This is a genomic window from Scytonema sp. UIC 10036 (assembly GCF_009725235.1).
In genome coordinates this window covers 1-45,736 of record NZ_WJFC01000100.1, presented here as the reverse complement: position 1 = coordinate 45,736, position 45,736 = coordinate 1, and the positions used below count along the sequence as shown (strand labels likewise).

Genomic DNA, 45,736 nt, shown 5'->3' with positions numbered 1-45,736 from the left:
GTGTCCCCCGGGTCTCCCTTGTCCCCCGTGTCTTCCCTGTCCCCCTTGTCCTCAAACCCTGATTTTTGAGAAAATTGTTCAACGGTTATAGTTTCTGGTTGGGAGATCGCCTCCGATTGTACAGGTGTTTCTTCAGCCGTGGGAACTACGATGTTGTTAACATTCTCAGCTTGCGTGGGAACATTAGAAGGAGCAGCTATTGCTTGTTGAGTGACATTGCTAGCCGTTAAAGTCGCTAGAGTAAAAAGTGCAGCAGAAGAAACTCGCATAATACTAGCCTGATTTACTGGGAGTTAGCATGTAATTTTCTACAGAGGTTGGGCAATGGGGATAGTACTAACTTCCAGCTGCTTCGCCGATTATTGATACCCCCATGTATCCCTCTTATCCCAAAAGACAGTTAATTTTAAGTTTTTGTTTCTCATGAGCGATATATCACAACTACCCCTAGCCTCTCAGTACCAAAACGAAACTTCTCGCTTGCGATTACTTGCTATTAGTAACGGACACGGGGAAGATGTCATTGCCGTTCGTATTTTGCAGGAACTTCTACAACAACCCAATCCACTAGAGATTTTCGCATTACCAATAGTAGGACAGGGACACGCCTACCATCAGTTAGATATCCCCATCATTGGTTCGGTACGTACCATGCCTAGTGGTGGTTTTGTGTACATGGATGGACGCCAATTTGTGCGAGATGTACAGGGTGGTTTGTTACAACTGACGCTCGATCAGATGAAAGCTATACGCAAGTGGGTTAACACTCAAAAAAGATTGGGGTATAAAAATGCTATCTTGGCAGTAGGAGATATTGTTCCACTATTATTTGCATCTTTAAGCAACACCAATTATGCTTTTGTGGGGACGGCAAGATCGGAATATTACGTGCGAGATGAAATTGGAATATTAAAACGGAAAAACCAAGCTACACGGTTGGAAAACTTTTCCGGTTCGGTTTATCATCCTTGGGAACGTTGGCTGATGAGCCGTCCTCGTTGCAAAGCTGTATTTCCTAGAGACTCACTCACATCAGAGATATTGACAAATTTCTCAATTCCTGCATTTGATTTGGGCAACCCCATGATGGATGGGTTGGAACCATCTTTTCCCACTCAACGATTTTACAATCCTGATGCAGAACAAGAGGAAGTTGTTCGACCTTTGGTTGTGACTCTGTTACCTGGTTCCCGTCCTCCAGAAGCTTACGATAACTGGTATCAAATTACGATCGCTGTTTCTGCAATAATGGCACTGTTTCAGGAACGAGATTTTATAGGACATTCTTCTAAGACAGTGGTATTCTTGGGTGCGATCGCGCCCAGCTTGCATTTTGAGAGTATGCGCCAAATGCTGCAATCTCAAGGTTGGCGTTCCCATGCAGATTGCCCGGTGAAAATTGCCGATAAAAATGCCGTGTCATTTAAGCAGAAAAATGCTTATTGTGTACTCACTCAAAACGCTTATAATGATTGTTTGCATATGGCAGATTTAGCCATTGCAATGGCAGGAACGGCAACAGAACAATTTGTGGGTTTAGGCAAACCTGCGATTATCTTTCCCGGAAAGGGTCCTCAGTTTACAGCTGCCTTTGCTGAAGCTCAAAGCCGTCTTTTAGGACCTTCAGTGATTCTCATTCAAGACCCAGGTGCAGCTGCTAGTGTCGTGCGAAGTCTCTTATACAATCCCGATACTTTACAAGTCATTGCAGAAAATGGCGTGCGGCGAATGGGTAAACCAGGTGCTGCAAGACGGATTGCTGAGTGTTTGATGGAGCAATTGGGTTAGGATAAAACTACTAAAAACTGAAGAATTAAGTAATACTTTTTACAAAGTAAATCTAGGAATTGTAAGGTATCTTTTTGATTCACGTTGTGCTTGATAGGATGGTTCAAAAAACGGGAACACTATACCTCAGGAACCATTCTTAATTTGGAATCCCTTGTGAACACCTCCACAATCAATGTAGAAAAAAGAATCCGCGCAGATAAAAAATGGTCGCTTCGGCTGGTTTTGGTAGTACCGTTTGTGGTGCAAGTCTTTGCAGCAGTGGGAGTTACCGGATGGCTGTCGCTACGTAACGGTCAACAAGCAGTTAACGACGTTGCGACTCAATTGAGGAGTGAAACAAGCCAACGCATTAAACACCAGATTCTGACTTACTTGGATGAACCCCATAAGGTGAATGAAGTGGTTGCTTCTGCTATCAAAAGCTGGCAACCTAACAGAACTGACTATTCTGAGTTAGAGCGTTACTTATGGTATTTAGTGCAACAAGACATAGTGAGCTTTATTCAATTTAGTAGTGTTCGAGGAGAATCCGTTGGGGTTGAACGTGAGGTAAGTGGTGAAATCATTCTTAAATACAAAGACCAAACAACTGCCCCAAAAAGAAACGTTTATAACCTCGATAATCAAGGTAGACGAACTCAGTTGATTGAAGCTCAGGACTATGACTCGCGGACTCGACCTTGGTACAAAGCGGCGGTGAAAATAGGGAAACCCATTTGGAGTGAGTTCTTTAAGCGTGCGAGTCATTCATCTGTAGCGACTTCTTTGAACAATCCCGTATACAGTGAAACAGGTCAATTCCTTGGAGTTGTGAACAACTTGTTTGATACAGAGAAAATCCATCATTTCCTGCAAGAGATAAAAATAGGTCGTATGGGACAGACCTTCATTATCGAACGCTCTGGAGATTTGGTAGCGAGTTCGGTTATCAAAGAATCATTTGCAATTCAAGGGCAGGAGGTAGAGAGAATTGAAGCCAAGAATGCTAACAATCCCATAATTCGCGCTACAGCCCGGTCTTTACAAAAGTATGTAGGTAACCTGAGCACCATCAACAGTAGCCAACAACTAGATTTTATCTTTGATGGCGAACGACAATTCGTGCAGGTGGTTCCTTTACAAGATGGTCGAGGAATTGACTGGCTCATTGTGGTAGTAGTACCAGAATCGGACTTTATGGAACGCATCAATGCCAATACCCGCACTACAATTTTCTTATGTTTGGGGGCTTTAGTGCTGGCTTCTGTGGTTGGTGTTTTCACTTCTCGTTGGATCAGCCGTCCTATCTTACGCTTGAAACATGCTTCTGCTGCTATAGCCAATGGGAATTTAGACCAAAAAGTGGAGATAGGGAACATAGCAGAATTAGGGGTATTGTCAACTTCTTTTAACCAAATGGCGCAACAGTTGCGTGAATCTTTCAGTGCTTTAGAAAAGACAAATCAGGAACTAGAAGCACGAGTGGATGAGCGAACTGTGGAACTTAAAGCAGCTAAAGAAGCTGCAGATAAGGCTAATAAAGCCAAAAGCGAATTTTTGACAAATATGAGCCATGAACTCCGTACTCCACTAAATGGCATTTTAGGATATGCACAAATTTTGCGGCGTTCGGAAGCTTTAACGGAAAAAGGTCGTAAGGGAACTGAAATTATTTATCAGTGCGGTTCTCATTTATTGACTTTAATTAATGATGTTTTAGATCTATCAAAAATTGAAGCTCAAAAAATGGATCTTTATCCAAATGATTTTCATTTTATATCCTTTTTAGAAGGTGTTGTAGAAATCTGTCGTCTTCGTGCCGAACAGAAAGGTACTACATTTTTTTATCAAGCGGATTCCCATCTTCCACAAAGTATCCATGCGGATGAGAAACGATTGCGTCAAGTTTTAATTAATCTATTGGGTAATGCTGTAAAGTTTACCGATGCGGGAGGAGTGACTTTTAGTGTTAAGGTTTTAGAAAACCATGAAATGATACAACAAGATGCTGTTCAAAAGTTACCTTCAAAACTTATAACTAGGATAGTTCGCTTTCAAGTTCAAGACACGGGTGTTGGTTTAAAAAAGGAGCAATTACAGAAAATTTTTGTCCCTTTTGAACAAGTAGGTGATACGACAAAGCAAGCGGAAGGTACGGGTTTGGGGCTACCCATTAGCCAAAGAATTGTATCGCTGATGGGTAGCACTTTGAAAGTAGAAAGTGAATTGGGTAAGGGCAGTACTTTTTGGTTTGATGTAGAGTTGCAGGAAGCACAAGATTGGTTGGGGGGATCGAAAGTAACTGTATACGGCACAATTGCTAGTTATCAAGGAGCAAAACGAAGAGTTTTAATTGTAGATGACAAATGGGAAAACCGCTCTGTTATTATCAATATGTTAGAACCAATTGGTTTTGAAGTTGCTGAAGCAAGTGATGGGGAACAAGGTTTAGAGAAAGCCCAAATATTGAAACCTGACGTAATTATTACTGATTTGGTGATGCCGGTGATGCATGGGTTCGAGTTGCTCAAACAGTTACAACAGTCTCCCGAACTGAAAAATATTGTAGCGATCGCATCCTCGGCTAGTGTATTTGATACCGATCTGTTTAAGAGTATGGAAGCTGGTGCTAGTGACTTTTTGCCTAAGCCCGTGCAAGCTGATATGTTGTTAGAAATGCTTCACAAACATCTGCAATTAGAATGGGTTTATCAAGATAAACAACCAGGCAATGTAAGTCAAGATGAAACACCAAGAAATTCTCAAGTCACTTCTTCTGAAATTGAACCACCACAAACAAATATCCTAGCTCATCTCAACGAATTATCTCAAAAAGGAGATTTTGATGAACTGATAGAAATAGCTGAAATGCTCAAACAACAAGATACTAAGTATGCTCCGTTTGCTGAGAAGTTGATTGAATTAGCAGAGGCTTGTCAAGTCAAACAAGTTCAGGAATTTATCAGGCAATATTTTAATAATAACTAATTTTTGCTTGATTTGTGGATTTTTCATCAATTAATATTTCGCTTATGACACAAACTATAACCAATGAATTTATTTTAATCGTGGACGACAACCCTACAAATTTATCTGTTTTAAAGCAAGCCTTAAAAAGTGTTGGATTGAAAATACGGTTAGCGGCGGATGGAGAAAGTGCGATCGAACAAATCAAGCAAGAACCACCAGCCTTGATTCTTCTTGATGTGGAAATGCCAGGAATTAATGGTTTTGAAACTTGTTCTTTGTTAAAAGCAGATCCTTTCACTCAAGGTATTCCCATAATTTTTATGACTGCTTTGGCTCACACTGAGAATAAGGTCAAAGGGTTGTCTTTAGGAGCTGTAGACTATATTACTAAACCTTTTGAAGAAGAAGAGGTGATAGCACGAGTCAAAGTCCAACTGCAATTGCAAAAACTAACTAAATCCCTTGAGGAAAAGAACTTTCAATTAACGCAATTAACTGAAGATTTGGAGCAAAGAGTTGCAGAACGTACTGTAGCCTTACAAAAGGCGCAAGTACAGCTTGTACAACAGGAGAAATTATCTATGTTGGGTCAGTTAGTTACAGGAGTAGCGCACGAACTCAACAATCCTATTAGTTGCATTATCAGCAATCTTGCTCCCGCACAGGAGTATTTTACTTCTATAATTCAAGCTTTAAAACTTTACCAACAATATTGCCCGGAAATACCAGAACTACAGCAAGCACTAGAAGCAGAGGACATTGAGTTTGCGATTGAAGATTTTCCTAAATTGCTGAATTCTATGCAATTGAGTAGCGATCGCATTAAAGATATTTCCGTATCACTGCGAAACTTTTCCCGATTGGATGTCAGTACAAAAGTTCCAACAAATTTGCATTTGGGGTTAGACAGTACTTTAGTGATTTTACGACATCGCTTGAAAGCTAGAGATAGTCGCCCGGAAATTCAAGTCATAAGAGAATATGGCAATTTACCAGAAGTGAAGTGCTACCCAGGACAAATTAATCAAGTGTTTATGAATTTACTTGCTAATGCCATTGACGCAGTTGAGGAATGTTTTGACAGCGAAGGTACAAATGACAATGCTGGATGTAAAACTCAGCCAAGTATCAGTATTCTGACCGAACAACCTGATGAGGAAAAAGTTATCATTAGTATTATCGATAATGGCCAAGGAATAACAGAGAAAGTCAAACAGCAAATTTTTATACCCATGTTTACCACCAAACCAATTAGCAAGGGAACAGGTTTAGGTTTATCGATCGCACATCAGATTGTAGTAGAGCGGCATGGTGGGAAACTCAGTTTTGTTTCTCAGTTGGGAGAGGGTACAAAGTTTTTCATTGAACTACCACTTGTTTGAAAAAAGAGTATGTAGGTTGGGTTTCGTTCCTCAACCCAACCTACAGAATACATTAAGATTGACTTTATAAATGAACTTTTATGTCATACTTAATACTGAATGCAAGGTTTTTAGTAATTGCTGGATTGTGTAAGGCTTTAACAAAAATGCTTGAACATTCTGCTTAAAAGTTTCAACTATCTTTCTATTGGATTCCAGTCCGCTTATAGCAATAATTTTTACTAATGGATTAATTTTTTGTAAGCTGCGGATAGTATCTATCCCATTTAGAGATGGCATCATGATATCCATCACGACTACATTGATTTCTTGTTGATGTTGGGTATACAGTGTGAGTGCCTCAATCCCATCACAAGCAGAGAGGAGTTTGTAGTTATGTGTGACCAATAAGGTTTTGCTAATTTCTTGAATAGCAAGTTCGTCATCAACAAACAGAATTAATTCTCCATTGCCTGTAAATAGCTCAATATCTTCCATGTGCTGAGAAACGCTTCCTTCCACTGCTGGCAAGTACACTTTAAATTGGGTTCCTTGTCCCACCTCGCTATACACTTTAATAAAACCGCCGTGGTTTTTCACAATCCCAAATACTGTAGAAAGACCTAATCCTGTACCTCTACCCATCTCTTTAGTTGTAAAAAATGGCTCAAAAATTCTGTCCATTATTTCTGGGGAAATACCAATGCCTGTATCTGATACAGTAACTACAATGTAGGTACCAACACTAACATCAGGATTCATGCTGACAAAAGTTGGATCGACAAAAATATTCTCTGCAGAAATACTTAATACACCACCATCGGGCATGGCATCACGTGCATTCACGCAAAGGTTCATAAAAATCTGTTGCAATTGAGTAGCATCTGCGAAAACAAATCCGATATCTGGTGAGATATTTGAGCAAATTTCAATGGATTTAGGAAACGTCACAAAGGTAATTTGCTGAAATTCTTCAAGTAAACGTCCGAGTTGAACAGCGGTGCGTTGACTTTCAATTCCTCGCGCAAACTGTAATACTTGCTTGACCAAAGCTGCTCCTCGTTTTACACTAGCTTCCACAGTTGTCAATAATTTCTGCTTTTTTTCATCTGAGAGTTTTGTATTCAAGAAGAGATGAGTTAAAGCAAGAATTGGCGTGAAAACATTGTTTAGATCGTGAGCAATACCACTAGCGAGGGTGCCAATACTCTCCAATCTTTGTGTGCGGAGGAACTGAGCTTCAAGTTTTTTCTTCTCGGTTATATCAGTAATAATAGCAATAAAATACTTTGGCTCTCTGTTTGAGTCTCGTACCAAAGATACAGTAAGATATATCCAAACGTAAGAACTATCTTTGCGGATGTAGCGCTTTTCCATTGAGTAAGTTTGGATTTCCCCTGCTAACATTTGACGAAGATACTCCAAGTCAATATCAAGGTCATCCGGATGCGAGATATCCTGAAAAGTCCGATCCAATAACTCCTGGTGTGTATAGCCAACAATGTCGCATAGCTTTTGGTTAACCAGTAGCCACCTTCCATCCATACGGACATGGGCAATCCCAACAGCTGCTGAATGAAATGTAGCTTTGAAGCGCTCTTCACTCTCGCTTTTTTCTATCTCTATTTGCTGCCGTTCATTGATTTCGCGTTGTAATTCAACGTTTGCTTTAGCAAGTTCATTAGTACGAATCTTTACCCTTGTTTCTAGCTCGTCGTTAGCCTTTTGTAAAGCTTCCTCTGCTTTTTGGCGTTTTACAATTTGATTTCGTAGTTCTAAATTTATGGCCTCAAGTTGTGCGGGACTGGGAAGGGCAAGTGCTTTAGGAACCAATTGCACCATTTCAAAAAAAGTATAAATTGATACTATTGCAGTGAAAGATTTTATAGACCCTGATAGCCAATAGGTTGGATGCCAAAGCGTCCAAATCTCCATGACATGAGTGGTACCACACGCAACAATAAAAGTTCCAAAGAGAAAAAATATTGAGGTGAATGGCAAATCTTGCCGCTTGCGAACAAAATAAACTAATATGATAGGAATTGAATAATAGGCAAGCGCTATCAGAAAATCGGATATAATATGCAGCCATACTAATGCTGGTTGCCATAGGTAGCAATATCCGTGGGGCATAAATTGTTCTGATGCTACCAAATATTTAAAAAATTCAACCATAAATAAAATAACCTTCTTATCATACAGCGTAATTATTAAAACTAGTAGTGCATCCTTTTAATTCAAATCTTCGGTTTTATCCGCAACTTATCTCGATAAATAGACCCACATCACATAGCATCGTGATGTGGGTAATAAAATTATACATAGGATAATGATGATAGAAATCCAGAATAGTATGGTATCATGTATTACTATCATCCTAAGCGTTTTTTGTATCACCTCGTTCCCAGGCTCCGCCAGGGAATGCCTCACGGGAGGCTCCGCCTCCTGTATGGCGAGGCGGAGCCTCTAGTAATGCATTCTGTGGTAGAACCACCGGAACGAGAGAAACGAGAGAACTACCGGAACGAGAGACGAGACGATTGTGTGTATGCGTGAAAGCGTCGATATCTACGAAAAACCCCCTACCACTTATGAAAGCGATCGGGGATTTTTCATTAAATCACAGAACCAAATACCTGTTGTGCGGTTAAATTCAACTGCCCAAAAGTAGGCGACGCAATCAAATCATCACCTCTGAACGGAGTCATTTGATATTCACCGTCAATCAACTCGCAAACAACGATTGTAGGTTGTTTAGGATTGCCGATAAACTTACGCCCGCCTAATGCAGCATAATCTACAATCCAATATTCAGGTATTCCCATCTCTTCATAATTACTGAATTTATTATGATAATCGTCGCGCCAGTTGGTTGAAACAACTTCGACTATCAACGGTACAGATTCAGGATAAATAACAGTCGATTCTTTTTTCCACAATGGTTCATTTTTTAAATTGTCCCGATTTAGTACTAATACATCGGGTATGTAGGCTGATTCACCATTAGGCGTTTTAACTAAAGCAGATTTTGGAATGGCGTAGGGTAGCTTACACTGCTTAAATTCAGTCACGATTTGTTCAGTTAAAAAACCTACAACATCTTCATGGTCACCAGTTGGCGGGGGCATCTCAATTATTACTCCGTTGTGTAGCTCATAGCGTAGGGGTGAGTTGTCTGGATACCATTCGATAAATTCATCGAAGGTAAATCGCTTTTGTAGTGGTAGTGTTTGGGTCATAAAAGTTACTGGTCATTTGTCATTTATCATTTGTCATTTGTCACTTTTTCAGGCAAATTCCTGGGCGGAACTGAGTGTCCATGATAAAATCGCTGCTCCAATTTGCCCAAACTAAACCAAATAGCAGCACCACTAATAACAGCCAAGGTTAGAGAGCTAATGGCGATGATATTTGCTTGCGGGTAAACAAACATTAGCAAAGGAAGCAGCGCCCAAACTAACCCTGTCACTGCAGCGACTCCCACCCGCAACCGTTGCAGGTTACTTAGAGCCTTGCTACAACTAGCACATTTCTTTGTATGGGAGTGGTATCTATCCAGTAAAATTTCCCTAGGCAGTGCCGGTGGTAGAGTTGTTTGTGGAAAAGGATCGATACTATATTGATTCACCCAGGAACGCAATTGGAATACAAATAAATCTGCTTTGGTTGGCAAATAAAATGCTTTGGTAAAGTTGGCACTACCACCACGTTGTTCCAGATACCGTTCTTGGTGATGCAGAAAAATTTGGTCATCTTCCAACACGCTATTTTGCCCGATGTGAGAGTACCAGCGCGGAGTTAGTTTGAGAAATATCCCTGGTAATTTTGAGGAGAACTTGAAGGGAAAACGCGCAAATAGCCGACATTCTCCCTTGCGAATGGGAGTCGCGTAGACGACTGTCAACGTCCTACCAAATTGTTTGGAAGTGAGGTCATGCCACATCATACCAGGAGCAATGAAGGTAGTATCCTGGCGACCTAGAGTTCCTTTCCGGGGACCTTCTGCCCACGTACCTTTAAATCCCCATTTCCCTGATTCTACAATTTCCAACTCTACAGGAGAGACATTCGCTCTGTTACCAACGGTACGGTGGTGGGTGTAAGGAATGTGACTGGTATCAAGGACGTTTTCCATCAATGTCAGAGCATCATAAGGTATGTCTCTAAAGGTATTGAGGCAAACCCAACCTTCTGGTTCTTCGTCCAAGATGTCAACAACAGGTACTTTAGTGTTAAACGCATTCTCTGGAGAACCGGGATAAACAAACAACATTCCTTGACGAACTGTGGTGGGTAGTGAAGTGACGCACGCACGTTGAGAAACTTCGGCTTTGTTTCCCGGAACCTGTTGCGGAATGCGATCGCACTTTCCATTTCCTGAAAATGCCCAACCGTGATATGGACATTCTAGCAAACCGTCTTCGTTGATTCTTCCTTCCGAAAGTGGCGCTAACCGATGGGGACATTGGTCTACAAATGCTCGCCACATCTGTTCTTTGCTATCCCACCAAATGACAATATCCCTCTCTAGTAAGGTGAAGCGAGTCAGCTGGGATTTGTCTAAATCTTCAATATAATGGACAGGATACCAAACTTCGTGCCAATCAAAGCGCTCAGGATCGAGTCCACCACTGGGGAGTTGTTTTGTGTCTTGAGTTTGAGAAGTGACGGAAAGAGGTAATTCCTCTGACTCGAGAATACTGCTAGACATGGTGGAATCAACAATAGTTTTGATATTTTATCCACTCAGAATCTAACAATTTTTTAATGAGTTGGGTGGGGTAGAGTGAAAAAATCAGCCCATAGGTTACAGTAGTTTTCAGGTAAATGAAGCAAACTTCTGTTCTTCTTGCGGTATTGGCGTCCTTGCCCGTACTGTATGAGTTGAAGCTAAGAGTCGCAATGACACCTTAACATATGGCAGTAGATACAGTAGATACGGAAAAACGTGCAGCAGCTAAAACAGCTTTGCGGGAAGCACTCGCTGCTTGTGGTGGAAATACCAAGAACCAAGCTGTGATTGCTGCAATTGAACATCTCCAATCGCTCAACCCAACAACAGCGCCAGCCCGTAGTGGTAAATTCATGGATAGTGAATGGTTGTTGATTAGTGCGCCAAATTTTCCTCGAGGCGAGCAACTTGCAGATGGAAGGTTTGCTTATACTCTTGGTAACCTGGCTTTCAATATGTTTCAACCGACAGAACTAAAAGTGGTAGCTGACCGAGTTTTCCAACCCGTCTTCTTATTAGAAAATGGCGAACAACAAACTCACGATATTGTGGTTGAATTTACCACTATTGATGAGACTATTCCTCAATTATCTGGGATTGTTCGCAACCAAGGAATATGTCAGCCGATTAGCGATACGGTATTGCAAGCACAATTTACGGGAGGAATTCTAACACCGAAAGTACCAACCAAACTAAATGAGTGGAAGGCTACTTTTGGAGAGCAGAGACAGTCTGCAAAGAAAACTTGGAAAGAAAGTTTAATGTCTGGTTTCTTGAAATTGATGTTTGGTATAGTTTCTTCAGGAGCTATGAATCCAGAGAATGGAGAAATTTCTTTTACGATGAAACGTTCTCCAAAAGGGCGTTTGGAAATTCTTTACCTGGATGAGGAACTGCGAATCACTCGTGGGGTGGAACGAGGAACAGTTTTAGTTTGTCAGCGACAACATTAACCCGTCATTTATGCTGTCAGAGAATATAGAATTGCCCAACAAATCATCAATAAATTTAAAAGCAATCAGCTAGAATTGACTCTTGATAATAAAAAATACTTTTATGCTCAGCTTCCCGATCAAATGGATAGAATAGAAAATTATGACTACGAATTATTACCTCCTGATAAAAAAGATAATTTTGATATGCAACACCTAATAAACGAAGCAGAAGAATACCTAATAAACATCGTCCCGCGTTTAGGGGGACAACCTTCTCAATAGCACTTTAAGTAAAATTTACCGAACATATGTACTATATCAAATCAATCACGGTGGCTTGTATATCTCTCAGATTCAAAACTAGAAGCTCATGAACAGTGGGTTGAGTCAGGATATACAGATAGTGGACGTTTAATACTTCAGGAGCGCAACTTATTAGGAGCTAATATTCCAGGTGCCAATTTAATCAAAGCACAATTTATCAAGTGTAATTTGAATAGTATAAATGTGCGAGGTGGAGATTTAACTAGTATAGAGTTAGTAGAGTGCAATCTAGAAAATGCGAGACTCGAATTATCAACCTTGGACAAAGCAACTATTAAAGATTGTAAATTTATAGGAGCTTATTTAAATGCCACAAACTTGACAGACGCCTTTATTCAAAGTGGAGATTGGAGCAACACAGACTTACACAGATCTGACTGGACAGATGCAGTTATAGAAAATGTATGCTTAAAAATAGCTCGTTTTCAAGGAGCGAGACTTCATAGAGCAACAATAACTAATTGTAACTTCCAAACTGCCAACCTAGTCGCCGCAACTGCACACGATACAGTCTTTAACCATTGCGATTTTAGAAATGCTAACTTAGAAGAATTTACTATAAAGAATACCAGATTTTATAAATGTGGATTTTATAACTGTAAAGGCATCCCAAAAATAGAAGGGAAGTGTGAGTTTATAGAACCGGACGTATCAGAAGAATTTGATGGAAGTAAAATAGTTAACCAAGATAAAATTTTAACACTTTGGAACAAAGCCTCACTCAGTATATAAAAATGCATACTATAACATTTAATGGAACCAGGTTTCAAGTATCAGAAGACCCCGATAAACTAATAGCCGATTTTTTAGCATTAGCATTATCTGATTACTATATAAATCAACTTGAAGAACTGTTTATTCCTGATGGAGAAGGAATAGACGATCTTTATGGCGATGTTAATATATATGCTTGTCGCGCTCGACACATAGATGACTTACCTGAGTATACAGAAAACATCTCTACAGTTCAACTTATTGAAAACGAAGCTTGGGTAATTTCCGCATCTGGCTTTTGTTATGAAGCTCAACCTATAATTATTTCTGGCTTGGAACTTAGGCAAATAATTACTGATACCCGCAAAGCATCTAAAATAATTTTAGAACCCCAAATCAAACTTGATACTCCGCCATGCTAGAGTACAAATTGCCGCGATCTCTACCTTCGGCAGAAGAACTGCCCGACTCGGACGAAACACCTGTGGATAACGAACTGCAAGAATTATTACCAGGACTGTTAAAAGCCACCCTGCTGATGCTTTGGTCTGAGCGGATGGACTGGTTTTTCGGCATTGATATGGGGATTTATACTCACCCAGATGAACCGCCAATCGTACCAGATGGATTTCTCAGTTTGGGTGTGGAAAGATTTTATGATGAAGAGTTACGTCCTAGTTATGCACTTTGGGATGAAAATGTCGTCCCAATTTTAGCTTTAGAAGTCGTCTCCCAAACTTATCGTAAAGAATACAGTGCCAAAAAAGATGAGTATGCAACGCTAGGCGTACTCTACTATGTAATTTACTCATCGCGTCGCCGTCGCAAACCTCGCTTAGAAGTACATAAACTAGTAAACGGTGAGTACGTATTACAGCAGGGAAACCCAGTTTGGATGCCAGAAATAGGGTTGGGAATAGGCTGTGCTCGTGGAAGTTATGGCGGAGTACCCCGCGAGTGGCTCTATTGGTACGACGAACACCAACAGCGATATCCTACACCCGAAGAACAGGTCAAAATAGCCCAACAGCAAGCACAAGCCGAAGCACAACGCGCACAAGCCGAAGCACAACGCGCACAAGCCGAAGCACAACGCGCACAAGCCGAAGCACAACGGGCTGAAAAACTGGCTGCCAAATTACGCGAGTTGAATATTGACCCCGATCAAATTTAGTTTTTGAGCAACAATTGAACCAATAGACATCTCCAAAAACTGTTAAAGCTTTTGTCTGACTACTTTCTAAGCTGCAAGTACGAACATCACAGATTAACTAGACTACAGGGGTTGGTGGGGGGATCGATAACGTGTGAAACTCCCAAAATAGCATTGAAGTTGCGTAAGTCCTAATTTACTCAAACAATTTTGATTTACCTTGTTTTTCTCGTGTTTCATTCAACGCCTGAATTAAAGCTTCAGAAGTTTCCTCCATTTCAGTTTCATCAAAAACCTTATCCCAATAATCCCAAAGTTCATCCAAGTTTTTAAACTTCTTAGTTGAATTTGTTTTGTACTTGGTATCTTCCGGAATCGTGACAATCACACTAGCAGAGGATATTTTTGGCTCATCTGTGAGCCATTTAATCTGACCGTTTTCAAGAATAGCTTTATAACTTTTGATCGCGCATGGTCTTTATCTACGGGAGATAAATTGACTGCTTGGTGAGCGATTTCAGCAGTCAGAGGAAACAACGTAATACCTGTTGGTTCCAAAGCCTCTTGAAACCAGCGATCGGCAATACAGGGCAAATTCAGTCGTCCCCGTTGTTGCGCGAGAGCAACCTCATAACAAGATACTGGGGAGATACCGACTTTATCAGCAGTTTCAATAGCTTCTCGCCAGTGGGGTGGAAATAAATCGAATTCTTGATTGATAAACCAAATCCAGATATGGGTATCGAGAACAATTATTTGAGATATTCCCAATCCTGTTCTTCAATGATGGAGCTAACCAAATCACCCAAAGTTCTACCTTTAAGAGCGATGGAAGCAGGGGGAGTCCGTCTTCAAGGGCGATGATGGTATTGGCATTTATTGCCATCTACACTCAGCTCAACTCTTCCCGAACCTGGTACTCCTCCCAACTCTACTCGACCACCAGGAGCAAACAGAGTTCCACCATCTAGCCTTACATCTCCGCCTACTAAGGGACTTCCAAAAATTTAATTCTCCATCTTGTGGAATGGACATCCTTGCCCGTTCCAAGTATCGGCACCACTCCACAAGAAAATTTTGGAGATTTTTTTATTTGGAAGTCCCTAACAACAGGCTCCTACCATCACGAACTTCTAAGCCACTTGTAGATTGATTGATGATAGGCTGAGTCGCAATTTGATTAAATAAAAAAGCTGAAGGATTCACACTTAGCAATTGATTTCCCGGCAAAACAGGCGAATTGAGGGAAAACTCACCACCAGGAAAGGCGATCGCATTCGCTGTCGTCGCTACAAAGGAACCACCAATATCTAACCGAGCATCTTGCCCAAATAAAATACCATTGGGATTCATCAAAAAATTGTATTAATATTTATCAAGAAGATTCTTGGTTTTGCGATAGATTTATGACTAGTAAGGAAGTACTTAGAAGTGTGGCGGCAGAAATTCAATTGTTCAATGATATTGAGCAGAAAGAAACGTTTCTGTTTGTGCTTGGGGCATTATTTTCGCGAGTGATTAGCTTAAAAAAAGCAGCAGAAATTATGGAAATAGAACCTAATGTATTTCTAGAATTATTAGACATGATGGGTCTAGAGTTTTCCTATCTCACTCCACAAGATGTTGCACTTGAAAAGGATTGGTAAGGAATGTGTTGATAGTCTTTAACTCCTCTCCATTAATTTTTCTAACACGTCTAGGATTTCTAAATACTTTTGTTGACTCTGCCAATGAATTCTATTTACCAACGTTTGTGGCAGAGGAAATCTCTGCTAAATCGGACAAAGCTAGTCAATCTGTGCAAGGGTTAATTGATTCAGGTAAGATAACGCCTAAAGCGATTAAGTTGACTTTTTTAGCCAACAGTCTAAACGCACGGCTAGGTTTAGGAGAGTCAGAAGCAATTGCTTTAGGCATTGAACTACCATGTGATTACATTATTTTAGATGACAACGCGGCTCGAAAGGAAGCAGTTCGGTTAGGACTTCAGGTGAAGGGGACTCTCGCAGTCATCAAGAAACTTCAGGCAGATGGTAAAATTACCATTGATAGCTTAGAGCAACTTTATCAACAGCTAGTAGCGATTAATTTCCGGCTTCAGCAAATTTTTCCGCCCACTCCTTAGAATATATGAGCTGCTTGTCGTTCTTAATCATGGCGACCATTCTCGTAGATTAATACCTATGATACCTTTTCTATTTTGTTCTCGGTCACGTTAGAAAAATTCGATTGACATTGTAGACTCATCTACGGGCTGGTCGGATGGATATATCTCACCCTTATACTTAGCTTTTTGTACTCCACTGTTATAAAAATTTAATATGAGAGGAGCATTTTTTCTTAGGTAGTTTATATCAACATCATCTCTATCCCAGCACATATCGAAATCTTCTGGCTCTAGTTTATTACTAACAAAACTGCCATCTATGTACGCAGTACAACATCCTGCTGCTTTTAATTTTGTCATTACCTCTTCTAAACCTTGTATCATTTTTGCTCGTTTAGGTGTATAACCAAACCTCTCTTGAAACGACCACCAGTCACAAAAGTGAACTCCTGGTGGTAGATTACCATTTTCGTCAAATTTAGGAATCATTATTAAGCAAAAAAAAAGAAGAAATTGATAGAGAAAGCATACCATTAAACTCAAGAACATCTACATTCAGTTATATCAACTCCCTCTTGTTAAGGCAGGCTAAGATACTCAAAAAGTCCCCCTTTTTATATCAAATCCGTTTGTATCGGAATTATTTCTCTTTCCTTTCTCTCTGCGCTCTCTGCGTCTCTGCGGTTTTTTAATTATTCATATGCTATCGGATTTGATATTAAAGGGGATTTAGGGGGATCTTGATGTGTTGCTTTAATGAGAATTGGTATTACGTAGTTCTATTTCATTTAGAGGATATATGAAAAGTAGTTAGCTGTCATTTTAATCACGTTATTACCCCCTTAGTCCCCCCTTATAAAGGGGGGAAATAAGAAAATTCCAGTTCCCCTTATAAAGGGGGAAATAAGAAAATTCCAGTTCCCTCCCCTTTCCAAGGGGAGGGTTAGGGTGGGGTAAAAATATTTGATACATTAATCATGACTTTTCAAACATCCTCTTAGACTAATTTATTTAACTGGAAGCAAAGAGCCAACAACTTGAGCTTTTCCTAATTCTAGAATTAGACGTTGGGCTTGATGTTTGTAGAGTGGCACAGGCAAGGTTTCTGGTAAATTTTTCATCAAGTTTCTCGCAACATTAAGATTGCATCCTGAAATTCGAGCGATAACATTGGCTCCCTCAAATTTTGCATCTTCTGTTAAAGCTCTTGCAATATGAACTTGCCAATTTTTTAACGCCAGCCTAGTGTCCCCCTGCTCAACCCTTTGTAAACCATGGCTTGTTGCGATTACAACCATGCGATCGCCTACAGCTAAGCGAATATCTTCTGAAGGCATTAGCTTTGGTATTTCTGCATCTTTTTGGTAAAGGATGGGAACAACACCATAACCACAGGTAACTTCAGATAATAATAAACCATTAAGCGTATCGCCAAGTTCAATCTGGTATTCTGTTACCAAAATAGTTGTGCGATCGACGCGAAACAAATGAGTAATATTTTCTCCAAATGCTGCTCCAGCAAAAACTTCAGCTGCTACAGCATTCACGCATAGAACTTGAGCCTTCGGCAAAAGTTCAGCCAAATTATTACTTAACCCTAGCCCTGTAGTACGAACAACCAAATTGCTTTCTGGATTGACATCATAGGTCATGAGACTGACTTCCAAATTCAACATTTCATCATCAGTCACCACCACAACACTCTTTGCTGTCTTAAGATTTGCCTTAGCAAGAGACTCTGTTAGGGAACCATTAAGGAGTGGCATTTTTGGCAAAAGAGACGTATCTAAATTTGTATGAAAGGTAATACCAACAAGCGGCTGTTTAAACTCTTGTAAAATTTCCGCGATTCTTTGACCAATTCGACCAAGCCCTACCACAACTACGTGATTTTTTTGGGGAACGGGTGGACGCCGCTTAATTAACTGAAACCTAGCGGCTAAGAGTCTTTCTGTCAAAAAACTATAGAATATTCCTACCAGAACTGTACCACTAATTGTCATCCCCAAGCTAATCAGTCGCAACCAAAGAGGAACTGGTTGTGTAAAATCGAATCCTCCAAACAGATCGTTAAATCCTCCTAAGAGCAGCATAACTGAAGTCAAAAAAGCATCTATCAAGCTGATTTTGGGATAGGTTAACCGATACAGAATAGTACCAAAGAGCAATAAAAAGACTACAATCGCTCCACAAATAATACCTATCTGTTTGAGCCGATTCTTATCAGGATTTTGCCAAAATTCAGTTATTTTTTGCTTAAAAGTATTCCAATTAAGTTGTTTGACTCTTGTTAATAAATAATAGGGGTTATACCATTTTTTTCTTATTGGTTGCTCTAAATAAGTGAGATTTAGATTTGTTGTTTCAATATAAACAATCGTGTCTCCAGGTGTAATGCGTGCATCTAATTCCCATTCATCAAATAATTTGAGTGAAGCAGCATCAGATTTATAATGAAGGAGCCGACGGTTGTGAGTGTTAAGATCGTATAGCAAACGGTTGTTGCACCAAGTGTCTGTTGATGAGATAACGCGTTTCACCACCCGCAACCACTGTCCTTCTAAATTAAATAATCCTAATGTCTCTGTACCAAGAGCAGCAAGGGCAAAGGCTGGAGCGGGTAACTGCGTAGGCTCAAAAGCAGTAAAGTTTTTTAAATGCTCGCTCAATAACTCATTGAGATTTCTTTTTGAAGAACGGACAACCAAACGAGTTTTGGGATTCAGCTTTCGTACTGCTAAAGCTGTCTCTGCATTGACTTGTTCGCTATTAGTCACTATAAGAGCTGCTCTGCACTGTAGAATTTGGGCTTGCTCTAAAACACTTGAGTGACGACAATCACCTACGATCAAATTATCCAACAAATCTGGAAGTTGAGAAATTTCCCACTCTTGAGGCAGCTGTTTGTCTATAGCAATTACGCTCACTTCAAACAGCTTCAGGGCAACAACACAATGTTGTCCCAAACTACCCAACCCACAAACCAAAAACCGATCTAATACCACTTCGGTCTTTGCCACTCAATAGATGGATATTATATCACTGTCTTGAAAATAGGGAGTAGGGGGTAGGGGGTAGGGGTTCGGGAAGAGGGATTTTCATGGTAAGATTTGTGAGATTTTCCCGTGAATGACTTTCTTAATGTAGATATCTTGACTGGAATAGGAAAAAATGCTTTTCGAGCACAAGCCGTCGGCAAAATTACAGCCGTTTTCAGGTAAATAGACCACAATCGTAGGGGCGCAATGCATTGCGCCCTTACAAACGGTGTGGTTCATTTAGGTGAAAACTGCTGTAATAACCCAATTGGAGCGATTGTAAATAATATTTAATCTACTGTGAACTAGATTTAAGATTTATTTCCCAAATCTATGGAGAAGTGCATAAGTTGGCTTGACTGACACTTATAGAATATTGGCAAAGCAAAGTCGTTATTTTCTCTGAAGTACCGACAAAGCTCTTACATCAGAATACAACTAACTACAAGCTACAAAACTAAAAATATTATGAAAAATGATATGTTTAAGTTGTGATATGAAATAATGATAAACTATCCAAGTCTCCCTCCTAAAGATAGATACTTACTCTCTCTTTAGATAGATATTTTCACGAGTTCTAGTGCTTTCTAAATAGCGTTAGTACTTAAAGTTACTGTGCATAAGTCGAAAATTGGCATGAGATTAGAGTTTTACTCATGTTTCATAGGGTGTGTCCGAGGTTAGAAAAATAAGATCGGAACGGATGAAATTACAGTGCATGAGTGGGGTTAAAATAATATGACAAGGCGTACCTGCAATAAGTATTGGTTGCAAGTAGGTATCGGATTAATTGCAGTAGGTGGAAGTCTTTTTTGCAGAAATATTGCAGTTGCCCAAATTGTTCCAGATAATACTCTAGGTGCAGAAAGTTCTGTTGTTACACCAAATGTCGATATAAAGGGTATTACAAGCGATCGCATTGATGGAGGTGCAATTCGCGGTTCTGGTTTATTCCATAGTTTTCAAGAATTTAACGTGGGGGAAGGGCGAGGAGGCTATTTCAGTAATCCGGTTGGAGTTGAGAATATTTTCAGTCGGGTGACGGGGGCAAATGCTTCCAATATTTTTGGAAAACTTGGTGTATTGGGTAATGCCAACTTATTTTTGCTCAATCCTAATGGGATTCTTTTTGGTCCCAATGCTTCGTTAGATATTAAAGGTTCGTTTTCAGCGAGTACAGCTAACAGTTTGAATTTTGGGGATGGGAAACAGTTTAGTGCTACGAATCCTACGGCTCCACCATTGCTAAGCGTGACAGTACCTTTGGGAGTGCAGTTTAACCAACAACAACCAAAAGCGATCGCCAATTCTGGGAATCTTGCAGTCGGGACTGGGCAAAACTTAACGCTGTTGGGTGGTACGGTGGCTAGTACTGGGCAGTTGTCAGCACCGTCTGGACAAGTTGCGATCGCAGCAGTGCCTGGTGGGAGTGTAGTGAATTTGAGTCCACTAGCACAATTGCTAAATATTGAAACTTCATCACCTGTAACGAGTGTAGGTTCATCTTCTCTAACTGAGTTACTGACAAGCGTTGATGAAAAATCGCATCCAGGGCTGACAGTAAACGGTAATGGACAGGTGGAGTTAACGGGATCGGGTTTATCTGTGGTGGATGGCGATGTGGTAGCACGCAACGTCACGGCTCAGACTGCAACACTCACAGCAAATAATAATCTGACTTTGGTGGAGAGTCAGATTGGTACGACTGGAGATTTGAACCTGTTGGCGGGTAATACAGTGCGGGTGCGGGATAGTGTGGCGAATCCTTTTGTTGCTCAAGCTGGAGGACAGTTATTGGTTCAAGGGAAGCAAGGGGTTGATATTTTTGCCTTGAGTCATCCTTCGAGTGGGCTGGTTTCGGGAAGGGATATGGTGTTGCGATCGGCTAACACTGTAGGAGGAGATGCTCATTATTGGACGGGTGGTAGTTTTCGGATAGAGAAACTGGATGGTAGTTTAGGAGGTTTAATCAGTCCATACGATCCCGTAATTCGAGCTAGGGGAGATGTGAGGTTTGCTAGCTACACAGGAGCTTCACTACATATTTTTGCGGGAGGAAGTGTAACTATCAACGGCACAGTTACGATTACGGGTGCAGATGAAGATTTTGGACTTCCTGAAGAGAGAGTGTTCTTGTCGGATGATGACCCGAATGGCGATCGCTCTTTTGTAGATATTGATGGCACAAACTCTCCAACTCTAGATATTCGAGCAGGTACAACTGCTTTCGGAACTGTAGGATTAACACCGAATTCCATCCCAGAAATATTTCCACCAAACTTTAGTGTCGAGCCAACAAGTATTCCAACAAGCGCGAATATAACTGTAGGAAGTATCCGTGTACTAGGTAGTGCTCAAATATTTCTAACTAATCAATTTGAGCCAAATCGCGTACTAGGTGAAGGCTTAAGTATTCAGCCAAATCCCGAACCGATTCGAGGTTCAATTAATATCACAAGTAGTACCCTAGCATCAAATGATTTAGGTTCCTACTCAATTATTGGCTTTGGCGATCGGGTCACAATAGATGCTAGAGGTGATATCAATATTGCTGAAGGAATTATTACTGGTGCTAGTAGTAGCATAGGTAGAGGCGGAGATATCAAAATTCTAAGCGGAGGAACAATTCAAATCAATGAGGGAGGACGCGATAGAAATAGTTCTATTCGGGGTAGTCTAGTTTCTGAGACGAACGGTAGTGGTGGTAATATTAGCCTCACGGCAGCCAGAAACATTACTACAACGGGGAATATAACTTCTTCAGTTATATCTGGTTCTACTGGAAATGGTGGCAACATTACCTTAAGAAGTAATTTTGGTGAAATTAACACAAGAGGAATAACTATAAGCTCTACGTCTAGTAATGGAAATGGAGGAGATGTTACTCTCACATCTCGTGGTAACATTTACTCTGGCAATATACTAGCTCGTAGTAATAGCGATAGTCAAAATACAACAGACTTTGCCGAAATTAATTTAAACTCATTAGAGGGAACAGTTTTTTTAAATCAATCCCAATTGAATACAACTAATACTGGAACAGGTTTTGCAGGAGATATCAGTATTAATGGTAGAACTATTCAGATTAACAACAACAGTAGAATTGAGAGTCAAGGTGACATTGGAAAAATCTTTATAGGAATTGATGCGGACAATAGAGTAAATGCTAATAATGTCACTATCAGCAATAGCTCTGTAAATACTAATAGCAATGGTAGTGGTTTTGCAGGAGATATCAGTATTAATGGTAGAACTATTCAGATTAACAGCAACAGTAGAATTGAGAGTCAAGGTGACATTGGAAAAATCTTTATAGGAATTGATGCGGACAATAGAGTAAGTGCTAATAATGTCACTATCAGCAATAGCTCTGTAAATACTAATAGCAATGGTAGTGGTGTTGCAGGAGATATCAGTATTAAGGGTAGAACTATTCAGATTGACAACAATAGTAGAATTGAGAGTAAAGGAGACACTGGACAAATCTTTATAGGAATTGATGATAGCGATAACATAACTGCTAACGATGTAACTATTAGCAATAGCTCTGTAAGTACTACTAACAATGGTAGTGGTGTTGCAGGAGATATCCGCATATATGCTAACAATGATGTAAAAATTACTAGCAACAAAAATGATAATATTGTCAGCAATGGGTATTTTGGAAGAATTTTTGTTGAAGCTGGTAGGAATGTAGATATCAGAAACAGTACCTTGACTGCCCAAGCTGTGGGAGGTTTACCCGAACCCACAGGAGAAACTACTAGTCGGGCTGGAGATATTAAAGTTACTTCAAGAAATGGAAAAATTGAGATTAATAACTCGTTCTTGTTCACTTCCACTGGATCTCAATTCGCGTCTGCTGGAGATATTACGCTAACTGCTCGACGAGATGCCATCTTGATTAATGATAGTGATATCAGAAGTAGAATTCTCAATAACCAACCGTTAGCAGCTGGAAACATAGAAATTTATACAGATAAACTGACTGTTGACAACTCTGAAGTTACTGTAAGTAGTGAAAGGGCACAGGCAGGTAATCTCAGAGTTTTCGCGAAGACCATCTCTCTAAATCAAGGGATACTCCGTGCTACAACTGGGAGCAACAGAGATGAGGCAAACATTTTCCTGCGAGGAGTTGCTAACTCTCCACTTGATTTATTGCACTTACAGAATGAAAGCCGAATAGAAGCTAATGCCACCAGATCAGCGACAGGTGGCAATGTTACCATCAATACTCGGTTACTCCTTGCACTCCCATCAAGACCAAATGGTAGCGACATCAGTGCTAATGCTATTGCACAAGGTACAGGTGGTAAAGTTAATATCACAGCAAGACCCTTAGGAGTATATGGTATTGAGTTTCGACCAAATGTTAAACCATCAGAGATTTTATCAAATGGCTTAAATGATATCACTGCCTCATCTCAAAGTGGTCGATTTGGTATTGTGTCACTTCGCTTACCCGATGTCGATCCCAGACGTGGATTTATTCAATTGCCAGAAGATTTGGGTGATTCTTCAAAATTTATTGACCCCAGTTGTCCGGTGGGTGGAAAACGGGCAAGGAGTCGGTTTGTTGTCACTGGGCGCGGAGGGTTACCGCCTAACCCTGGTTCAGTCTTGAACAGTGACATACTTTTGGGAGAGAGCGGGACGATCTCACCCTCAACAAACAACTCCCCAACTCCTACTGTAGAAGCCCAAGGTGTTGCAATCGGACCGAAAGGAGAAATTATTCTCACCGCTAATCCATCTCAACTAACCTCCTCATACAGCCCTTGGCAACAGTTTACAGGAGGTTGTGATGAAAATTAAGTGGTTCCAAAAAATACTTACTTTATCAACACTTACCTTGAGTCTATTGATACATACACGCATATATGCTGTTGAAGTTGCTCAAGCTCCTCCACCAAACCTTCCTCCACAACCCAAATTACCAAGAGATTTGCCTCCTCCTCAAGATGTGACCCCTCCGGTGACTGAGCCTCCTCAACAACCACAAGCTCCTTCACCACCACCACCTCAAGAGAACCTTTTACCAACGACACCTACTCCACAACTGGAAAAATCACCAGAAGCAGAATTTCCTGAAGACTTCCCAATTGTAATCACCAGGTTTGAATTTCTAGGAAGCACAGTCTTTAAAGACGAAGAATTGCTCCGAGTTATTGAAGATGCTTTAAATGGTGTGAGCAATGAGTCGGATGAGAATTCTCCAAAACCCGATCGCAATTCTGTTCCAACTGAGAGACAAGGTAACATTAGATTGCCCAGAACAGAACAAGACAAACCTGTAACACTTACCTTTGCTCAATTACTTCAAGCTCGTTCTGCAATTACCAATTATTACATTAAGAAAGAATATATTACCTCTGGAGCATTGATCCCAGAACAGACTATCGCACCAAAAGGAGGTGTTGTTAGGATTCAGATCGTTGAGGGTAGTATTGAAGAGATTCGAGTAATTGGAACTCGGCGCTTAAATCAAAATTATATTCGCAGTCGAGTTGCTCTGGGGACAAAAAAACCTTTGAACCGAAAGCGCTTGCTAGATGCACTGCGAGTTCTTCAAATTCCACAAAATTACCAGCAATATTCTTTGATTGAGAGCTTGTCTGCTGAGTTATCCGCAGGTTCTCGCTTTGGAAGCAATTTGTTAGAAGTGAAAATTAAAGAAGCAAGATCCTTTCATACTTTTGTAAATTTGGATAACAACCGATCTCCCAGTGTTGGTAGTTTCCAAAGAGGAATTGAACTCAGAGAAGATAACTTATTAGGGATTGGAGATAGTTTGAGTGGAGTTTACACCAATACAGATGGTAGCGATAAATTTGACTTTAGTTATGTTGTCCCCTTGAGTCCCAGAAACACAACTCTCACTCTCAGCTATAACACCACCTCCAGCAACATTATTGAAGAACCCTTTGATGTCTTGGATATTTCATCAGAATCACGGGAGTACCGAATCACTCTCAGCCATCCAATTATTTTAACTCCCACTCAAGAACTCACCCTTGGACTCACTGGCTCACACCAACAAATTGAAACTTCTTTGGGATTTAAAGACATTGGATCTTTTCCCCTTTCACCAGGATCTGACAACCAAGGACGCACTCGCATCACAGCACTCCGGTTTTTTCAACAATGGATTCAACGTGGCGATCGCTCAGCTTTGGCACTTCGTTCTCAGTTCAATTTTGGACTTGATGCACTAGATGCCACTATTAATAAAGTTGAACCAGATGGTCAATTTTTTGCATGGAGAGGACAAGCTCAATGGGTACGTAGTTTTGCAAAAGATACTCTTTTAGTTCTACGGGGTGACATACAAGTGTCAGATAGAAGACTGGTACCTTCAGAACAATTTGCATTAGGTGGTTTGTCAAGTGTGAGAGGATACCGTCAGGACGCCTTAATATCAGATAACGGTTTTTTTGGTTCTGTGGAAGCCCGGTTACCAATTCTACGAATTCCTAGAGTCCGAGGACTTTTACAAGTCGCACCATTCGTAGATTTTGGTACCACATGGAACAACTTTGAGACAGCAGAATCTAGGGATAACACCTTAGCATCTGTTGGTCTCGGTTTGCGATTGAGGATAGACAACACTTTGGATGCTCGTTTCGACTGGGGAATTCCCCTCATCGCTATTGACTCAGACAAAAGAACTTTACAAGAAAACGGCGTATATTTCTCCGTCATATGGAACCCCTTCTAAAACCGTAAAAAATGTACTTTTCATAACTCAATATCTATGCATAAGATAAAACATCGCGTTATAACTATACTCTTACTATTCCTTCTAGGATTTATTTCCGTTTTTTGTACTCAAGAGTTCTTAGGAAAGCAGGTACTTGGTAAATCCACAACAATAGAGTTAATTTGCTCGAGAACACCAACCCTTGCTCCTGAAGAGTTAAGCAAGAACGGTAGAATAAGTTATGACAGAGGACAATTTGATGAAGCCAGAGACTGTTGGCAAAGAGCCGCTGTAGCCTATTATCAATTAAAAAATGAGACCGAGACTATCAACAACCAAATTAATCAAGCGCAAGCAGAACAAGCTTTAGGATTTTCCCCTAAAGCCTGTAACACGTTACTGCAAATCCACGGCTACAAAGATGCTTGCACAACCCTATTAGAAAATCCACAGCAATTACAAGAAAAAAAGGAGCAAAATTCCCAAGAGTTTCCGGAGGAAGATAAGCAAAAGTTACAAAAAAAGTTTTTCGACTCTCTTTTTGAGAAATCAGTAGGTTCTTCTACCAAACTCATTGGCTTACGCAGTTTCGGTAATGTCTTACGAGGACTTGGTGAGCTAGACTTATCTAATTATGTTTTGTTACAAAGTTTGAATAATGCTCAATCTCAAGAAGAACAGTCAGCAATTTTGTTTGACCTTGGTAATACCAGGCGTGCTTTAAGTAATAAAGAACAGGATTTGTATAGCCGCTCTGGAAATCGGCAAAATATTGTTTGTGCCATTGTTAACGCATATGCAGCTACAGATGCTTACCAACAGGCTATAAAGTACTCCGGTTCATCACCAAATTCTTTATCTACTCTACAACTACAGGCGGATTTAAATAAGTTAAGTTTTTTACTTGATTTAAAAGATTGGCACAACGAAATTGATAGAAAGGAAAATGTTTTCATCCAGTTATTTAGTAAAAATAGTAATTTACTCAAAATAAAAGTCGCAACTTGCAAAGAAAGAATACAGTACACAGATTCTAATGAACCACTTATTCAAAATATAGGTGGCGAAATCGGTAACAGTGGAAGTAGCAGGATTCAAAGTTGGCTTTTTGGACAATTATCAAATAATCCCATTATACAATCGCCATACATTAATAGACTGCAACAACAAATTGAGGGTTTGCCACTGAATCATACAACCCTCTATACAAGACTAAATTTTGCCAAAACTTGGATGCAATTTCAAAGTTTGTCTGAGACTCAATATCAACAAATTGAAAGCTTTCTCAATGAAACAATCGAGCAAGCAGGAGGTAAAAAAGATAAAAAATTACGAGATATAAGGGCGGAATCTTACGCTTTAGGATATCTGGGTAAGCTGTATGAAGACAAAAAACAATGGGATTTAGCGAGGAAAAAAACTCAGAAAGCACTGCTCATAGCTCAATCTATTCCAGCCCCAGATATAGCATATCAGTGGCAGTGGCAGTTAGGACGTATTTACAAACCCGAACTTGGAAAAAATGAGCGGGTGAAAGCTAAAGAAATACAAAACGATTTGAAAGACATAAAAGAAGCACGGGAAGCATATGGAGGTGCTTTTGAAACACTGCAATCCCTGCGTCGAGAGTTAGCGTCTGGTAGCCCTGATGCACAATTGTCCTTTTTAGAGGAAATCGAAACAGTTTATCGCGAATATGTTGATGTATTGCTACGAGATGAAGAGCCAGAACAAGTTCATCTCTCTCAAGCTCGCACAGTTATTGCTTCTCTACAAGCAGTAGAACTGGAAAACTTTTTGCGCCAAGCTTGTCCTGAGAACAATGTACAGGAAATCGATAAGGTTCTTGAAAAAGAAGCTAAGACAACAGCTTTCATATACCCGATTGTTTTAGAAGATAGAATTGAGCTTATTCTGAAGCTTCCAAATAAAGATAAAGAGCTAAAACGCTTTAGAAAAATGGTTAAGCGCGATGATGTCGAAAAGTTGGTTGAACAGTTGCAACTAGATCTGGAAGAAGAGTATACGTTTGAAGCTGTCAGAGAAGAAGCCAATCAATTGTATAATTGGCTGATGAAAGATGTAGACCAATATATTGACACAAATTACAAAACTATTGATAACCTTGTGTTTGCTTTAGATACAAATTTGCGGAATATTCCATTAGCCGCACTGGTTGTTAATTATGATAAGGCTTCAGATAAGGTTGAATATTTGATTGATAAGTATGCGATCGCACTCGCTCCTAGATTAGATATTCCATCCCCTACATTGCTTCTAGACAAAAAATTAAAAATTTTAGCTGCTGGTTTAACTGAACCAAGTCCAGAAGTACAAGAACGACGAAAATTCTCTAAACTGCGTTATGTGGATGACGAACTAAAAGTTATAGAAGCATTAAATAAAAGTAATAACCGAGTTTCTATAATTCAACTTCCCAATGAAAATTTCAATACTAAGAAATTTCAAAGTGAAATCAATACTTTAGCTTTTCAAATTCTGCACTTAGCAACACATGGTGAATTCAGTTCGCTTCCTGAAAACACCTTTATTTTAGCTTACGACAATATTGTGCCAATCAAACAAATAGGTGATATTTTCCGAATCCAAGCTCAAAATCAACTTGAACCCATTGAATTACTTGTACTGAGCGCGTGTGAAACTGCGGCTGGTGATCGACGAGCAACTTTAGGAATTTCTGGTGTAGGTGTACGAGCGGGTGCTCGTAGTTCTCTTGCTTCTCTTTGGACACTGGATGATAAAATTAGCGTTGAGTTTACTCAAAAATTTTACGACCAGCTCATTAATAAGCCTAAACAAAAAAAAGCTAGACAAACAAAAGCTCAAGCCCTACAGCAAGCTCAACAAGAACTAAAAGCTTCACCTGGGCGCGAGCATCCCAGATATTGGGCTCCTTACATTTTATTAGGGAACTGGTTGTAGTTTAGAAACCTGGTTTTTTAGACAATACCTTCGCCATTTTTGAAGGGTAAAGTGGTGGTGCTTTAACCATGAAAGCCCGTTCTTCTGTGACAAGGCAAAAATCATTAGTCTTGAAAAACAGCCTCAGGTTTTCCGTCAGGAATTTTTTATTCAATAGCCTGCACAGCAAGACATTGAGATTCTGGCATTTAACCGCAAGAATAAGAAATTTTCGTCTTCTTATGGCAAAAGTTTGTGTACGAGGCAAAAATGGCAAAATTGGTCTAGGCTTCTATTTTGGCGAAGGTATTGTTAGAAAAACCGGGTTTCTTCAATCGCTATTACTCGTCGCAGCTCTGATTCTCGTTCTTTCGCACACACTCTAAAGTTGAGATGGGAGAATCAGCAATTTCACGAGCAATCTTATCATTTTTGTTTTTTTGCTCGCTGAAACCCAGTACTTGGAAAAACTCCAGCCAATCTGCTTGAATTTGTGTTATTTCACTTTCAACATTTGGGGAGAGTAAATTCTTATTGTGTTGTCTGGTAAGTTGGTAAGCTTGAGCCAATTGAGTGAAACCATCATACCAGAGTTCGTATTGAAAATAGCTATAATATCTTGAAGTCAGTATTGACCCCGATGGTTTGATGGCTTGGAATTGCTGTCTTGGTACTCTCTGAATCCAGCCTGCTACACTAGGATTTCTAGAAGGTTTTTTTGCATCACATATAATTGAGAAGAACCACTTGTATGGTTTGTTTTCTTCCAAATGTATTGGTAACTTAACCTGAATAATACCAGGTGTCTCCGGAAGCTTAAAATAAATCGGAGTGACCTTGTTAAGGTGTTTTTGTTCATCTATTATGGCAAGCTTAGCCAACTCTAGCTGAGATTGTTCATCATATTTGTAGGGAACGTAAAACCAGAAACTTGGTCTTTCTTCAATTGTATAACTTTTAACCCAAGTTATTGTAGAAGGTGAATCAGACTTTAAGGACGCCTCAGAAGCCTCAGATTGTGAATAACTTAGTAATGGAGATCCCTGAATTGATGGAATAAGCGCAGTCAGTTGTTTCTCTGTATCATTCACTGGTAACTTAGAACACTCTCCCCGTCCCCCACCAGCTGTTAAATTACCCTCAGCCGATTTTTTTAAACTTCTTTTTTGAAAACCTAAATAAGATAGTAGATCTTTTATAAAAGCAAAACTTGGCGGGGTATAACCTGTCAACAGTATTATGACAATAGTACTGCTAAGGGATGCTTTAAACCATTTAGTACTGAACAAATGAGTCCAAAACATAATAGATAATTTAGTAAGTTAGGAAAATGGTTACAAGATGGGTAACCGTTTACGTTCTCCTCCCACTTCTCAACGAGAAATCAAGGGTTTCGTCGATTTTGCAGGGAAGGAAGTAAATTCTTAGAAGAAGATAGTACGGGTTGCTCCTTTCTTTGATGATATAACCTTACTAATACTATCACGAATCCGGAACTTGAAAATGCCAGAGCAGATGGAATCAATGGTACCCAACGTTTAATTGGAGAGCTAAATAGAATAAAACAGATCGCATAGAGACTAAAGAGACCTATTGTTAAAAATAGAAGTAATTTCTTAACTTTTGGATACGATAGTTGAACTGCGATCGCTCCAATCATTGACCAACATAGAATCCACAGCATATCGTATTGTATATCCCAAACTTTTAATAGAGGTCTAGAACCTAATGCTGCATTAACAAGCTGACTAATCATTTGTGCTTCAATAAATAAACCCCGGATTTGTGAATCGGCTCCTCCAGTAGAAAAGGGAGTAGAGAAGGTATTATCAAATCCAGTAATTGGTGTACCAATCAAAACTATTTTTTCTTTTATATCTTTTTCTTCACCCTTTTCCAAGACTTCACGAATAGTCATTATTTTAGCAATACTACTAAGAGAGCGCTTATTTTCTGAATCTTGTGTGTATCGGTAATTCAAGAAAATTTGATAAGCATTTAAATTTCTAAAATTATATCCACCTTGTGAGATATTATCGAGTGGTTGTAGAACAGTTTCACCAGATTTAAAAATCCCATCATCTCCTCCAATAGACTTATATTCTTTTCCGTCTTTAGACAAATATTTTTGAGCTACAAGGAAGCTAAAAGAATCCATGTAATCTTGTTTTTTATTCTTACACTCGGTTGATTTTGTAGCTGGCGTATCTGACGGCGTTGGCCATCGTATAATTTGTCTGCGAATGACTTTATCAGAATCATTAAGAAAATCACTTAATCCTACTTGTTCTATGGGAACGTCAAGAGGAGGATCAGAACCTTCTTTTTCAGAAGAATTTGGAAAATCACAAATAAAAACTAAGCGCTTATCTGTTTGTGTGTAGTTAATTAGCTTCTTTAACTCTCCTTCTGATTTAGCATAACGATAGTTGTATATACCTATAGTTCGTGGATTGTGTTTAAGTAATTTATCTAGGAGTTCATAAGTAAATTTGTCTGCTAAGGAAGCACTATTTTTAGGAGATTCAATGTTTGCATAGTACTTTCTATCTTTATCAGTAATTTTAACAATTAATAATTTATCATCTTGCTCTTCAACTGGTTGGCTTCGCATCATTATATCTAGAAATAAAAGCTCTGATGCTTGAAAAAATCCTGAGAAACGTAAGACTATCATCAAAACAGTTATTCCTACAGCAGTCACAAAAGTGCTTCGGAAAGGGATTTTTTCTTGCAATTGCTTTCGAACATTTTGTAGTATATTATTGCTTTTGTTATCCTCATCTTTCTTTAGTAAAACTGGTACTAAATCTTCTTCAATTCCTTCTAGCTTAATAGCAATACAACCGCTTTTGTAAGCGAACTCAAATTTCTGTCTTGCTCCCGAATTAACATTCTGTCTTGCTCCCAAAGCTTTGTAAAATCCTACTGCAAACTTAATGGCGGCTTGATCGCTGACTGCTTGATTCATACCAACAACATACTTAATATGTTGAGAAATCGCCTCAGCCTGTATATTAGAGTAACACCCATTGAGTATCACACATTCAATTTGATTGGCAAAGATCTCAAACAATCCTGCTAGAACATTTCCACTGACACATTTAGGTTGCCCAGTTTCATCCTCAAATATCCATCCCTCTTGTGTGCCATGTCCAGAAAAATGAACAATCTGTGGTTGATACTCTTGCAAAGCCTCCTGGATATCCTCAGGACGGACAGCCCACTTTGATTCCAATGTGAATTCTTCACGCCGTTTAGCACGACGCAATACGTTGTCAATTTCTCGTACCTCTTCATCTAGACGTAGCTGTGCAGTACCTTTTGGATTTGCGGTCAGTATTAACACTCTCATAATATTTTAAATACATAAAATAAATTCAATAGACACCATTTGTAAGACTGCGCTCGCCTTACATTAGTCCTCTATTCACTGATTGTCTACATATAATTAGACAAGACAAATATGGTTCTTGGTGGAGGGGAGAGCGGTGACGCTCGAACCTTACCCGACTACCTCCCATCGACTCCACCAAGAGCCACAAATATTAATACAATTTACCAATTGCGATTTTCGGATAAATTCTGGCACCACTTTCTTAATATCTTTAGGAGTATCTGTAAATACTTTGTCTTGATTTAACCAGTTGGTCATGGCTATGGTCATAATTAGGACAAACTACCACGTGTTATTTTATCTCAAATATGCTGACTAGGCACTGATTTAATTTAATTTCATATATACTATTTCGCTTTAAAAGAGGATAAACTCATTCTTTCTCTAGATAAAAAACAGCACTATACCCGTTACTGTACGTTCGCTCATTTTTAACCGCAAGATTTAATTAAGCCTTACAGGGGTTGTAATTCAGGCTGTGAAATGGATTCAGGCATTTTTAGTCCCATAGGAGCTTTTGGTCATTTTATGATTTATCCTATGCCTACGGCTTAAATAACCGCCTCTCTTAGCCTTTTTGAATGGTCACAAATTTTACACAAAAATAATGGTTCACGTAAAAATCCTCTTTTTCCTTTTACATTAAGGCTTTAATTCCCCTTTGGATCTCAAAATAAGCGAACGTACAGCCGTTACGAAATTTATCGACTTTTTAGCTTTCTGTTGTACCATTTCGGAAATCAATAGCTCTCTCCTCTTACCTCTGTGTACTTTGCGTCTGGGCGGTTAAATAAATTACTTTTAAACCGCAGAGGCGCAGAGAGCACAGAGAGAAAGGCAGAGGTTGTATTATCAGAGTAAGACTTTCTTAATCCAAAATCCAAAATTTAAAATTGCATCACCTTCTTGGTAACTTAACCATAGGAATCGATGTGACAGGAGATTTTTCTGCGATCGCCGATCGCGTTCCTGATTCAGTAGTCCTAGCAAGGGTTCCGGGTGGAACGACTTCCAATAAGCCGAACACCGCTGGACCTTGAGAACCATCTGGATTAGTCAAAAGCAAGGAACGATCGCCTAAAGGTGCATCGGTTGCTGCTGTAATTGTGAGGAAGAAAATTTGCTCCCCGTCTTGGTCTTGAAAATCTACTTTTGTGACTGTGACTCCGGGAGCATCGATCAACTCAATGGTAGCATCGCGATCGCTATTAAACGCAATTAGCACGATATTGTCTACCGTTGTTCCTTGCTCAATTCGCATATTGAGGTTACCACGAGCTGCTACATTGACCAACTCTAAGTCCCTTAAAAGAAACGGACGCGGTAGCGGCTTCTCTGGAAAACCCGCACATTGAAAAGATTCTGGTGGTGTTATTTGTGGCAAAGGTAACCCAGCTAAGGCAATGTCAAAAGTCTGTGCAATCTGAGAGCCAAATTCAATATTAAATCCATTAATTGCGATATCGCTTACGGTAAAGCCTTGGTCTTCTGGTACCTCGAACACTGCATGGAGAATAAAATCCATATCCTCTCCATTTTGCCGTCGGCGACCTCGAACAACCTTCCAATAGTCAGATGGCTGAGCGTTTGCAGGAGCATTTAAGGGAAGTTGGTAGGTGTCAAAACTTGGTTCTTGAATATAAAGTCCGACTGGGTTCTGTAAAGAAATCCTCACGCCAGAACCTGGTTGTCCGGTTCCACGTACCAATGCGTTGACCGACGCTCCAATGGTCGGATCGCTGTTACGGTTTGGAGTGCCATACTGACTACAGTTGATGAGCTGGTTTTTATCAGTAATGGGGTTACCTTGGGAATTTTGTCGCAGAACTGTGGCTTGTCCCGCCAGAAAAATCTCAGCACTCAGAGCATTGGGATTGCTGACTAAATGAACTGCTCCATTGGTTGTTGTGCTATTCCACTTGTTGCGATCGTCATAAGCTGGTCGTCCAGTTTCCGGATCGATCTGAGGTTCTCCATTATCGTCTCGTAAGTAAAGGTCTTCAAGTTGCACTTGCGATCCGACTAACTCTTGGTACACCCTAAGTACAGTTGTTGGATCGATATCCCAAAGGGTGTACCAATATTCTCGGTTCTCGCAAGTAAACATGACTTTGGTAATCTTCCCCTCGGAGTTGCGGGTGACGCTCCACTCACAATACTCATCTTGCCATCCACGGGGTCCTCTGGGACCATAGTTGGGATCTGATGGTCCTTCATCTGCAAATTCCCACTGCGTGCGCTGTCCTACATTGGGAAATGTAATTAAGATTCTGTTTGGAAATGCTGTCCACTTGATAACTGCTCCCTTTGTGCCTTCGGGAATGTCTGTGTTGAGAGGGTTGTAGTATTGGGTTAGGGCAGGTTGGTTTGCAGAATCCCATGGGTCATTTTGTAATGTTTGTTCTGTATATCGATTGATGTTTCTATTCCAACGACTGCGGAAGGCTTTTTCTTTTTCTTCTTCACCAGAGCGGAAATCATTTTGGTTTGCTGGTGGATCGAATTGAGGTAGTTTGGGCATTTTTGACTCCTATTATTGTGATGTTCAGAAATCATTAACCGCAGATGAACGCTGATGGACGCAGATAAATTTGTACACTACTGGGGTAGATCGGTTTGAGGAAGCAACAGGCTAAATTCTTGGAGGTTTTTGATAGTTGGCCAAGATTGAAATTGCGATCGCCGTTTAACAGCAAGTCGCATGAGTCGATCTAACCGTTCTGATTCAGAAAGATTGTTAATTTCGTCTAGATAAGTCTGAATTCGCTGCTGCACAGATGTTTTCCACTGGTCATCAGGTAGATTCCAAGTGAAAAGAAATTGTTGTTCGGTAGAACAGGTGTCTAGATTGGCTGGATCGCAGTCTGGTTGACTGGCGGCTACAGCTTTGACTTTGTTAGCAAACTCATCAGGTATACTACTGACTCCATTCATGATAGTACCTGTTGTCACCTGCTCGGCATATTGTTGCAAACTGGTTCGCTTCTCTGAAAAAACTGGATTTTTGAAATCAACCATTAGCAGTGCAGCAATAAATTTGTCAGTTAAAATTTTTGCAGAGCGCATCTGGGTTAATATGAAGAGATCCTCTGCAGATGGTACGGGTACAAAAAAAGCAAAGTAGGTGGAACCATTTTCCTCATATAATGGCGAACCATCCGGTTTTGTGAAGTCAGATTGAACCAGTTTGAAATTATGAATTTTTAGGTAATTGTCATAATCATTGCGTTTAAACTTAATAGGCTCAATAGTATAATTAAGATTAAGTGCTGTTTTTAGGGCTGAATCCCAAAGGAAAAAGTCATTGGGAATTCCTGATATATCGCTGTTAGCTGGACTGGTATTTTCTCCTTTACTTTCTATATTGGTGGAGGCAAAGTTGATGGTAGTATTGGTGGTGAGATGACGCAACATCTCGCTGACATCAGTGAGACGAATAGTTCCTTCTTCGTTTTTGATGCGATCGCGCAGCCAATTTTGGTAGTAAATTTGGAATCCACTTCTGATGGCTCGCTCCAGATTCTCAGCACCGTTTAGATTCTGAAATATTTGCTCTTGAGCAACAGCAAGGGGTACGTTCAAAGGCGATATTATTGCACGTTGGGAATGCCAATTGTTCCAAGGAAATGCCAATTCTTTCATAATCACCACGCCATTGTGGTGACAGTCGAAACATCCATGCCCCATAGTCTGAGGTGCGTGCGCCATGGGTGAGTCACCAGCCCAAACCCATACCCTAGTTGAAATATTATCGGTTTCGCCTACTTGTGCTCGAAATTCATAAAAGTTGTATTTCTTCGCTTGAGCATTCCATGAAATCACTTGCAGGAAACTAGAATCTCTTCCTGGTGGTGCATTGAGCAAAATCTGAGCACTGCTTGTTGGGCTTGTTCCCCAGGTCAGGACATAACGCAAGTTACGGGGTTCTTCTCGTGAAGCCACTGTAGTTGGAATCTGGCTACCTTCTCCTAGCAAGTAGTTGGCTTGTTGAAGATTTAACCCAGAGTTGGAAACTTCAGTCACAATTGCATCAACACTGTCTGGAAAAATACCTTTGCGAAGAATCGCTGTAGCAAAGGGATCGTTAAGATTTTCCCCAATTTCCTGTTCCGTCATAGGTGCTACACACGAATCCATTCCATCGATGAAACGATGTATCTTGCCAGATTCTACTGGAGCACAGTTGGCGGTCTTTTGTGCAATAAGGGTTGGTTCTTGGGGAATCGTGAGAACCTTTGGGTGTTTTTCTATAGAACTCCTTGATTGAAAATCACTCGTTGTTTGTTTTTGTGCGATCGTCAGAGCTTGGGCTTGAAATGCATGACTCAGAAAGCAAGAACTTCCTGAGAGACACAGTATGAACAAGGTGAGAATAACAAATTTTGCTAAACCAATCTTGGGCATTTTTTCATCATCTTATTTTTTCGTTGCGTTAAGTTTGGAAGCTTTCCCTATTACTTAAATGCCAGCAAGAGCGACTTATGCAGTTGAACTATAGCAGTTCTCACTTGAATGAAGTACAGATTTATCCGCTACGGGCTGCAGTTCCATAACTTTTTTATGTTCGGGTGATGACTTATAATAAGATTTATTAACGCTCGTTGGGTTGAGGCGATAGCGTTACCCAACAAACTCTGCACTCATGTTGGGTTTCGTTCCTCAACCCAACCTACGTGTTTTCGTATTTTTAGGCTTAACCGACAAGTATTGTGTCCGGTCATAGCCATCCGAGTTTTAAGTAAGGAAATCGGTGTTCGTTTGCGCTAGCTCCATTCGCAAATACTGAGGTGGTACATTATCTACCAACCATACTCCATTGTCGGAACAATAAAAGGTATAGCCTGCGTGGTGCATTGCTGCTGCATCTACCACAAACACGACAGGTTTTCCGTGTCTTGCACCGACAGTTTCTGCTGTGGCAATATCCTTTGATAAATGTACGTGATGGCGGGACATTTTACACAACCCATGTTGCAGTATTAGCTCTACAGCTTTGTGTCCAGTACCGTGATAAAGCACATCTGGAGGAACAACAGGTTCTAATTGTAAATCAATATCTACGCTGTGTCCTTGGTTAGCACGAATTAAAGTGCCTGTAGCATCAAAGGAAAAGCGTTGTTTATCGTTGTTTGCAACCACTTCTTCGAGTTCGTCACGGCTGATAGGAAATCGGTTTCTTCTACAAGCTGCTAAAAGATCCTTGACTGCAACCCAGCCACTAGGAGAAAGTTCAATTCCGATGCGATCGGGTTGGTGTCGGAGGTGTCTGCTAAGGTATTTGCTAATTTTAACTAGGCGTGAATTTTCCATAGTTCAATACTGCAAGGGCTGAGGAAATTGTCGTAGGGGTAGAGCGAAGCGCGAAACCCAACAAATGCTGATAAATGTTGGGTTTCGTTCCTCCGATGGATGTTGGGTTTCGTTCCTCCGATGGATGTTGGGTTTCGTTCCTCAACCCAACCTACGTGTATTACGTGTGTTTCACAATTATTACACGGATTGCTATGGCTTTTCAGATTTATTTTGTAAAAGCTCTTTGACAGCTTGCGCGATGAAAGCCTCATCCTGAAGCTCGGAATTATTAATCTTTAAATCCCAAGGGAGACTGACTGACAATGCAAGCTCGTTAATTTCTCTTAATCTATCTTCTGACACAGGAATATGGGCTGACGCATCTCTACTCCTGACTCGTTGGATGCAGGTGTCTATAGGAGCTTGTATATTAATAAGTAATACGTGAAATCCCTGGCGTAAGGCTGCTAGAAGATCTGGAAAAGTATGAGCAGTTCCTGTAGATTCAATACAAAGGACGGGATGCTTTTGTGCTAGCTCATCCAGTTTTGCCAGTACCATTTGAAATCCTCGTTTCTCAAGAGGAATTCCTTGTAATTTTGGTTCTAACTGAAGAAGTTCAAGAAATATTGGTTCAATTCGTAAAAATTTTACGTCTAGATATCTTTCTAAAATACTACCAATGAAGGTTTTGCCCACTCCCTTCATTCCTACAAGTAGTAACAAGGTACATTGTTTTGTATTTAAGGATGAGTACATACAATAATCACTCGCTCTGATTGTATTCACTTTAGAGGAAATGTTGCCCTTGTCATCTCATAACTAATTGCAAGATTTTGATATTGACGCAAGAATTAAATAGCCCAGCACAAAGTGTTTGCCTAAACTGAACTTGTGACGAATCAGGAGGAACTATGGCACATCTACTGCACTTCAAGCGCTAGCCTTGCTAAGGAAAAATCTGTAGGAGGTTCTATGACAACTGTTAACCACTTACTGTTTGCGTTACAACTTCTCACTGCCTTGGGCTGCGGGTTGGTGGCTGGAGTCTTCTTTGCCTTCTCAACCTTTGTGTTCACTAACCTCGCCCTATAAGGACGAGGATTGCTTAAACCAATTTAGGCGGCGTAAGAAGTGAATACCGCGCTGAGACACAGTTTGGTACACACGGCTAAATACTTCCCTAGTTTAGCCCTCTGTAATTCTGATTGGTTCAGAAGTTGGGTAAAGCCAAGCCATCTTAACTGTGTTGCGGGAAGGGACTTAAACAAATAATTGGGTTATACCAAAAATGCTGAGAATACCTGTAGTAGATAAAGAACAAAAACCATTAATGCCCACAACTTGCGCTCGCGCAAGGAAGTGGATAGAAAAAGGTAAAGCTGTAAAACGTTGGTCGGATGCTGGACAATTCTACGTTCAATTATTAGTAGAACCATCTGGACGCAATACCCAAGACATCGTTATTGGGATTGACCCTGGTAAAAAGTTTTCTGGCATTGGTGTTCAGTCTGCTAAGTTCACACTTTACACGGCTCACTTAATTCTGCCGTTTCAAGCAGTACGTGACCGTATGGACGCAAGACGATTGATGCGGCGTGGTCGTAGAGGAAGAAGAATCAACCGCAAAGTTGAATTTTCAAAACGCGCTCATCGTCAAAAAAGATTTGACAATCGCCGTCAAAATAAACTTGCACCATCAATTCGTGCTAACCGACAACTCGAACTGAGAGTAGTTTCTGAACTCTGTAAAATTTACCCAGTATCAGAAATCAGGTACGAATATGTTAGAGCAGATGTGGATCTAACTTCTGGTCGCAAAAAAGCAAAATCCGGGAAAGGATTTTCACCTGTAATGGTTGGTCAAAAGTGGATGCTCCATCAGTTAAAGGAATTTGCTCCCGTTGTCAAAATTGAAGGATACCAAACATCTAATACTAGAAAATATCTTGGATTAGAGAAGAACAAAACAAACAAATCAAAACCTGAGTTTTCTACTCATGCAGTAGATGGTGTGAGTATAGCTGCTACTCATTTTGTCGAATATCGCCAGTACCACACCACAAAAGTTGACGGTGGTAAATGGTTTGGTAACGTTGTCGTAACAGATTCCCTATTCAAAGTTATTCGTCGCCCTCCCTACTCCCGTCGCCAGTTACATTTAATGGTTCCAGCAAAGGGTGGAGTGCGTCGTAAATATGGTGGGTCTACAACTCGCCACGGCGTTCGCAAAGGTGACTTAGTTAACTCCCCAAAAGGGATTGGCTTTGTCAGTGGCGACACTGAAAAACAATTATCTGTCAGCGATGCAAGTTGGAAAAGACTTGGACAGATAGCTTCTAGCAAAGTCAAATTGATCCGTCGTTCAAACGGACTAATTGTTGCCTAGAAGATTTGTAAAGCCGTCCTCCGCTATCGCTAAAGGACGGGGTTTCTACCCATTTTTCTGATGAGCGCTCTTGCTCGACTTCAGCCTAGGGAAGGCATTATCGCTATGCAATCGATTAATATCACGGCAATCAATCCGTTGTTTATGGTGGCGCTCTTTGGAACGGCTTTGGCTTGCCTGTTTCTGGCGATCGCTTCGCTGTCAAAGTGGCATCAACCCGGTGCTGTTTACTTGCTGCTTGGTAGCCTGCTCTATCTTGTGGGCACTGTTGTGGTGACGATCGCCTTCAACGTGCCACTGAATAATGCCTTGGCGATCGCCAAACCAGATAGCACTGAGGGTGCAAATCTATGGGCTAGATATCTGACTGACTGGACGCGCTGGAACCATGTTCGGACAATAGCAGCGTTTGGGGCAGCATTATTGCTGAGTGTGTTTAAAAACCTGTTCTAAAATTTCTGAAACCCAAACAGCGTCTTCTGTTGAAAGTGGAGGTTTGACTTGTTGAGAATAATCGATCGCTAAATCGAATCTTGCTCGTTCGTATATCTCGTTAAGCAATCTCTGCAAGTTCACCACTGGCTCAGGATCTTTCTCGCGTAAGGGGACTGGAAATGTAGGGATAGAGTCTCTCAGTCCAAATACGTAAAGGTCTGCATCAGGTCTACTATACCCGCGACTTACCAAAATACGGTAGCCTATTCCTGGATTTCCCAAAATTGGCATAGGCTCGCCTCCTCGCAGTAGGTCAATTTCTACTAAGCTAGTTGCTGAACTTAGGATTTTCTGCCGTTTGCTTTCATAAGCCTCTCGACCTTCCTTAGAACGTTTATTTTTAGGTGAGAGAATTTCTATGATAGAGACAACCTCACCTGTTTGGGTCAATTTGACCTCTAAGAATCGTTCCGTTACTTGTTCTGGTATTGGAACTTTTATTTTGACCGGTTCGGCTAATTTGGTAGTCATGCGTGTTGTCTCAGGAGCGGTTATCCCCTTATAAGAGACAGCCACATCAGCAATTCCAACAAGTAAAGAGTCTGCAATGCTGGTGTAAACCCGCTCTTCAATTGCAACTCGGTATTTTGGAGCAATTTGAGGGGTAATTTCATCTGCAACTGCCACAATCAATCTGTTGTGGACTTGATGCCACAACTCTGGCTGTTCCAGATATGGATTCATTCCCGGAAATGGATTTTGCACGATTTGTTTTTCCATCCCTCTTGCTAACCAACCTTATGCACTGTTAATAAATGAACTGACTCCTTGACTCAATTTCAGTCTTAAAAATTTACTGCTTTGGACTTGTGAAGAACTACATTAACTGATTATTATAACTCACAATACAGCAATCCTCTTTAATGTGTGAAACACCCGTAGGTTGGGCTAAGCGGCACAAAAGCCTTATGTGGTTGGCATTGCCCAACCTACAATCTGGTCACTGGTTACTGGTCACTGGTCACTGTAATTTATTGCTACACCTTAATTTTCAAGCCTGCTATAATAAAAATTGACTCATGAATCTGTGTAAGTTTCACAGCATGAGTCAAAAGGTATCAATGTGAAAGACAAGGTATACATATTTTATTTCTTGAGGCGAAATACACCCTGTAGTGAAAGATAAGTACACCCTGTATATAAAGAACTGGCACCCTGTGTTTACTGATTTCAGTATGCAATAGGGTTAAAGGTTTTTTCTCATTCAACAGTAGCATTTACTACTTACCCCGTTAGATAGAGGTTTTTAAGGAACCGCAGCCTGTAGCAGATACATTTAAGTACATTTGTACGTATGTGTGACTGAAAATGAAAGGGTTTACAACATTTGTAGGGGCGCAATGCCTTGCGCCCCTACGACTGTCGATGTCACCAAATGCTATAATGACTAAGTTAAATTTTTATACAACTTTAAAGTAAGGGTACATGCGCTAAAGCGCGACTACAAACGTAGTGTAAAATTATAGCTGTTAGACAAAACTATGGGACAGATAATTACTCAAGTTGATGCATTCACTAACACACCTTTTGCAGGTAACCCAGCAGCTGTCTGCGTTTTACCTGCACCTCAGTCTGAGGAGTGGATGCAAAAAGTGGCGCAGGAAATGAATTTATCTGAAACGGCATTTTTGGTTAGGCAAGAGGATGGTTTTTATCTACGTTGGTTTACGCCTACAACAGAAGTTCCATTGTGCGGTCATGCAACTTTAGCAAGTTCTCATGTCCTTTGGTCGGAGGCTCATTTATTACCGGATGAAATTGCTCGTTTTCATACGAAAAGTGGGCTATTGATTGCTAAGAAGTTGGGCAGTTGGATTGAACTTGATTTTCCTGTAAATTATTCTGAACAGACCACTGCTCCTTCAGCGTTAGGAGAGGCTTTGGGTGTTCCTTTAAAAACAGTTTTGCAAAATTCTTTGGGTTATTTAGTAGAGGTAGAGTCTGAAGAGTTAGTCAGACAAATGCAGCCCAATTTTGAATTACTGAAAACTTTACCTGCTGCTGATATTATTGTGACTAGTTCAACAAATTCAGATTCAGAGTTTGATTTTGTTTCTCGCTTTTTTGCACCTAGTTTGGGAATTAATGAAGACCCCGTGACTGGTGCAGCCCATTGCTGTCTTGCTCCTTTTTGGCGCGATCGCTTGGGAAAAAATGAGTTTTTGGCATATCAGGCATCGAGTCGTGGTGGAATATTAAAGGTTCGGTATGACGGAGGCGATCGCGTTTATTTAGCTGGACAAGCAGTCACGGTTTTGCGCGGTGAATTACTATTTTAAGGATTTCTTGTAAGATGTGGTACAAAGAAGACCTTGCATTTATTCACGATGTTGGTTTCAGTGATTATGCTCTAAAATCTGCTCCTGGAATATTAGAAATTTTAAAACAAAACAACATTAAGGAAGGGTTAATCGTAGACTTGGGTTGCGGAAGCGGATTATCTGCACAAGAGTTTGTAAAAGCTAATTATCAGGTTTTTGGAGTTGATATTTCTGAATCAATGATTGATATTGCACGAACAAGAGTTCCGGAGGCAAAATTTCAAGTTGGTTCGCTATTTCAAACTGAAATTCCACCGTGTCATGCTGTAACTTCCATTGGTGAATGCCTGAATTATCAGTTCGAGGCAAACAGCGATCGCAAAATGCTGGTTCATCTTTTTAGTCGCATCTATAATGCGTTAAAGCCTGGAGGTGTCTTCATCTTTGATATTGCAGAACCAGGACAAGTTACACAAGAAACCACAACTAAAAACTTTACCGAAGGCAAAGATTGGATTGTACTGGTTGAAAAAGAAGAAGATCGAGAGCAAAGAATATTAACTCGTCAGATTATCACATTTCGCAAGGTAGGAGAACACTACCGACGGGATGATGAAGTACACCGCCAGCAATTATATGAGACTGTAGAAGTCACAGAAAAACTTAATCGTGTGGGCTTTGAAGTTCAAACAATGCCAAATTATGGTGAGTACAATTTACCGCTAAACCATACGGCATTTATTGCAAAGAAACTAATATGAATAATACCGCTAATTAAAATCTAGAGAAATCTGCATATGCGTAGATTGACTACGTTTACGAGGTTTTCTAGACCTAGATACAGCAACGGTTACTGTATCATTCCCCGTTGGGATTGCACCAACCTCGAAAAGCTCCAACTGTATTGGATTGACCAATTGTCCATGCTGACCTACAAAGCAAGTCAGTTGACAAAAAGGCGTAACCTTTCGTGCTCTGTTAAAGCGGGATGTAAAATATTTGTGCCTAGGAGTGCCTTTGACGCTCCTAGAGACCCTACTCCACTGCGACCAAACGTGCTTTCCAATAGGATAGGCGGACTTGGAATGAAGTAAGTGATGAAGTTTTGGAAGTCTTTCTGAAAATCTTCTGCCATGACGTGCAATAACGAAGGCAGCAGCAGAAGCAGAATTCATGCCATACATGGACATGAACTTGAGCATAGCGATCGTACTGCTAAAGGCAGGATTTACTTTCTTATGATAAATCCCGTATTTTGAGCAAGCACTATCTAAAGCTTCGTGCCATTGGGAATAAGCAAATGATGAAAGCATTCTGGCAGATTTTTTTCCTTTCTCTTTAATTTGTTTCTTCTTTTCGGAAAAATCCAATTTCTCAGATGCAACTGGAAAGTTATATTGTTTTGCTTTTAATGCGATAAAGGTGGCTGCATCGCTAAAAATCGCTGCTCTTTGATTGGATGTTTTAGAATGTAAATCCAACTTGTAGTCGCCATATTCAAGCAAGTTACCTTGGGTGTCACACACAGCCCATCCAATGGAGTCCGCATTTAAGTCAATGCCAACATAGCCAGATAGATATTCGGATGTAATTTCTGGTAGGTTGATATCTGTCGTGGCAGCAACGTACCAACAATTATCTTGCCAGTAGAATCGGAGCGTGACCGCGTTGTAACCAATAGCCCACTTTTCGGTTCCATCTTTGGTTTTTACTTGATAACATCGCTCTGAAATGGATTCAACGATTTCGTGGAAGCCATGCTTGAAATTCAATCCATCAATCCGGATGTAATCACCGCCCAATCTTTCCTCTAACGCGTAGGGAGTGCGAATAGAGAGCACAAAGCTATCCGGATTTTCAATGTAATCGAATTGCGCTAGTTGGTTGCCTGATGACTCGTCCTTGCTGCCAACCAAGACAAAACTGTTGGCAATATCTGGTAACGCGTACTTTGGTTTTGTCGCCTTCAAATGCGCCAACTGTGACTGAGGTAGGGTCGAGGTGTACATTACTGTAGCACCCCTCCCATCCGAAACCGTGCTTGCCATTTTCACGGCACACGGCTACTCAGTATGTTATCCATTTGTCACGTCGGACTTCCTAACCTTTTGCCTTATGAAATTTGGAATATCATTTATCCAATCCCATTCAAATCTCTCCCAAAATTGAGATAATTTCTTCAGGAATTTTAAATGATTTTTCTTCTTAATTTCTTTCAGGTCAAGTGCGGTTTTTTCGTCATGGCAATGTCGATGTAATAATTGAAGGTTTTTGTATTCATCCTTACCGCCCAGAGCTTTGGGGATTTTGTGGTCTTCTTCAATGACATCCCAGTTTTGGAAGCTTAATCCACACCAGGGACATTTACCCTTTTGTTGTTTAAGCAACTTAGCCTTACGATTAGGCATTTCAGGCTGTGTCCCTAGTCTTGAACTCCAGTAAACTGTGTCGCCATCGTAGGGGCTTTTATCGCCTTTAACTTTCACATAGTCAGTGCTACTGCAACTCATCTCACTATGTTTAAGTAACCTCAGGGGGTTCGCTTCCCCAATTCTTGTTGCGAATACCCAGTTATCGTCGTCTATGGAAGTCCAGTACTTGATGTGACCATCATTGGTATTTCCACAACGGCGTTTTGCCCATCGTCGAAGTTTCAGGTATGTGAGGTAATCTTGTTTTGATAATTCTCCAACGGTTTTAGCGTCGGAGTTTCGATAGTAAGAAGTCCATCCCCTTATTACAGGGTTAAGGTCTTTGATTAGTGCTGATTGCGGCGTAGACCCGTGTTTTGTGATGATTCTTCCGATTTCCTCTTGATGAGCCTTACTCGCCTTCGCGGATGGGGTGATGAGTGTATTAAATCCTAGTATCATACCTTCGGCAGTTTTATTGCTTCGGTATTTCCCGGCGGGATATTGTTGAATATGATGACCTAGGAAATCAAATCCTGCTTTGCCATCCTCACTTAATTCAGAATTGAATGTGTGAGTTAACCGGGTTTTTTCAGGTTTTAATTCAAGTCCTATACCAATTAACCATTCCGAGATGATTTCTCGGCATCTTTGGACAACGGTTTTATCTTCGTGAAAAATTACGAAGTAGAGTAGGCGACCAGCGAGTTACAATAAGCACTTTTCTGTCCGCCCCTCCCCGAACCGGGCTTACGCCTTTCG

At 40.4% G+C, this 45,736-nt stretch carries 35 protein-coding genes and 2 pseudogenes; 18 read left to right on the top strand and 19 right to left on the bottom strand.

Going from position 1 to position 45,736, the window contains the following annotated elements; translation table 11 throughout:
• Nucleotides 1-269, bottom strand: a pseudogene (locus F7734_RS35405) (hypothetical protein); the annotation flags it as partial.
• 154 nt (nt 270-423) lie between these two features.
• Here F7734_RS35405 and F7734_RS35400 point away from each other — a divergent pair.
• From F7734_RS35400 to F7734_RS35390, 3 genes are all read left to right on the top strand, one after another.
• A complete protein-coding gene (locus F7734_RS35400) occupies nt 424-1,788 on the top strand; it encodes a lipid-A-disaccharide synthase-related protein (protein ID WP_155749184.1) in 1,365 nt (454 codons plus the stop codon).
• A 156-nt stretch (nt 1,789-1,944) separates the two neighbouring features.
• Nucleotides 1,945-4,758, top strand: a complete 2,814-nt coding sequence (locus F7734_RS35395) for a hybrid sensor histidine kinase/response regulator (protein WP_166482347.1) — start codon at nt 1,945-1,947, stop codon at nt 4,756-4,758.
• A 44-nt stretch (nt 4,759-4,802) separates the two neighbouring features.
• Entirely contained in the window at nt 4,803-6,122 is a 1,320-nt protein-coding gene (locus F7734_RS35390) for a response regulator (RefSeq protein ID WP_155749182.1), read from the top strand.
• A 78-nt stretch (nt 6,123-6,200) separates the two neighbouring features.
• On the opposite strand, the gene F7734_RS35385 is transcribed toward F7734_RS35390, so the two are convergent.
• From F7734_RS35385 to F7734_RS35375, 3 genes are all read right to left on the bottom strand, one after another.
• A complete protein-coding gene (locus F7734_RS35385) occupies nt 6,201-8,276 on the bottom strand; it encodes a PAS domain-containing sensor histidine kinase (protein ID WP_155749181.1) in 2,076 nt (691 codons plus the stop codon).
• A 440-nt stretch (nt 8,277-8,716) separates the two neighbouring features.
• The gene (locus F7734_RS35380) at nt 8,717-9,340 is read right to left on the bottom strand and encodes a Uma2 family endonuclease (protein ID WP_155749180.1); all 624 of its coding nucleotides are present in this window, start codon (nt 9,338-9,340) and stop codon (nt 8,717-8,719) included.
• Between the two features lie 26 nt (nt 9,341-9,366).
• On the bottom strand, nt 9,367-10,812 hold the full coding sequence (locus F7734_RS35375) for a Rieske 2Fe-2S domain-containing protein (RefSeq protein WP_155749179.1): 1,446 nt from the start codon (nt 10,810-10,812) through the stop codon (nt 9,367-9,369).
• A 206-nt stretch (nt 10,813-11,018) separates the two neighbouring features.
• Here F7734_RS35375 and F7734_RS35370 point away from each other — a divergent pair, with 206 nt between their 5' ends.
• From F7734_RS35370 to F7734_RS35350, 5 genes are all read left to right on the top strand, one after another.
• On the top strand, nt 11,019-11,786 hold the full coding sequence (locus F7734_RS35370; RefSeq protein ID WP_155749178.1) for a PAP/fibrillin family protein: 768 nt from the start codon (nt 11,019-11,021) through the stop codon (nt 11,784-11,786).
• Between the two features lie 75 nt (nt 11,787-11,861).
• The gene (locus F7734_RS35365; protein ID WP_155749177.1) at nt 11,862-12,050 is read left to right on the top strand and encodes a hypothetical protein; all 189 of its coding nucleotides are present in this window, start codon (nt 11,862-11,864) and stop codon (nt 12,048-12,050) included.
• Nucleotides 12,051-12,074: 24 nt separating this feature from the next.
• The gene (locus tag F7734_RS66360; protein WP_347566342.1) at nt 12,075-12,824 is read left to right on the top strand and encodes a pentapeptide repeat-containing protein; all 750 of its coding nucleotides are present in this window, start codon (nt 12,075-12,077) and stop codon (nt 12,822-12,824) included.
• A 2-nt stretch (nt 12,825-12,826) separates the two neighbouring features.
• Nucleotides 12,827-13,228 carry a hypothetical protein gene (locus F7734_RS35355; protein ID WP_155749175.1) on the top strand — a complete coding sequence of 134 codons (402 nt, stop codon included), beginning with the start codon at nt 12,827-12,829 and terminating at the stop codon, nt 13,226-13,228.
• Nucleotides 13,222-13,980, top strand: coding sequence for a Uma2 family endonuclease (locus F7734_RS35350; RefSeq protein ID WP_155749174.1), 759 nt, complete (start codon nt 13,222-13,224; stop codon nt 13,978-13,980). Before F7734_RS35355 ends, F7734_RS35350 begins: the two co-directional genes overlap by 7 nt.
• A gap of 175 nt (nt 13,981-14,155) precedes the next feature.
• Here F7734_RS35350 and F7734_RS35345 read toward each other — a convergent pair whose 3' ends face one another.
• The 3 genes and pseudogenes from F7734_RS35345 to F7734_RS35335 form a co-directional block, all read right to left on the bottom strand.
• Complete coding sequence (locus F7734_RS35345) at nt 14,156-14,347, bottom strand: hypothetical protein (RefSeq protein ID WP_155749173.1); 192 nt, start codon at nt 14,345-14,347, stop codon at nt 14,156-14,158.
• Nucleotides 14,344-14,730, bottom strand: a complete 387-nt coding sequence (locus F7734_RS35340; RefSeq protein WP_155749172.1) for a PIN domain-containing protein — start codon at nt 14,728-14,730, stop codon at nt 14,344-14,346. Before F7734_RS35340 ends, F7734_RS35345 begins: the two co-directional genes overlap by 4 nt.
• A 333-nt stretch (nt 14,731-15,063) precedes the next feature.
• Nucleotides 15,064-15,318, bottom strand: a pseudogene (locus F7734_RS35335) (filamentous hemagglutinin N-terminal domain-containing protein); the annotation flags it as partial.
• A gap of 47 nt (nt 15,319-15,365) precedes the next feature.
• On the opposite strand from F7734_RS35335, the gene F7734_RS35330 reads away from it, so the two are divergent.
• Both F7734_RS35330 and F7734_RS35325 read left to right on the top strand, forming a co-directional pair.
• Complete coding sequence (locus tag F7734_RS35330; RefSeq protein ID WP_026134901.1) at nt 15,366-15,605, top strand: hypothetical protein; 240 nt, start codon at nt 15,366-15,368, stop codon at nt 15,603-15,605.
• 107 nt (nt 15,606-15,712) lie between these two features.
• Nucleotides 15,713-16,084 carry a DUF3368 domain-containing protein gene (locus tag F7734_RS35325; protein ID WP_243147259.1) on the top strand — a complete coding sequence of 124 codons (372 nt, stop codon included), beginning with the start codon at nt 15,713-15,715 and terminating at the stop codon, nt 16,082-16,084.
• Between the two features lie 90 nt (nt 16,085-16,174).
• Here the strand turns inward: F7734_RS35325 and F7734_RS35320 are convergent, their stop codons facing one another.
• Together F7734_RS35320 and F7734_RS35315 are read right to left on the bottom strand one after the other, a co-directional pair.
• Entirely contained in the window at nt 16,175-16,555 is a 381-nt protein-coding gene (locus F7734_RS35320) for a hypothetical protein (RefSeq protein WP_347566341.1), read from the bottom strand.
• 518 nt (nt 16,556-17,073) lie between these two features.
• Entirely contained in the window at nt 17,074-19,086 is a 2,013-nt protein-coding gene (locus F7734_RS35315) for an NAD-binding protein (RefSeq protein ID WP_347566340.1), read from the bottom strand.
• A gap of 756 nt (nt 19,087-19,842) precedes the next feature.
• On the opposite strand from F7734_RS35315, the gene F7734_RS35310 reads away from it, so the two are divergent.
• Genes F7734_RS35310 through F7734_RS35300 form a run of 3 tightly spaced genes read left to right on the top strand, consistent with a single transcriptional unit; the run spans nt 19,843 to nt 28,750 of the window.
• A complete protein-coding gene (locus F7734_RS35310) occupies nt 19,843-23,922 on the top strand; it encodes a filamentous hemagglutinin N-terminal domain-containing protein (RefSeq protein ID WP_155749169.1) in 4,080 nt (1,359 codons plus the stop codon).
• Nucleotides 23,912-25,825, top strand: a complete 1,914-nt coding sequence (locus tag F7734_RS35305; protein ID WP_155749168.1) for a ShlB/FhaC/HecB family hemolysin secretion/activation protein — start codon at nt 23,912-23,914, stop codon at nt 25,823-25,825. Before F7734_RS35310 ends, F7734_RS35305 begins: the two co-directional genes overlap by 11 nt.
• A gap of 36 nt (nt 25,826-25,861) precedes the next feature.
• Nucleotides 25,862-28,750, top strand: coding sequence for a CHAT domain-containing protein (locus tag F7734_RS35300; protein WP_155749167.1), 2,889 nt, complete (start codon nt 25,862-25,864; stop codon nt 28,748-28,750).
• Between the two features lie 320 nt (nt 28,751-29,070).
• Here F7734_RS35300 and F7734_RS35295 read toward each other — a convergent pair whose 3' ends face one another.
• The 7 genes from F7734_RS35295 to F7734_RS35265 all read right to left on the bottom strand — a co-directional run bounded on the left by F7734_RS35295 (nt 29,071) and on the right by F7734_RS35265 (nt 38,177).
• Nucleotides 29,071-30,033, bottom strand: a complete 963-nt coding sequence (locus F7734_RS35295) for a DUF928 domain-containing protein (RefSeq protein WP_155749166.1) — start codon at nt 30,031-30,033, stop codon at nt 29,071-29,073.
• A gap of 80 nt (nt 30,034-30,113) precedes the next feature.
• Nucleotides 30,114-32,084 carry a CHASE2 domain-containing protein gene (locus F7734_RS35290; RefSeq protein WP_155749165.1) on the bottom strand — a complete coding sequence of 657 codons (1,971 nt, stop codon included), beginning with the start codon at nt 32,082-32,084 and terminating at the stop codon, nt 30,114-30,116.
• Between the two features lie 150 nt (nt 32,085-32,234).
• Complete coding sequence (locus tag F7734_RS35285; RefSeq protein ID WP_155749164.1) at nt 32,235-32,384, bottom strand: hypothetical protein; 150 nt, start codon at nt 32,382-32,384, stop codon at nt 32,235-32,237.
• A 640-nt stretch (nt 32,385-33,024) separates the two neighbouring features.
• Complete coding sequence (locus F7734_RS35280; protein WP_155749163.1) at nt 33,025-34,647, bottom strand: hypothetical protein; 1,623 nt, start codon at nt 34,645-34,647, stop codon at nt 33,025-33,027.
• Nucleotides 34,648-34,724: 77 nt separating this feature from the next.
• Entirely contained in the window at nt 34,725-36,530 is a 1,806-nt protein-coding gene (locus tag F7734_RS35275) for a hypothetical protein (RefSeq protein WP_155749162.1), read from the bottom strand.
• 330 nt (nt 36,531-36,860) lie between these two features.
• Entirely contained in the window at nt 36,861-37,436 is a 576-nt protein-coding gene (locus F7734_RS35270; protein ID WP_155749161.1) for an RNA 2'-phosphotransferase, read from the bottom strand.
• Nucleotides 37,437-37,628: 192 nt separating this feature from the next.
• A complete protein-coding gene (locus F7734_RS35265; protein WP_155749160.1) occupies nt 37,629-38,177 on the bottom strand; it encodes a hypothetical protein in 549 nt (182 codons plus the stop codon).
• A 135-nt stretch (nt 38,178-38,312) separates the two neighbouring features.
• Here F7734_RS35265 and F7734_RS35260 point away from each other — a divergent pair, with 135 nt between their 5' ends.
• The 3 genes from F7734_RS35260 (at nt 38,313) to F7734_RS35250 (ending at nt 40,260) form a co-directional block, all read left to right on the top strand.
• On the top strand, nt 38,313-38,513 hold the full coding sequence (locus F7734_RS35260; RefSeq protein ID WP_155749159.1) for a hypothetical protein: 201 nt from the start codon (nt 38,313-38,315) through the stop codon (nt 38,511-38,513).
• Between the two features lie 196 nt (nt 38,514-38,709).
• Entirely contained in the window at nt 38,710-39,807 is a 1,098-nt protein-coding gene (locus F7734_RS35255) for an RRXRR domain-containing protein (RefSeq protein WP_155749158.1), read from the top strand.
• A 105-nt stretch (nt 39,808-39,912) separates the two neighbouring features.
• Nucleotides 39,913-40,260 (top strand): anthrone oxygenase family protein, encoded by a 348-nt coding sequence (locus F7734_RS35250; RefSeq protein WP_243147258.1) that lies wholly within the window; start codon nt 39,913-39,915, stop codon nt 40,258-40,260.
• Here the strand turns inward: F7734_RS35250 and F7734_RS35245 are convergent.
• Nucleotides 40,228-41,022 carry a DUF4058 family protein gene (locus F7734_RS35245; protein WP_155749156.1) on the bottom strand — a complete coding sequence of 265 codons (795 nt, stop codon included), beginning with the start codon at nt 41,020-41,022 and terminating at the stop codon, nt 40,228-40,230. The genes F7734_RS35250 and F7734_RS35245 overlap by 33 nt on opposite strands.
• Before the next feature lie 761 nt (nt 41,023-41,783).
• On the opposite strand from F7734_RS35245, the gene F7734_RS35240 reads away from it, so the two are divergent.
• On the top strand, nt 41,784-42,581 hold the full coding sequence (locus F7734_RS35240; protein WP_155749155.1) for a PhzF family phenazine biosynthesis protein: 798 nt from the start codon (nt 41,784-41,786) through the stop codon (nt 42,579-42,581).
• A 14-nt stretch (nt 42,582-42,595) separates the two neighbouring features.
• Nucleotides 42,596-43,324, top strand: a complete 729-nt coding sequence (locus F7734_RS35235) for a class I SAM-dependent methyltransferase (RefSeq protein WP_155749154.1) — start codon at nt 42,596-42,598, stop codon at nt 43,322-43,324.
• Nucleotides 43,325-43,333: 9 nt separating this feature from the next.
• Here the strand turns inward: F7734_RS35235 and F7734_RS35230 are convergent, their stop codons facing one another.
• Both F7734_RS35230 and F7734_RS35225 read right to left on the bottom strand, forming a co-directional pair.
• Nucleotides 43,334-44,572, bottom strand: a complete 1,239-nt coding sequence (locus F7734_RS35230; RefSeq protein WP_155749153.1) for a hypothetical protein — start codon at nt 44,570-44,572, stop codon at nt 43,334-43,336.
• 66 nt (nt 44,573-44,638) lie between these two features.
• Complete coding sequence (locus F7734_RS35225) at nt 44,639-45,436, bottom strand: HNH endonuclease signature motif containing protein (protein ID WP_243147257.1); 798 nt, start codon at nt 45,434-45,436, stop codon at nt 44,639-44,641.
• Between the last annotated feature and the right edge of the window lie 300 nt (nt 45,437-45,736).

What these genes read in the sequence shown, in the direction of transcription:
- F7734_RS35350 (WP_155749174.1), top strand. Translation starts at nt 13,222, where the DNA reads ATGCTAGAGTACAAATTGCCGCGATCTCTACCTTCGGCAGAAGAACTG.
- F7734_RS35330 (WP_026134901.1), top strand. Translation starts at nt 15,366, where the DNA reads ATGACTAGTAAGGAAGTACTTAGAAGTGTGGCGGCAGAAATTCAATTG.
- F7734_RS35310 (WP_155749169.1), top strand. Translation starts at nt 19,843, where the DNA reads ATGACAAGGCGTACCTGCAATAAGTATTGGTTGCAAGTAGGTATCGGA.
- F7734_RS35400 (WP_155749184.1), top strand. Translation starts at nt 424, where the DNA reads ATGAGCGATATATCACAACTACCCCTAGCCTCTCAGTACCAAAACGAA.
- F7734_RS35270 (WP_155749161.1), bottom strand. Translation starts at nt 37,436, where the DNA reads ATGGAAAATTCACGCCTAGTTAAAATTAGCAAATACCTTAGCAGACAC.
- F7734_RS35385 (WP_155749181.1), bottom strand. Translation starts at nt 8,276, where the DNA reads ATGGTTGAATTTTTTAAATATTTGGTAGCATCAGAACAATTTATGCCC.
- F7734_RS35290 (WP_155749165.1), bottom strand. Translation starts at nt 32,084, where the DNA reads ATGAGAGTGTTAATACTGACCGCAAATCCAAAAGGTACTGCACAGCTA.
- F7734_RS35265 (WP_155749160.1), bottom strand. Translation starts at nt 38,177, where the DNA reads ATGTACTCATCCTTAAATACAAAACAATGTACCTTGTTACTACTTGTA.
- F7734_RS35250 (WP_243147258.1), top strand. Translation starts at nt 39,913, where the DNA reads ATGCAATCGATTAATATCACGGCAATCAATCCGTTGTTTATGGTGGCG.
- F7734_RS35245 (WP_155749156.1), bottom strand. Translation starts at nt 41,022, where the DNA reads ATGGAAAAACAAATCGTGCAAAATCCATTTCCGGGAATGAATCCATAT.
- F7734_RS35295 (WP_155749166.1), bottom strand. Translation starts at nt 30,033, where the DNA reads ATGTTTTGGACTCATTTGTTCAGTACTAAATGGTTTAAAGCATCCCTT.
- F7734_RS35280 (WP_155749163.1), bottom strand. Translation starts at nt 34,647, where the DNA reads ATGCCCAAACTACCTCAATTCGATCCACCAGCAAACCAAAATGATTTC.
- F7734_RS35285 (WP_155749164.1), bottom strand. Translation starts at nt 32,384, where the DNA reads ATGACCAACTGGTTAAATCAAGACAAAGTATTTACAGATACTCCTAAA.
- F7734_RS35305 (WP_155749168.1), top strand. Translation starts at nt 23,912, where the DNA reads ATGAAAATTAAGTGGTTCCAAAAAATACTTACTTTATCAACACTTACC.
- F7734_RS35225 (WP_243147257.1), bottom strand. Translation starts at nt 45,436, where the DNA reads ATGATACTAGGATTTAATACACTCATCACCCCATCCGCGAAGGCGAGT.
- F7734_RS35255 (WP_155749158.1), top strand. Translation starts at nt 38,710, where the DNA reads ATGCTGAGAATACCTGTAGTAGATAAAGAACAAAAACCATTAATGCCC.
- F7734_RS35300 (WP_155749167.1), top strand. Translation starts at nt 25,862, where the DNA reads ATGCATAAGATAAAACATCGCGTTATAACTATACTCTTACTATTCCTT.
- F7734_RS35355 (WP_155749175.1), top strand. Translation starts at nt 12,827, where the DNA reads ATGCATACTATAACATTTAATGGAACCAGGTTTCAAGTATCAGAAGAC.
- F7734_RS35240 (WP_155749155.1), top strand. Translation starts at nt 41,784, where the DNA reads ATGGGACAGATAATTACTCAAGTTGATGCATTCACTAACACACCTTTT.
- F7734_RS35375 (WP_155749179.1), bottom strand. Translation starts at nt 10,812, where the DNA reads ATGTCTAGCAGTATTCTCGAGTCAGAGGAATTACCTCTTTCCGTCACT.
- F7734_RS35370 (WP_155749178.1), top strand. Translation starts at nt 11,019, where the DNA reads ATGGCAGTAGATACAGTAGATACGGAAAAACGTGCAGCAGCTAAAACA.
- F7734_RS35380 (WP_155749180.1), bottom strand. Translation starts at nt 9,340, where the DNA reads ATGACCCAAACACTACCACTACAAAAGCGATTTACCTTCGATGAATTT.
- F7734_RS35320 (WP_347566341.1), bottom strand. Translation starts at nt 16,555, where the DNA reads ATGATTCCTAAATTTGACGAAAATGGTAATCTACCACCAGGAGTTCAC.
- F7734_RS35275 (WP_155749162.1), bottom strand. Translation starts at nt 36,530, where the DNA reads ATGCCCAAGATTGGTTTAGCAAAATTTGTTATTCTCACCTTGTTCATA.
- F7734_RS35230 (WP_155749153.1), bottom strand. Translation starts at nt 44,572, where the DNA reads ATGTACACCTCGACCCTACCTCAGTCACAGTTGGCGCATTTGAAGGCG.
- F7734_RS35390 (WP_155749182.1), top strand. Translation starts at nt 4,803, where the DNA reads ATGACACAAACTATAACCAATGAATTTATTTTAATCGTGGACGACAAC.
- F7734_RS35235 (WP_155749154.1), top strand. Translation starts at nt 42,596, where the DNA reads ATGTGGTACAAAGAAGACCTTGCATTTATTCACGATGTTGGTTTCAGT.